The sequence below is a fragment of the Sphingobacterium sp. GW821-FHT03E03 genome (genome assembly GCF_059420745.1).
Map to the genome: position 1 here is coordinate 1 of NZ_JBWKUH010000011.1, position 57,671 is coordinate 57,671.

47 protein-coding genes (1 of these 47 running past the window's edge) are annotated in these 57,671 nt (G+C 38.9%); 20 read left to right on the plus strand and 27 right to left on the minus strand.

The genetic code is table 11. The features are described 5' to 3' along the window. Positions 1-488: 488 nt before the first annotated feature. Genes AC07UV_RS13645 through spt form a run of 5 tightly spaced genes read right to left on the minus strand, consistent with a single transcriptional unit; the run spans position 489 to position 4,910 of the window. Positions 489-884, minus strand: coding sequence for a GtrA family protein (locus AC07UV_RS13645; protein WP_335994187.1), 396 nt, complete (start codon positions 882-884; stop codon positions 489-491). 2 nt (positions 885-886) lie between these two features. After that, positions 887-1,579 carry a CDP-alcohol phosphatidyltransferase family protein gene (locus tag AC07UV_RS13650; protein ID WP_282252327.1) on the minus strand — a complete coding sequence of 231 codons (693 nt, stop codon included), beginning with the start codon at positions 1,577-1,579 and terminating at the stop codon, positions 887-889. A gap of 9 nt (positions 1,580-1,588) precedes the next feature. Next, positions 1,589-2,581: an NAD-dependent epimerase/dehydratase family protein gene (locus AC07UV_RS13655; RefSeq protein ID WP_495184158.1), complete on the minus strand. Its 993-nt coding sequence runs from the start codon at positions 2,579-2,581 to the stop codon at positions 1,589-1,591. Then, on the minus strand, positions 2,578-3,699 hold the full coding sequence (locus AC07UV_RS13660) for a GNAT family N-acetyltransferase (RefSeq protein ID WP_282252324.1): 1,122 nt from the start codon (positions 3,697-3,699) through the stop codon (positions 2,578-2,580). The genes AC07UV_RS13655 and AC07UV_RS13660 overlap by 4 nt, the downstream gene beginning before the upstream one ends. Before the next feature lie 11 nt (positions 3,700-3,710). Further along, a complete protein-coding gene (gene spt / locus AC07UV_RS13665; protein ID WP_108635089.1) occupies positions 3,711-4,910 on the minus strand; it encodes a serine palmitoyltransferase in 1,200 nt (399 codons plus the stop codon). Between the two features lie 409 nt (positions 4,911-5,319). On the opposite strand from spt, the gene smpB reads away from it, so the two are divergent. Further along, positions 5,320-5,775 (plus strand): SsrA-binding protein SmpB, encoded by a 456-nt coding sequence (gene smpB, locus AC07UV_RS13670; protein ID WP_223582125.1) that lies wholly within the window; start codon positions 5,320-5,322, stop codon positions 5,773-5,775. 5 nt (positions 5,776-5,780) lie between these two features. Here smpB and AC07UV_RS13675 read toward each other — a convergent pair whose 3' ends face one another. Beyond that, on the minus strand, positions 5,781-6,683 hold the full coding sequence (locus AC07UV_RS13675) for an AraC family transcriptional regulator (protein WP_495184159.1): 903 nt from the start codon (positions 6,681-6,683) through the stop codon (positions 5,781-5,783). Positions 6,684-6,882: 199 nt separating this feature from the next. Here AC07UV_RS13675 and AC07UV_RS13680 point away from each other — a divergent pair, with 199 nt between their 5' ends. Continuing rightward, the gene (locus tag AC07UV_RS13680) at positions 6,883-8,385 is read left to right on the plus strand and encodes an aldehyde dehydrogenase family protein (protein WP_495184160.1); all 1,503 of its coding nucleotides are present in this window, start codon (positions 6,883-6,885) and stop codon (positions 8,383-8,385) included. Between the two features lie 63 nt (positions 8,386-8,448). Further along, positions 8,449-8,823 (plus strand): DUF779 domain-containing protein, encoded by a 375-nt coding sequence (locus AC07UV_RS13685; protein ID WP_495184161.1) that lies wholly within the window; start codon positions 8,449-8,451, stop codon positions 8,821-8,823. A gap of 73 nt (positions 8,824-8,896) precedes the next feature. Here AC07UV_RS13685 and AC07UV_RS13690 read toward each other — a convergent pair whose 3' ends face one another. The 5 genes from AC07UV_RS13690 to AC07UV_RS13710 all read right to left on the minus strand — a co-directional run bounded on the left by AC07UV_RS13690 (position 8,897) and on the right by AC07UV_RS13710 (position 15,289). Beyond that, the gene (locus AC07UV_RS13690) at positions 8,897-9,298 is read right to left on the minus strand and encodes an acyl-CoA thioesterase (protein WP_104383990.1); all 402 of its coding nucleotides are present in this window, start codon (positions 9,296-9,298) and stop codon (positions 8,897-8,899) included. Positions 9,299-9,366: 68 nt separating this feature from the next. Next, complete coding sequence (locus AC07UV_RS13695) at positions 9,367-11,190, minus strand: MutS-related protein (RefSeq protein ID WP_495184162.1); 1,824 nt, start codon at positions 11,188-11,190, stop codon at positions 9,367-9,369. A gap of 193 nt (positions 11,191-11,383) precedes the next feature. Then, positions 11,384-12,040 carry a protein-L-isoaspartate(D-aspartate) O-methyltransferase gene (locus tag AC07UV_RS13700; protein ID WP_120260051.1) on the minus strand — a complete coding sequence of 219 codons (657 nt, stop codon included), beginning with the start codon at positions 12,038-12,040 and terminating at the stop codon, positions 11,384-11,386. A gap of 224 nt (positions 12,041-12,264) precedes the next feature. Continuing rightward, a complete protein-coding gene (gene priA, locus AC07UV_RS13705; protein WP_495184163.1) occupies positions 12,265-14,748 on the minus strand; it encodes a replication restart helicase PriA in 2,484 nt (827 codons plus the stop codon). 151 nt (positions 14,749-14,899) lie between these two features. Then, complete coding sequence (locus AC07UV_RS13710; protein ID WP_120260053.1) at positions 14,900-15,289, minus strand: DUF423 domain-containing protein; 390 nt, start codon at positions 15,287-15,289, stop codon at positions 14,900-14,902. A 269-nt stretch (positions 15,290-15,558) separates the two neighbouring features. On the opposite strand from AC07UV_RS13710, the gene AC07UV_RS13715 reads away from it, so the two are divergent. The 3 genes from AC07UV_RS13715 to AC07UV_RS13725 all read left to right on the plus strand — a co-directional run bounded on the left by AC07UV_RS13715 (position 15,559) and on the right by AC07UV_RS13725 (position 20,360). Continuing rightward, positions 15,559-18,198 carry a hypothetical protein gene (locus AC07UV_RS13715; protein WP_495184164.1) on the plus strand — a complete coding sequence of 880 codons (2,640 nt, stop codon included), beginning with the start codon at positions 15,559-15,561 and terminating at the stop codon, positions 18,196-18,198. A 117-nt stretch (positions 18,199-18,315) separates the two neighbouring features. Continuing rightward, positions 18,316-19,326, plus strand: coding sequence for a DHH family phosphoesterase (locus tag AC07UV_RS13720; protein ID WP_282256160.1), 1,011 nt, complete (start codon positions 18,316-18,318; stop codon positions 19,324-19,326). Between the two features lie 119 nt (positions 19,327-19,445). Then, complete coding sequence (locus AC07UV_RS13725; RefSeq protein WP_335994188.1) at positions 19,446-20,360, plus strand: FKBP-type peptidyl-prolyl cis-trans isomerase; 915 nt, start codon at positions 19,446-19,448, stop codon at positions 20,358-20,360. Positions 20,361-20,438: 78 nt separating this feature from the next. Here the strand turns inward: AC07UV_RS13725 and AC07UV_RS13730 are convergent, their stop codons facing one another. From AC07UV_RS13730 to AC07UV_RS13740, 3 genes are read right to left on the minus strand one after another with little or no spacing between them, the layout of a single operon-like run. Next, a complete protein-coding gene (locus tag AC07UV_RS13730; protein WP_282252308.1) occupies positions 20,439-21,617 on the minus strand; it encodes an ABC transporter permease in 1,179 nt (392 codons plus the stop codon). A gap of 11 nt (positions 21,618-21,628) precedes the next feature. Continuing rightward, positions 21,629-22,585 carry an HlyD family secretion protein gene (locus tag AC07UV_RS13735; protein ID WP_495184165.1) on the minus strand — a complete coding sequence of 319 codons (957 nt, stop codon included), beginning with the start codon at positions 22,583-22,585 and terminating at the stop codon, positions 21,629-21,631. A 1-nt stretch (position 22,586) separates the two neighbouring features. Beyond that, positions 22,587-23,981 carry a TolC family protein gene (locus AC07UV_RS13740; RefSeq protein ID WP_495184166.1) on the minus strand — a complete coding sequence of 465 codons (1,395 nt, stop codon included), beginning with the start codon at positions 23,979-23,981 and terminating at the stop codon, positions 22,587-22,589. Between the two features lie 321 nt (positions 23,982-24,302). On the opposite strand from AC07UV_RS13740, the gene AC07UV_RS13745 reads away from it, so the two are divergent. Together AC07UV_RS13745 and AC07UV_RS13750 are read left to right on the plus strand one after the other, a co-directional pair. Continuing rightward, positions 24,303-25,070 carry a TatD family hydrolase gene (locus AC07UV_RS13745; RefSeq protein ID WP_495184167.1) on the plus strand — a complete coding sequence of 256 codons (768 nt, stop codon included), beginning with the start codon at positions 24,303-24,305 and terminating at the stop codon, positions 25,068-25,070. A gap of 13 nt (positions 25,071-25,083) precedes the next feature. After that, the gene (locus AC07UV_RS13750; protein WP_495184168.1) at positions 25,084-26,103 is read left to right on the plus strand and encodes an asparaginase; all 1,020 of its coding nucleotides are present in this window, start codon (positions 25,084-25,086) and stop codon (positions 26,101-26,103) included. Between the two features lie 246 nt (positions 26,104-26,349). Here the strand turns inward: AC07UV_RS13750 and AC07UV_RS13755 are convergent, their stop codons facing one another. The 11 genes from AC07UV_RS13755 to AC07UV_RS13805 form a co-directional block, all read right to left on the minus strand. Further along, a complete protein-coding gene (locus AC07UV_RS13755; protein WP_495184169.1) occupies positions 26,350-27,657 on the minus strand; it encodes a bifunctional folylpolyglutamate synthase/dihydrofolate synthase in 1,308 nt (435 codons plus the stop codon). Between the two features lie 11 nt (positions 27,658-27,668). Continuing rightward, complete coding sequence (locus tag AC07UV_RS13760; protein WP_120260060.1) at positions 27,669-28,496, minus strand: energy transducer TonB; 828 nt, start codon at positions 28,494-28,496, stop codon at positions 27,669-27,671. A 58-nt stretch (positions 28,497-28,554) separates the two neighbouring features. Further along, positions 28,555-28,965, minus strand: coding sequence for an ExbD/TolR family protein (locus AC07UV_RS13765; RefSeq protein WP_282252298.1), 411 nt, complete (start codon positions 28,963-28,965; stop codon positions 28,555-28,557). Continuing rightward, positions 28,965-29,672 carry a MotA/TolQ/ExbB proton channel family protein gene (locus tag AC07UV_RS13770; RefSeq protein ID WP_120260062.1) on the minus strand — a complete coding sequence of 236 codons (708 nt, stop codon included), beginning with the start codon at positions 29,670-29,672 and terminating at the stop codon, positions 28,965-28,967. The genes AC07UV_RS13765 and AC07UV_RS13770 overlap by 1 nt, the downstream gene beginning before the upstream one ends. A 25-nt stretch (positions 29,673-29,697) precedes the next feature. Then, positions 29,698-31,116 carry an HU domain-containing protein gene (locus AC07UV_RS13775; protein WP_495184170.1) on the minus strand — a complete coding sequence of 473 codons (1,419 nt, stop codon included), beginning with the start codon at positions 31,114-31,116 and terminating at the stop codon, positions 29,698-29,700. Between the two features lie 40 nt (positions 31,117-31,156). Next, a complete protein-coding gene (locus tag AC07UV_RS13780; protein ID WP_495184171.1) occupies positions 31,157-32,923 on the minus strand; it encodes a hypothetical protein in 1,767 nt (588 codons plus the stop codon). 6 nt (positions 32,924-32,929) lie between these two features. Further along, positions 32,930-35,968: a tetratricopeptide repeat protein gene (locus AC07UV_RS13785; RefSeq protein ID WP_495184172.1), complete on the minus strand. Its 3,039-nt coding sequence runs from the start codon at positions 35,966-35,968 to the stop codon at positions 32,930-32,932. 392 nt (positions 35,969-36,360) lie between these two features. Next, positions 36,361-37,299: an aspartate carbamoyltransferase catalytic subunit gene (locus tag AC07UV_RS13790; protein ID WP_120260066.1), complete on the minus strand. Its 939-nt coding sequence runs from the start codon at positions 37,297-37,299 to the stop codon at positions 36,361-36,363. 98 nt (positions 37,300-37,397) lie between these two features. Continuing rightward, the gene (pyrR, locus tag AC07UV_RS13795) at positions 37,398-37,961 is read right to left on the minus strand and encodes a bifunctional pyr operon transcriptional regulator/uracil phosphoribosyltransferase PyrR (protein ID WP_120260067.1); all 564 of its coding nucleotides are present in this window, start codon (positions 37,959-37,961) and stop codon (positions 37,398-37,400) included. Positions 37,962-38,172: 211 nt separating this feature from the next. Next, positions 38,173-39,564, minus strand: a complete 1,392-nt coding sequence (locus tag AC07UV_RS13800) for an APC family permease (RefSeq protein ID WP_495184173.1) — start codon at positions 39,562-39,564, stop codon at positions 38,173-38,175. A 139-nt stretch (positions 39,565-39,703) separates the two neighbouring features. After that, a complete protein-coding gene (locus AC07UV_RS13805) occupies positions 39,704-42,718 on the minus strand; it encodes a glycosyltransferase family 117 protein (RefSeq protein WP_495184174.1) in 3,015 nt (1,004 codons plus the stop codon). An 800-nt stretch (positions 42,719-43,518) separates the two neighbouring features. Here AC07UV_RS13805 and AC07UV_RS13810 point away from each other — a divergent pair. The 3 genes from AC07UV_RS13810 (at position 43,519) to pth (ending at position 46,047) form a co-directional block, all read left to right on the plus strand. Continuing rightward, entirely contained in the window at positions 43,519-44,475 is a 957-nt protein-coding gene (locus AC07UV_RS13810; RefSeq protein ID WP_104383969.1) for a ribose-phosphate pyrophosphokinase, read from the plus strand. Between the two features lie 333 nt (positions 44,476-44,808). Then, positions 44,809-45,405 carry a 50S ribosomal protein L25 gene (locus AC07UV_RS13815; protein ID WP_223582092.1) on the plus strand — a complete coding sequence of 199 codons (597 nt, stop codon included), beginning with the start codon at positions 44,809-44,811 and terminating at the stop codon, positions 45,403-45,405. Between the two features lie 78 nt (positions 45,406-45,483). Continuing rightward, entirely contained in the window at positions 45,484-46,047 is a 564-nt protein-coding gene (pth, locus tag AC07UV_RS13820) for an aminoacyl-tRNA hydrolase (protein ID WP_104383967.1), read from the plus strand. A gap of 51 nt (positions 46,048-46,098) precedes the next feature. Here the strand turns inward: pth and AC07UV_RS13825 are convergent, their stop codons facing one another. Both AC07UV_RS13825 and AC07UV_RS13830 read right to left on the minus strand, forming a co-directional pair. After that, positions 46,099-48,348, minus strand: a complete 2,250-nt coding sequence (locus AC07UV_RS13825; RefSeq protein ID WP_495184175.1) for a M56 family metallopeptidase — start codon at positions 48,346-48,348, stop codon at positions 46,099-46,101. 4 nt (positions 48,349-48,352) lie between these two features. Next, positions 48,353-48,715, minus strand: a complete 363-nt coding sequence (locus AC07UV_RS13830; protein ID WP_495184176.1) for a BlaI/MecI/CopY family transcriptional regulator — start codon at positions 48,713-48,715, stop codon at positions 48,353-48,355. A gap of 317 nt (positions 48,716-49,032) precedes the next feature. Here AC07UV_RS13830 and AC07UV_RS13835 point away from each other — a divergent pair, with 317 nt between their 5' ends. The 9 genes from AC07UV_RS13835 to AC07UV_RS13875 form a co-directional block, all read left to right on the plus strand. Next, positions 49,033-50,403, plus strand: a complete 1,371-nt coding sequence (locus AC07UV_RS13835; protein WP_495184177.1) for a transposase family protein — start codon at positions 49,033-49,035, stop codon at positions 50,401-50,403. 5 nt (positions 50,404-50,408) lie between these two features. Then, complete coding sequence (locus tag AC07UV_RS13840) at positions 50,409-51,416, plus strand: SPFH domain-containing protein (protein WP_282252275.1); 1,008 nt, start codon at positions 50,409-50,411, stop codon at positions 51,414-51,416. Between the two features lie 6 nt (positions 51,417-51,422). Then, the gene (locus tag AC07UV_RS13845) at positions 51,423-51,668 is read left to right on the plus strand and encodes a hypothetical protein (protein ID WP_104383962.1); all 246 of its coding nucleotides are present in this window, start codon (positions 51,423-51,425) and stop codon (positions 51,666-51,668) included. 191 nt (positions 51,669-51,859) lie between these two features. Then, complete coding sequence (locus AC07UV_RS13850; RefSeq protein WP_282252274.1) at positions 51,860-53,146, plus strand: citrate synthase; 1,287 nt, start codon at positions 51,860-51,862, stop codon at positions 53,144-53,146. A gap of 315 nt (positions 53,147-53,461) precedes the next feature. After that, the gene (nuoH, locus tag AC07UV_RS13855) at positions 53,462-54,535 is read left to right on the plus strand and encodes an NADH-quinone oxidoreductase subunit NuoH (protein WP_495184178.1); all 1,074 of its coding nucleotides are present in this window, start codon (positions 53,462-53,464) and stop codon (positions 54,533-54,535) included. Between the two features lie 3 nt (positions 54,536-54,538). Continuing rightward, positions 54,539-55,102, plus strand: a complete 564-nt coding sequence (locus AC07UV_RS13860) for a NuoI/complex I 23 kDa subunit family protein (RefSeq protein WP_120260076.1) — start codon at positions 54,539-54,541, stop codon at positions 55,100-55,102. A gap of 4 nt (positions 55,103-55,106) precedes the next feature. Further along, positions 55,107-55,649, plus strand: a complete 543-nt coding sequence (locus AC07UV_RS13865; protein ID WP_495184179.1) for an NADH-quinone oxidoreductase subunit J family protein — start codon at positions 55,107-55,109, stop codon at positions 55,647-55,649. Next, positions 55,646-55,954: an NADH-quinone oxidoreductase subunit NuoK gene (gene nuoK / locus AC07UV_RS13870; protein WP_282252268.1), complete on the plus strand. Its 309-nt coding sequence runs from the start codon at positions 55,646-55,648 to the stop codon at positions 55,952-55,954. The genes AC07UV_RS13865 and nuoK overlap by 4 nt, the downstream gene beginning before the upstream one ends. 3 nt (positions 55,955-55,957) lie before the next feature. After that, positions 55,958-57,671: the 5' portion of an NADH-quinone oxidoreductase subunit 5 family protein gene (locus AC07UV_RS13875; RefSeq protein ID WP_495184180.1), read on the plus strand. 341 nt of this gene lie beyond the right edge of the window; 1,714 of the gene's 2,055 nt are visible here — the first part of the coding sequence; it begins with the start codon at positions 55,958-55,960; the stop codon falls past the right edge of the window.

The following is a 57,671-nucleotide window of genomic DNA, read 5'->3' on the forward strand; positions in this document are numbered from 1 at the left end:
GCAGGCATAAAAACCGTAACCGGAAACAAACCGCGGAGACTGCAGAAAGATAATGCAAAAGCGAAGCCATCAAGGTCAGCAGAAATTCATCGTTTAGTTAGGGTTTGTTTAGGTTTAGTTTAGGTATTAGTTAGGTATAGTTTAGGTAAAAGCTAAACTATACCTAATGGATTGCTAACTTAAATCTAGATTATTCCTAAACTAAAATATAATCAATAAAGAACAATTAGTATTATAACCAAATAGCCTTAGCTTTAATTAAAAGAATATAACTGTTAACGCTATGGTTATCGATGATAATCTAAAAGGCAAACGCCGGCAACCAAAATTAAAATAGCACTGAAACGATCTGCAAATAACCTGGAGTTATCAATACAGATTGCAATTTCACCAATTTAAAATTTAAAAAATGGATTAGGAGCAGTTGTACAGAAAAAACAGCATTAAGCTGAACGGCATCGTTCAATCGACAAGAAAAGAGAAACAAATTACTTCCCTTCGTCTTTAAAGACCCAGAAACGCTGAAGCGTATAATTAAAGCCTAAAGAAACAAGCAACTCAACAAGTAGCTTTGAAAACAAAAAGTTAAAATGGTATACGTCCACCAGAAAGTGTATACCCGTAGATTTAAGTAAAATACTTCCACAAACCACAATCACAAACTTCCATAATTGACTACCGACAGAATTTTGCGTGCTACCAAAAGACCAATACCGATTGATCAAGAAATTTACGACAGCACCTAGACTGCCACTGATTGCATTAGAAAAAGGAGCGCTAATATGTAGCAATTTATAACAGGCAGAATATACCCCAAAATCAAACAATCCGCCTAAAAAGGCGGAAAGTTGTGCTTTTAAAAAAGTAATCACCTTTGAAGACATATTTATCCCACCTCCTCTTGCTGTTTTTTTAATTTGTCTTCCTTATCCTTTGCATCGCCTAGTTTCAACAAAAGACGTGTATCATTTGCATTAATAATAAAAAGTAAGATGCAAATGACGAATACACACCAATTAATAGAACCAGGCATCAAAACCTCTAATAACATCACTAAAGCGATAATGACACGTATTTCTGTTGGGCCAAGTATCCCCGCATCTATCGTATATTTATCCGTAATTCTATACCTAAGTTGTGATATAATCATTGCCCATCCATATAACGACACTAAAGTAAAGCCCAGATACTTATAGTCACCAGTCGTATAAAGCACATACCCTAATCCAATAAAGACTGTACTAATCCAATCCATTACGATATCCAACGCAAATCCATACCAACGGCGAGATTTATTCCGATAAAAAGCTATACGCCCATCTAATGAATCACCAAACCATTGAACAAAAAAACCGGGTATACCCAAAAGTAAATATCGGATATCCACATATTCCGCAAGTATAAAGCTCCCTAAAACCATTAACGAGCCAAAAAAACCGATCGCTGTAAGGCCATCCGAAGTAATCCAATTAGGAACCCTAGGCACAAGGTAGGTAATCAACTTTTGTTCGGGTTCACTCAGGATATTTGTTCTTTTTCGATCTTGAAAAAGCTTTTTATTTATTTTAAACTCACTCATTATCTGTGATTATAACCATTTATTTTCTTTATACCAAGCCAGTGCCTCCATTAAGCCCGCTTTCAAATTGTATTTAGGTTGGTATTGTATTTGGCTTTGAGCCAATGAAATATCACAGCCCCAATTTTCTGCTGTAAGTTCATTCAATCGCTCTGGATATAGTACAGGTATTGTTTTTGAATTTTTATATACACGTTCAAAGATTACCGCTACAGCTTTTACGACCCCCAATGGAATATGCATTCGGATCATTTTCTTTTGTGTGAACTCTTTGAAAAATTTTGCCATTTCATATCTGTCATAGACCTGACCATCACTCAGATTGTATACTCTTTTCCCTCCTTGATCGAAACGGCAAGCGTTTAAAATCGCTTGAACTAGATCCGTCACATAAATAAAGCTTAGCTTTTGAGGAGATCTTCCGACATAGGCATCCATCCCACCGTTCATTGTCTTGAAAAGAATAAAAATATCTTTCTCTCTGGGCCCATATACTGCTGTAGGCCGTAAAATTGTCACTGGTTGACCCTCAAACTCACTCAATACGAGTTCAGCCTTCCTTTTGCTTCGACCATAAGCTGTCACTGGGCAGTAGGGATTGTGTTCATCAATTAAATTGGATGCATAAGGGACAGGTCCTATTGCTGCAAGACTACTTACAAATACAAATCTGCGGATTGGGTTTTCCAATGAAAAACAAGCCGACGCCAAGTTTTTGGTATAACCAACATTGACCTTTTCCAAATCTTCTTCGCGTTTGGCACGCGTCATTGCCGCCGCATGTACGACATAGGTATAGTTTTCCGATTCTAATAAAGCTTTGATGGAAGCTTCATCAGTGAAATCAGGATAAACAAATTTATCCACAACAGAACGAATTTCTGAAACATCACTCGACTTTCTAACGGCAGCATGAACTTCCATTCCTGCTTCCTTCGCCGCCCTTGTCAAATGATAACCCACAAAACCACTCGCTCCAGTGATTAATATTTTTTCTATCATAATGATTTTTGATACAAACGATAACGTTTGTACAATTCTCCATTCATTTGTTCAATGGCATGGTTCATCATATAATTATGCTCCAACATCCATGAACATTCGGCCCCTTTTATATTAGAATCTTTTGATTCTCTAATAATTCGGCCATACAAACAGGCTTCAATACCAAGCTTGCGATAATCTTCTAATACGCCCAACATCAACACCCGAAGCAAATTGATCTTTTTCTTCCCAAACAACAGTTTGAAAATACCTGTAGGAAGCAAACGACCTTTCTTCATCTTAATGAGGATTTGGTTAATATCCGGAATACCAAGACCAAAACCAACGAGCTCACCATCTTTTTCAGCTACAATAGCAAAACGTGGATCAAGGATCATTTTCAGATCTTTAGCTGTATAGTTAAATTCATCTTCCGTCATCGGAACGAATCCTGAATTCTTATCCCAAGCTCTATTATAGATATCACGAACCTTCGCAGCTTCGTTTTTAAAATCTTTTACATTAAATTGGCGGAGCGTAATCCCCGACCTTTTTAAGCGTTCTTCCAACTTTTCCAAAAGTTTAACAGAACGCTTGTCTGCAGTCTTTTCCATGACCAAATAAGCTCTAAGGTCTACTTTATGACTGTATCCACCATTGGTAATCAAATCGATGTAATAGGGTGAATTATAAGGCATCATGGCAACAGGAGGCTTATCAAAACCTTCAACCAATAAACCAACAGTATCATTGGTTGATAAATTGATAGGCCCTACAATAGTATCCCCCCCTTTTGCTTTCACCCATTTCTCAGCAGTTTCAAACAAAGCATTGGCCACCTCCTGATCATCGATGCAATCAAAAAATCCCCATTGCCCTTCATTGACATGATTAAAGGCATTGTGGTTGTTGTTCCAAATCGCACAGATTCGACCAACGATCTTATCATCACGATAAGCTAAAAAAGGTTGTGCTTGGGAATGTTTATAGAAAGGATGCTTATCAGGAGAAAGCAGGTCTTCTTGTTCGAGAAATAAGGCAGGTACATAATTAGGATTTCCCTCATAGAGGCTATGAGGGAAATCTATAAACAGCCGTCTTTGTTTCTTTGTTTCAACGGGTACAATCTGAATCATACGATTAGATTTTATATTAATGTTTCAACTTCAGCTTGTTTGAATACTTTAACCATCTTCTCAATTGCTTCATCGATTTGGTCATAAGTATGTGTCGCCATCAATGAAAAACGAATCAAAGACTCCTCCGCAGGAACTGCTGGAGAAACAACTGGATTAACAAATACACCATCATCTTGGAGCATTTTAGTCACCCAGAAAGTTTTTTCATTGCTACGAATAAATATTGGCAAAATTGGGCTTTCCGTAGCACCTAGATCAAAGCCATGATCTAATAATTGTGCTTTGGCATAATCCGTATTTTTCCACAATTTTTCGATATGTTCAGGTTCATTTTGAATGATCTCTAACGCCTTCAGTGTAGAAGCAACAGATGCTGGCGTCATTGACGCACTAAACATTACCGAACGTGCATTGTGTTTTAAGAAATCAATCACATCAGCATCACCCGCAACGAATCCACCTAAAGAAGCTAATGATTTACTAAACGTACCCATGATCAGATCTACATCGTCATTAAGCCCAAAATGTGAGGCTGTACCAGCCCCTTTGTGCCCAATAACACCTAAGCTATGCGCATCGTCAACCATAACAGCAGCATCAAACTCATTAGCTATCGTAGTAAGTTCCGGTAAGTTAACAATATCACCTTCCATACTAAAAATACCGTCCGTACAAATTAATTTTGCACTTTCCTCAGGTAATCTAGATAATTTAGCACGCAAATCATCCATATTATTGTGACCGTATTTGATCACTTTTGCAAATGACAAACGGCTACCATCAATAATTGATGCATGATCACGCTCATCCAGCAAAATATAATCATTACGTCCCATCAGACAAGACAATGGTCCAAGATTTGACTGGAAACCTGTACTAAACAGAATCGCGGCCTCTTTACCCACATAAGCAGATAGTTTTTCTTCCAGTTCTACGTGAATATCCAACGTACCGTTTAAGAAACGCGATCCAGCACATCCAGTACCATACTTTTCCAAAGCATCTTGCGCTGCTTTTATAATACGTATATCAGTCGTTAACCCTAAATAAGAGTTAGAACCGAACATCAATACACGTCTACCATCGATTTTTACCTCGGTATCTTGCTTTGATTGAATAGGTCTAAAATAGGCATATAAGCCTTTAGCTTTTAACTCCTCTACAATCTTAAATTGCGATATTTTTTCGCCTAACTTTCCTTTACTCATGCGATAAAAAGGTATTTCTAAAACTATTTCTAACTTTTAGATGTTATTGTAACAAACAAAATTCTCGAATTGGACTTTTATATAAAAAACTCTGTCTTCGAATAAAATCTGCTCTACTCACAATGTAAGTTAAAATTCTACGTTGTATATATTCACAATAATTCCAAAAAACGTTGCAAACATACGAAAACATAATCTGACTTTCACTTAAATTTAGTCATATTTTTAACACATCGCCCAAAACAGTTAATTTTATTTTAATACTCCGCTAACATCTCCCCACACAATTCTACTATAAAATAAGACAATTTTAATAATTATATTTGCGAACTATAAATTATCCTATAATTAGTTACATTTAGGTTCATTGCACTAGCAATGGTATAGACTTACTAATATACAACAATATATGGCTTTATCTTCAGATATCAATATAAAAAATAAAAAAGCTTCTTTTGAGTATCATCTGCTGGACAAATACGTCGCTGGAATTCGACTACTAGGCACAGAAATAAAATCAATACGTGAGGGAAAAGCAAATATCAACGATAGTTTCTGCAGTTTCTTTAATGACGGTCTTTACATTCGTAACATGCATATTGCCGAATATTCCATGGGCTCATTTTATAACCATGAAGCAAAACGCGACCGTCAGCTTTTGCTGACAAAAAGAGAATTGAAAAAATTAAAAGAAAAAGGCGAGGAACGTGGTTTTACAATTGTTCCTTTGCGCATATTTATCAGCTCACGCGGCTTTGCAAAAGTTGAAATTGCTTTAGCACAAGGTAAAAAAGATTTTGATAAACGGGAAAATATAAAGGAAAGAGATGTCAAACGTGAACTCGATCGCGTCATGAAATTCTAACTCTATCATTGCGCCAAGACAAATGCTCCTGGCGTAATGCCTACCCTATTTTTAAACAGGCGAACGAAATAGTTGACATCGTTGAAGCCTGCCCCAAAACAGGATTCCTTTACATTTCGGGTCAAGAGCAAAAGCTGCTTTGCTTTACCAATACGTTGCTGAATCACATATTCCATTGGGCTCAACCCTAGCTCCCGTTTGAACATCCGGGTCAAACTCGCCTTGCTCATGTGAGCAGCTTTCTCCAGCAAATCTATGGATATCTTCTCAGTAATATTCCTACGGATAAACTCCTGTAAATGAACAAGTACTTTGTTGGGCGATTTCCCCACCTTCAATGCCATAAGAGACTGCGACTGCAGCAATCGAATCGTGAGCTCCTTAAATGTCAGATCTGCCAAAACATCCTTAAGCGGATTATCGCTTATTATAATCTGAAATAATTTATTAACCAGTTCGGCCAGCTCGTTGGAATTGTAAAGATGAAAAAGCTCAGGATCAATATGCCAGCGGTCCAACTGTTCCTTTGGATAAAATTCATTTAAATAATCCAATACAGCTTCTATTTTTTCCTTCCGGATGGTGAGGGCCGAACATTGCGTAGGTCGCTCCAGTGTAGCTTCCGGAAAGTCAATATGCATATCAACCATCGCTGGCAATACGATCATCTGCCCGGGTAGATAATCAAAAGCTTTCATATGTTCAAGGTGCATAATTTTCTTCCCCTGAATCATATTGATCATCACCAGGTCATCAAACCGCAGGGGTACATATTCCGACACACGGTATGTCTCATATATATTCAGTTCTAGGCTATCCAATGTAAACGCGCGTCGGTTTTCCACCAGCGTACTGAGTTCCCTTCCCTGAGAAAATGGTAATGTATGAATCAGTGTCCTATCACTCATATCGCATCAACTAAATATAATTGGAAATCAATCAAATATAACAAAAAAATCCAAGCATTTGTTTTGGGCTATCCCAGAATAATATCCTAAACTATACTGCAACAATGATGCTACCCTTTGCCTCAATAATGCTACGGTATTGCATAATTGCTGGCTAACTTTGATAAGAAGGGATTAAAAATAAGTAATAATAAATCATATGAGCGCAATTAAAAGACCATCGTTCAAAGAACGATACGACAATTACATCGGCGGCAAATTTGTAGCCCCAATCCAAGGAAAATATTTTGACAATATCTCGCCCGTAGATGGTAAAGTATATACCCAGGTAGCACATTCAACGAAAGAAGATCTCGATCTTGCGGTAGATACCGCGTCCAAAGCCTTTGAGACCTGGGGGAAAACATCAGCAACCGAACGCAGCATTATTCTCAATAAAATTGCAGACCGCATCGAGGCTAATCTGGAATATATTGCCGCAGTAGAAACCATAGATAACGGAAAAGCAGTACGTGAAACGCTAAATGCAGATATCCCGCTTGCTATTGATCATTTTAGATACTTTGCCGGAGTAATCCGCGCCGAAGAAGGATCGATAACTGAATTAGACAACAATACCGTTTCCTTAATTGTACACGAACCAATCGGCGTTATTGCACAGATCATTCCGTGGAATTTCCCAATTTTAATGGCGGTCTGGAAACTTGCTCCAGCACTTGCTGCCGGAAATACCGTTGTTTTAAAACCAGCAGAAAGCACACCGGCATCAATCCTTGTCTTGATGGAAATTATTGGCGATCTGATACCGGCGGGTGTGATAAATATTGTGAATGGGTTTGGCTCAGAACTAGGCCGGGCCTTGGTAACGAATCCTAAAGTAGCGAAGGCAGCCTTTACAGGATCAACCGCAACAGGGCGATTAGTCATGCAATATGCTACAGAAAATATTATACCGGTAACACTGGAATTGGGTGGAAAATCCCCCAACATATTCTTCAGTTCTGTCATGGATGCTGACGATGCATTCTTGGACAAAGCAATCGAAGGTGCCGTTTTATTTGCCCTCAATCAAGGCGAAATATGCACTTGTCCTTCACGGTTATTAGTGCAGGAGGATATCTATGATAAGTTTATTACCAGAGTCATCGATCGGGTCAATCAGATCAAAGTTGGTGACCCGTTGGATCCGACAACAATGATGGGGGCCCAAGCTTCCAAAATTCAAAAAGACAAAATTATGTCTTATATCACACTAGGCAAACAAGAAGGAGCCGAAGTGCTGACTGGGGGAGACGAAAATAATGTCGGCGCAGGTTTTGAAGAAGGTTACTACATCAAACCAACGCTATTCAAAGGAAATAATAAGATGCGGATCTTTCAAGAAGAGATTTTCGGCCCAGTCTTGGCTGTAACAACTTTCAAAGATGAACAAGAAGCTATTACTATTGCCAATGACACTATGTATGGTCTCGGCGCCGGTGTATGGACCAGAGATGCACATCAACTTTATCAAGTTCCACGCGCCATCCAGGCAGGCCGTGTTTGGGTTAATCAATATCACTCTTATCCAGCTGGCGCTCCATTCGGAGGATATAAACAATCCGGAATTGGTAGAGAAAATCACAAGATGATGCTTGCCCATTATCGTCAGGCAAAAAATATGTTAATTTCATACAGCAAGGAAAAGCTAGGGTTCTTTTAATACGCTGTAAATTAAAAACACAATGAAGAATGCTTTATTCTTCATTTATCAATCCTTTCAGCAATGGTCAACAGAATAGATAGTACAGACAAAGCCAAGGAGCTCATTCATACCCTTGAAGCAAAACACGGTGCATTGATGTTTTACCAGGCAGGAGGCTGCTGTGAAGGGACTCAGCCCCAATGTTTTGAAAAAGGGGGTTATTTTCCCCGCATGAATGACGCCATGATCGGATTGGTTGAAGGATACGAGTTTTGGGTAGACCGGGATCTGTTTGAGTATTGGAAACATGCCCATTTCACACTTGATGTACTGGAGGGCTTTGGTCCCGGTGGCTTTTCGTTGGAAACACCACTTGGAAAAACCTTTAAGGTACATTACCGGCTCTTTACAGACGAAGAATTGAAAGAACTTAGCCTAATCAAACGTAGTGAATAAACACAAAAACGGGTGGAATAATCCACCCGTTTTTCTAAATTTTTGTCATCTCTCCCCAGTCAAATTAGGTTGATTATTCAATATCCAAACCTTCTAAAACAGGAATTGGCTGTTTGTTTTCGTCCAAAGCAACAAAAGTAAACACCCCTTCGATCGCAAGTTCCCGTCCCTCTTTATACATATGCTCCAGGAATATTTCTACTTTCACCTTTAAGCTCGTACGCCCGACATTTTGGACACGCGCAATTGCCTCTATAATACTCCCGGAAGGAATTGCTTTATTAAAATCAATACGATCTGTCGATACTGTCACTAAAGTTTTGCGGCAGAATCTCGTTGCGGCCATAAAAGACACCTCGTCCATGATAGACATCGCCTTACCGCCGAATAAGGTATCGTGATGATTTGTCAAAAACGGGAATACTGTTGTACATACATGCGTTTCTGATAAATCAATACGTTCTTGTAAAGTCATTTATTGTTATTTTTAATGGATTCAAGAGAGCACAAATGTAAGGCTATCCAAAAACAGTTGAGTCATTTTTATCCAATATTTTCCTCGATATCAACCCCTATCCCCTTTAATAACAAAGAAGCGTTGAAGATCTTACACTCCCCTGTCTTCAGTTTATAGTCAAACAGCATCTGCCCTTCATCAACCTGGATATCGAAGTGATAATTTTTGATATCTTTTGGAAATTCCTGTTCCAAACTAGACAGTTGCAGATCGTGCGTTGCCACCATACCTTTACCATCCAAGCGAACCAACTGCTTAATAATCGCACGTGAGCCCAAATATTTGTCAACCGAGTTTGTTCCACGTAACATTTCATCAATCAGAAAAAAACTATCCGTATGTGAAGCTACAGTATCCAGTATAAATTTCATCCGATTGAGTTCGGCCTTGAAAGTGGAAGTACTTTCGTTCAGATTGTCTCTAATACGCATATAGGATATAAGTTTATAGATCGGTAGTTGAAATGATGAGGCGGCAACACTCGCTCCAGCATAAGCTAAAATTGCATTGACACCAATGGTACGTAAGAATGTGCTTTTGCCAGCCATATTGGATCCTGTTACCAATGCAACCCGATGATCGTTGCTGGTATAATCGTTGGCAACCACTAACTCATTCGGAATAAGCGGATGATAAATACCTTGTGCCTCAATTTTATCCTCCTCTGGATTGACCAAGATGACCGGATAGACATAAGTCGGATGATTTCTTTTCCAAATTGCGAGACTATTCACAGCTTCAACTTTTGCCAACGTATCAAATGAATTCAGGATTTCTTGTTCATACTTATTTTTCCAATCGATAATCGCCAATACCTGTCTAAAATCCCATAACAAAAAGAGATTCAGAAATAACCCAACAAACACATTATTTCGTGCATCCAGATTATTGATAAGAACTGCTAGTTTTTTAAATGCTTTTGAAATAGGTTCAGCATGCCCTCCCTGCTTTAATTCATTAGCCATTTCTTGTAAGGAAACGGATTTCCATACATGGTTTTCTATCGCTTGTATCGCATCGGCATAAGAACCCAGTATTCCACCAATTTTGTCTATCCTTGATGAAAATAAACCAACACTACCCGCTTTGGCGAAAGCCCAGAGAATATGAAACAAACCTAATAACGTTGCGACTGCCGCAAATTTGGAAATAAAAAAGCTTCCAACAAGCGCTAGCACAAATAAAATTGGACCAACTTTGACATACATACGCATGAAAGTATTTCCAAAACTAAAATTTCGGTCTTGAAAATAATTGGACAAAAAAGTCTTAATATCGAGTTTATGATTCAGATTTGCCAGCAGTTTCGCCTGAAAATCCCATATCCATTCCGATTCACTCTCCAATTCCTTTGACGCTTCCTGATTCCGTTGGATTTGCTCTTTATCCAGAGGTGCATTTAGCCAAGATGCCAGCAAATCAATCCCCTGTTTTGTTGTTGACCGATTCAATTGGGCAAATAAAGAATATGCGCCGAACACGTCCATATCTGAGCTATAAGGATGATTACCATCCTCAAAGTTCTCTCCATGGGCATACATATTTGCTTTTCCATCAATGATGTTTTGCTCATTGGACAAAACCGTCAGATAGGCTTCAAAATAGTTTTTCTGAAGTTCCAACTGACTTTGTCTGCGTACCAAATACGCAAATAGAAACAATAAGGCAAAGAAACAAAAGAAAACCAATGGAAGACTTTCCAACTGAAAAGTATAAAATAGCAAGGCTCCCCCACCAAGAATTACAAAGAGCCGGGTTAAACTCAGGGTATTCACCTGCTTATTTAATTTTAAGACCGTGGAGGCAATTTCTTGATGCTTTTGGTCGTATAATGTCGTTATTGGATTCATTCTTAAATAATTTTTTATTCCATCAGTTGGACGAAATGCATCCTATCCAAAATCATATCTGTAACAAACTACAACTTTTAAACTGAGAGCATTCACAGGAGTAAATAGAAAACAATATATTTTCATTTACTTTTTTTGTCAAAAAAGCGAATAATGGCTCGAAGCATCCTTAATTTTTTCGAGACAATGTAAATTACCAGGCCTGGTCACCCACCAAGGGTACAAAACGAAAAGTGTCTAATTCAATGCGGTCAAAATCATTTTCGCCTACACGAATTATTGTCATCATTTTCTGAGACTTCTCATCCCCCACAGGAATCACAAAAATCCCACCTATTTTTAACTGCTTCAACATGATTTCAGGCACGAATGGCGCCCCAGCAGTTACAATAATCTTATCGTAAGGGGCGTGTTTTTCAATACCTTTGGAGCCATCTCCCAAAAAGAAATTAGCCTTATATCCCATATAGGGTAATACCTGAATTGTTCGTTGATAAAGGTTCTCTTGGCGTTCTATCGTATATACATCGGCCCCAAGTTCGAGCAAAATACAAGTTTGATACCCTGATCCTGTTCCAATTTCCAGTACTTTATCTCCTTTTTTCACGTGGAGCAATTCGGATTGATAAGCGACAGTGTATGGTTGGGAGATCGTTTGTCCGTCACCGATTGGAAAAGCAATGTCTCGATAAGCCTGATTCCAAAAGGTTTCATCAAAAAAGAAATGACGTGGTACCTTCCCAATGGCTTCCAATACTTTTTGGTCTTCAATACCTCTTCCTTTTAGATGCTCAACCAATTTCTTGCGTGCACCTCTCTCCCGATAATTATCAATAAACTTATACGCCATGATGTTTCAAATTTACCTTTAAAAAGGGATATTTAGCCGAACTATTCACAAATCACTTAATATCAAAGCAATATACAATACTAAACGTAGACCACACAACAAATCACAATCAAATAAAAAAATCATATCTGTAACATTATCAAAAAGTTACAGAAATTTCATTACAAAAAGTTCAGATCAGTTAGCACATGATCCGACGCTACGAGAACATAAAAAACATGTCGTTAATAAGGGTCAACATCGACCTGAACACGAACGCCGCTATTGGTCTTATCAATCTCAAAATCCAATAAAACCGAACGAATCAACTCCTTTACCCTAGCGATACTAATATTTGTGCGTTCAATCTTCAACGTAATCGTCTGAATAAAATTATTTCGGACACGGGAGACCAGCGGTGGTTCGGGTCCCAATACCCTAGCTCCGAGCTGTGGTCGTAAAGCAGCTGCAAAACGATTCGCGGCATCATAGCATTTTTGAAAATCCGTATGCTTAATATCAATGCGAATAAGTCGGTAAAAAGGTGGGTAAAGGTAATTCTTACGCTCAGTAATTTCCGTCATAAACATCCCTTCATAATCATTGTTAACGACTTGCTCTAAGACTCTATGATTTGTCGTATAACTTTGAATAATCACTCGTCCACCTGCTTCCCGACGACCGGCTCGGCCTGCAACTTGGGAAAAGAGCGAGAAGGAACGCTCATAGGCACGAAAATCAGGAAAATTAATAATGGTATCCGCATTCACAACACCGATTAAACTAACACGTCCAAAATCCAGTCCTTTGGCCACCATTTGTGTCCCAATCAGCACATCAAACTCATGCTCATCGAAAGCCGTAATAATCTTATCAAAGCCATATTTTCCTTTTGTCGAATCCAGATCCAATCGGCCTATCCGGATCTCGGGCATCAGCAATTCAAGTTCTTCTTCCACCCGCTCTGTTCCAAAGCCCTTACTTTCAATATGTGGCATTCCACAAGCTGGACAGACCCGAAGCGGTGGCTCAACATGCCCACAGTAATGACAATGCATCATATTGGAACTTTTATGATAGGTCAAACTGACATCGCAATTCACGCATTTGGCAACAAAACCACAGGTATTACACTGGATCATGGTGGTGTGTCCGCGTCTATTCTGAAACAGAATAACCTGTTCCTTATTCTTAACAGCTTCTTCAATAGCTTTTAACAGTGTTCCGGAGAAATAGGAGAACATATTTTCCTTTCGTCCTTCTTCAGGAATATTGACTAGCTCAATACTCGGCAACTGCGCATTGCCATAACGCTCCAATAACTGCACAAAGCCATACTTCTTTGCTTTAGCATTATAATAACTTTCCAACGATGGTGTTGCGGATCCCAAAAGCACCTTAGTCTGATGTAAAAAGCCGAGATAAATGGCTGTATCCCGCGCATGGTAGCGCGGTGCAGGATCAAATTGTTTGTATGAGCTTTCATGTTCCTCATCGACAATAATAATTCCCAAATCCTGAAACGGAAGAAATACAGAAGAACGGGCACCAATAACAACTTGAAACTCATTTTTCATCACCTTATGCCATACCTCTGCACGTTCATTATCATTGAATTTCGAATGATAAACACCAAGCTTATCACCAAAGTGCAATTTTAATCGCGCAGTAATCTGTGCTGTCAATGCGATCTCAGGCAGAAGATACAAAGCTGATTTTCCTTCAGCTATTGCCTGTTCGATAAGTCGTATATAGAGCTGAGTTTTCCCTGAAGCAGTTACCCCATGCAAAAGTGTTACCTCTTTTTCCTCAAAAGACTGTTGGATCTCATTATAGGCACGCTGTTGATTTTCATTGAATTGAAAATTAGCATCTAGTTCTATATCCTCTCCCTGAAATCTCGATACGACCTTCTCCTTCACTTCAAATACACCTTTGTCGATCAATGCCGTGATAGCACCATTACCGCAACCTGAAGCTTCTGCCAACATCGGACGTGTAATCTCTTCAGTCTTTTTAACAAGTTGCATAAATGCCAAAACTGCATCTTGCTGTTTGGGAGCACGATTGAGACTATCCAATAATTCTCGTTTGGCATCCTCATTTCTAAAGTCAGGGGCAAAACGTAAGAATACTTTTGTTTTGGGTTTATATCTTTCTGTTATTTCCTCGGAGATAAGTACGACCCCTTTGTCAAACAATTGCTTCAATATCGGAAATACGGTTTTCTGGCCCAATAACTTCACGATATCATTGACTTTAAGTTCTCCCGCCACCTCCAGGGCCTCAATAATCAGGTATTCTTTATCCGAGAGTGTCGAACGATCAAATTCTTCTGTTATAGAAGAGATCACTTTGGTTTCACTTGCCAGTTTTAAAGCTGCTGGAAGTGCGGCCTGCATGACTTCACCCAAACTGCACATATAGTAATCTGCCAACCAATCCCACAACTTAAACTGGGCAAGGTTGACGATAGGTTTATCATCAATGATATCTAAAATATACTTTGCTTCGTATTTCAGTGGAGCTTCTTTGCTGATCGATTTCACGACCGCCGAATAAATCTTGTTTCGTCCAAATTGCACAATGACCCGAACCCCAATCTGTACCCGATCATTCCAGTCAGCCGGAATACGATAAGTATATGTTCGTGCTAGAGCTAACGGTAGAACCACATCAATAAACAAGGTATCTCTTTCACTAAAAATCGAAGACTGCGGATTGGACATAATTTCTTATTATGGGATAAAAATACAAAAAAAAGCGACAGAAAGAATACGTGAGTGACCTCTCTCAAAATAAAAGCCCTCCTAGATTTTTAATCGTTGGAAGGCTCTTTATCTAAAAAGCTAGCAAGCTTTATTCTATTAAACAGTAGGATTACGATTTATTTTTTAGTGCCGCTACAAATAAGGCTATCCAACCGATAATCAATGACAAGCCACCTAAAGGTGTTATGGGACCTAAGATAGCCGGATTTCCGAAACCAGTTATTTCCCTGATGCTAAGGATATATAAGGATCCTGAAAAAAACAAAATACCAACAATAAAAGCAATAAAGGACACCTTGATTGAGTAGGTTTTCGCACGCGAAAAAGTCGATAAAAATAACAATGCAAAGGTATGATAGAAATGATACTGATTTGCAGTTTTCCAAGTTTCGATATGATATGCACTTACCTTTCCTTCTAGACCGTGAGCGCCAAATGCACCTAATATTACAGCTAATGCTCCCAATAGCGAAGCGGCTAAAATGATTCTCTTATTCATTATTATAAAGTGAATGCTGAAAACGTGTTTCTCCGATAAATGTATTAAAAACCGAACAAAATAAGGAATATTTTGTTAAATTTATATTACAAAGCCCCATTATTGAGATGATTTTCTAGCGCTTCCCGCATATTTTTGTTAGGTTTGTTTTACTGATGAAACCATCATAAGTTTATTCAGGTTGATAGCTTCATTACTATAAAAAACAAATTGACTGAAACGTGTTCATCTATACCATTGAAGATGAGCACTCATAAATATATATTCTGATGAAAAAAACAATAATCATCACTATTCTATTGTTCATCGCTGTCATTGCGGCAACGATTTATCTTTTCGGAGATTTCAACAAAAATAATAAACAGGATTCCAAGGCCTTACAATACCTCCCTGAAAATACGCTGGCCATAACATCCTTTGCCAATAACGAGACCGTAGACACGATATTTAAGGATTACGAATTATTTAAAGCCATTATAGGACAGGGAAATTTTAGTAATCTCGAGCGATTAAAAACAGAGTTATTGCAAAGTGAACAATTGACACCTTTCGTCTCTGGGCAACAGATATTACTGTCTTTTCATCAAGAAAAAGATCAGATAACACCTCTTTATAGTGTACAAGTTGGGCAGAGCCTTGACAATAACGCGCTGGCAACCCTTATCGGGCAGATCGGAGACAATTATAAAGTTCAACCCTTTGATACACTGGGCCAACGATTCTTTGGACTCAATAAAGGAATAAAAGACAGTACGCTCTATTGCGCTTATTCCCATGAAATTATTTTTGCCAGCTATTCAAAACAGGTACTTGCGAAAATTTTCGATAAGAATGTAAAAAAAATAAACACAAAGCAAATTGAATTCTTCGTCAATCACAACAATAAGAATACACCGCTCAGTTTATATTTTTTCAATGAACAGTTAGCGCAGGTTGCCCGAATATTGATGAAATCCAAATTTGGCAATTACCTTAATTTAATTGATTCTCTCAAGGGACAAACTTCCTGGAATATGAATTTCAAACAGGATGCGCTTATCTTCAAGGGCGTAACTGATCTAACAGGAAGTAAAAACAGCTATTTACAATTGTTTGCCAATCAAACCGCTCAAGTGCAGGCATTAGGAAACTACTTACCAAAAAATGCAGCATCATATATTGATTTCAGTATTTCCGATCCACATAGCTTCCGTTCGGGGCTCAAAGAACTATTGATTCAGCAAAAAGAGTACGATCGCGTAAGCAAAAGCATTAAAAATCTTGAGGACGATACAAAGGTATCATTCGATAGTGTCATCGCCCCTCTTTTTAATGATGAATTTGCGTTGGCTGAATTAGACAATCAAGATGTACTTGGCCTGATCAGCATATCCGATTCGAGCTTATTTGCAAATAACTTCAAAAAATTCAGTTCATCTGTCGGTGACTCGATCTATCAATTTAAATATTCCCAGCTATTATATGCCTCCTTCGGAGAGCCGTTCAAAAGCTTTACAAGGCCATACTTTACCATCGTTGATGGTATAATGGTTGTCGCAAATCGAACAGGCATCCTGAGAGATTATCGTGAATCTTTCCGTGAAAAGCAATTTCTATCGGGAACAGCAATTTTCAAAAATCACGCCACTTTACAAAATAGCCGTAGCAATGTAACCTTCTATTTAGAACCCAAAGCTGGCAAAAGCAATATCTTAGATAATTTAAAATCTGATTATGCCAAGAATTTCAAAGATGAAGAGCAGTTTGGTTTTCAAAATTTCTACTCATGGTCCTATCAATTAAGTGGTAATCAAGGGACATTCTCGTCCAACTTATACGCTCTTTACAAAAGTGATACACGACTTGGAGGAAAACCTGAATGGACTGTTCAGCTCGAAAGCCGCATCATCAACAAACCATGGGTTTTGGATCAGGATGGCAAAAACAAATTTATAATGATCCAGGAGCAGGATCATACTGTCCATGCATTTTCACCAGACGGAAAAGAACTTTGGCAAAATTTGTTTCAAGGCGAGATTTTGGGTGAACCAATTCAATTGCAAGATCTCAGCATCATTATTGTCACCAAAAGCAGACTATATCGGATCAGGCCTGACGGAAAGAATATGAATGGTTTTTCTGTCGAATTACCTTATACGGCTAGCTATGGGGCCACAGTATCTAACTTCAATAAAGAACAACGTATCTATATTCCTGCAACAGATCGGATCTTAGCCTATGCGTTAGATGGCAAAAGAGTAGAGGGATTTGAAAATAATACGGTAGACAGCCGTATACTTTTTGATCTAAAAATAACCACACTGGGGCAAACCAATTACATTATAGCGGGTACAAGCACAGCTTCTGTTTATTTTTTCAATGAAAATGGTAAGATCATTCGCAAACAAAGCTTAGATACAGACGGCGAAAGCGTTCGGAATCCGATTGGTTTAGTAGCAGCCTCAGATGAAAAAAATTCGTTTGTCTATGTTGCCGATAATAAAGGCAGTATTTTCAAAGTTCCTTTTGAAGGTGAAGCAAAAAAAATTAAATTAGGCAGCTGGGGCAAAGATGCGTTCTTTAATTTTGAAGATATCAGTGGCGGTGCAGACAGAGACTTTATCATTTTGGCCAACAATAAATTGAATGCTTATAGCAGCAGAGACTCATCATCCTATTTCGAATATAAATTTATCGAAGATGCAAGCAACAGACCTTTATTCTTTAAGCGGATTGGAAAATCCGACGTCTTGGGAGTCGGTACAGACAATCGGATGATTTATCTTTTCGGCTCAGATGGTTTAGTACAGGATGGATTCCCTATCGAAGGATTTTCAAAATTCTATTATGGACCAATTAACTATGGCGACAATGCTAATTATTTGATTTGTATGAAAAAGGATTTTAAGGTTTACACCTACAAATTCTAAATAACTGAAAATCATTTTTTTAACTCCAAAACAAAACACAATAAGACGCGAAAGATGTTTATAAAAAATTTGTCTAATCTAAATTTTTTATAGTAGGTTTGCAGACTTAATATGACTATGCTAAAATCGGAAGAATTAAAAGAATTATTGGCTGAACCAAAGCACATTGTAATCACCACGCATTACAAACCTGACGGCGATGCATTGGGTTCATCGTTGGGATTGTATTTTTGGTTAACCGCAAAAGGACACCATGTCAATCTAATCGTACCATCAGATTTTCCTGCTTTTTTGGACTGGTTACCCGGTTTAGAAAATATACAGATTTATACGCAAAATATCAACCTACATAATCAACAGATTGAAGCTGCAGATTTATTATTCTGTTTGGACTTCAATGGGCTGGCTCGCATTCATGAGATGGGTGATCCTATTCGCCAAGCAAAAGGGATCAAATGCATGATCGATCATCATTTGGATCCAGAAGGGTTTGAAGATTATGCATTTTGGGATCCATCTGCTGCTGCGACTGCACAATTGATCTACCGCTTTTTGGTGAATGAGATGCAAGATGCGGACAACATTAGCGCTGATATGGCTACTTGTTTATATACTGGGATTATGACTGATACAGGATCTTTTCGTTTTCGTTCTACCACTTCAGAAATTCACCGTATCATCGCAACTCTCATTGATTGTGGCGCACAAAATTGGGCGATCCACGAAGAAATATACAATAGCTCTTCGGAAACTCGTCTCAAGTTCCTTGGGTTTTGCCTTCTCAACCGTCTTGAAGTTATTCATGAGTATAATACGGCAGTCATTCATGTCACCAAAGAAGACCTCAATCAATTTCAGGTCATCACTGGAGATACAGAAGGTTTGGTCAATTACGCACTTTCCATTAAAGGAATTAGATTAGCTGCGTTAATTATTGACAGAAATGAACAAATTAAACTATCTTTGCGATCGATTGGAGAAGTTCCTTGTAATGAAATCTGTAAATTGTATTTCAACGGGGGAGGTCATCTTAATGCATCAGGCGGAAATTCGAAAGATAGCCTAGCTGTTGTGATCGCCAAATTCAAATCGATTTTACCAAATTATAAAGAAATATTAACAAAATAAGATATCGTAACATACATTAGAAAATGAAGAAAGCAATTCTATTTTTCGCGGCTGCCGGTCTTTTGATGACGTCATGCCAAAAATTCAAAAAGGCTGAAGGTGGTCTTGAGTATAAAATCGTGGATGATAATGCAAAAGAGAAAGCAGTATCAGGCGATTTATTAGCAATTGACATTGTACAATCGACAGATAGAGACTCTGTAATGAGCAGCACTTACGAAATGGGTATTCCTCAGATCGTTCAATTATATCCAGATAGTGTTATTGCAAAAAATCCTGGAGACCCTACAGGTCTATTCAAATATGTTGGTGAAGGTGATAGCTTGGTATTCAAAATTAATTTGGATTCTATGGCTGCAAAAACACATCAACCTAAACCAGAATTTGCTGACAAGTTTTTAGTTTTCTCAATTAAAGTCAAAAAACACTTCAAAAAAGGAAAATTAACAGATCAACAATTAGGTGAACAAGTTCAAAAATACTTTGAAGAAGAATTGAACAAACACAAAGCTGCTGAGCCTGCAAAATTGGATAAATATATCAAAGATAAAAGCTTAAAAACAACAAAAACAGCTTCAGGACTTCAATACGTAATCACTAAACCTGGAACAGGAGCAAATGCTAAAGTAGGTGATTCTCTCCATGTTAATTATGTAGGTTCATTGACTACTGGAAAAGTATTTGATACGAACCTTCCGGATATCGCAAAGAAAGAAGGAATTTTCATGCCACAACGTCCTTACGAAGCATTGAAATTCCAATTAGGTGTTGATGGTGTTATCCCAGGATGGACTGAAGCATTCCAATTGTTTAACAAAGGCACTAAAGCAACTTTAGTAATCCCTTCTTCATTGGCTTATGGCGATCGTCCTCAAGGTAAAATTCCTCCATATGCACCATTGGTATTTGAAGTTGAGGTATTGGATATCAAACCAGGAAAAGTTCCAGCTCCAACACCAGCGGCAACAATGCCAGGTGTAGTTGCTCCAACTGCTACTGCCCCTACGGCAAAAGCTCCAGCAGCAAAAAAATAATTTGCCAGATAAATTCGGCTAAAAAACAAAAGAGCCGTTCCATGTTTTGGAACGGCTCTTTTGTTTAAACATTGTTTTTTAAACCTTCACCTGTTGCTTTTTATCAGCCTGCTTTAATTTTCTTATCTTCCACCAAAGTACAGCAACTGCCAGCACAAAACTGATAATCATAATAATAGTCAATGCAATTAACGGTTTGTTGGTATGATAGTTTTCAGCATGCTGGATAAATAGCAATCTAAAAATCCGAAGATAATGTGTAGAAGGGATAACGTTAGCAATAGCCTGTACCCAGCCCGGCATTAGGCTCGAAGGCCAAGTAAAACCACTCAAGATAAAAGCTGGTGTCGCGACTACCATTAACACTTCTGTTGATTTCAGTTGGGACGGCAAAACCATACTCACAAGCACACCTATAAAACATACAGCCAACAGAAAGACCAAGGTACAAAGCACAAAACGGCCAAAGTCCGCTTGGAGTGGCATTCGATAGTACTTACCAAAAGCCCAATATAATACCAATATCCCGATAGACATCAAAACATAAGGTAATATCTTGACGAGAATAAGTCCAATCGGATTGGAAACTTTCTTGACAAGATCAGCGAACGTATTTCCCTCAAATTCTGAGGAAAAAGATAGGGCCAAGCCCAATAACAATACCTGCTGCAATACGGTAATGAGTACCCCCGGCAGCATAAAATAGAGATAATTTCCGCTTCGAATATTTTGTTTGACTATTGTTGTCTTAAAAGGTTCATACTGTTGGGCCGCCACCTTTGCCGGTACTCCACGCTTCATTTGCGATTGAATCTGTATACCAGCCTTGAGCGTCATCGCACAGACATTGACAGCCATTAAAGCTGTATTTGAGGTTAATGTATTCGCCCCATCAACAAACACGGTCACCTCCGGCAAACGGCTCTGTTGTACACCAGAAGCAAATCCCCTTGGGATATGAACAATTGTCGTTGCATCATATTGAATAGCAACATCCTTAGAATCAAACAAGGATGGCAATACCTTCGCAACCTGAATGCTCTCATTGTCCGAAAGCATATCTATAAATGAACTGCTTAAAGGGCTGTTATCTTCATCCACTACGATAACAGGCATTTCGGTAACCTTGCCCTGTTGATAAACATGCCCAACCAAAATACCATATAGTACAGGTGCTCCTAAAAAGAGCATCAGCAGTACCTTATTATTAAAAAAGAGCTTAAACTCCCGTTGGATTAATTCTAGAAATCTTTTCACATCCATTCACTTTAATTCGCATGGAGAACCACGAGCGTTTTTGTTAACAAATCTTTTGTTCCAGCGATATCCTCAGGTACGATCTTTAATTCAAATACAGCCTGCTGCGGATCAAAATCTGGGTAAGCCGATGCAATATTGGCATAGGAATTCAATGCTTTAACACTAACGATCTTAGCCGGCACCTTTTTATGGTTCAAATAAGGTATTTCAACCGTTACGGTAACACCTTTTTGTAATTTTCCGATCTGATTTTCAGGCAGTGTAAATCTAAAATAAGTAGAACGATCAAGGTATCCGTTAACAATTGGATAGCCAGCCATCGCCAGTTCACCAACTTTTAGATTGATTGTCTCCACGCTCATATCCTGTGGTGCAATCACGTATTTTTCCTGTGCAGCAACATTAACCTCAGACACAGCTCCAAGTGCTCTTTCTTTTTGCCCCAATGCCATCACTTGTTGTTCTTGTCGGGCACCAGCCCTAGCTTCGGCCATTTCTGCCTGTGCAGCAAGATATTGGTTTTTAGCACCTTGATACTTTGCATAAGTCTCATCATACTTTTGCTGAGGAATCAGACTATCCTGCAATAGCGCCTCAAGTCTACCAATTGATTTCTTTGCGAACTCATATTGCTCCTTCAGACCATCTACCTTTGCCTGCAGTTGAACCAGTTGCCCTTTGGTCGCGCCTTTGACAGCCATATTATATTGTGCATCAGCAGACTGTAGTGCCCCTTTCGCCTGTTCTTCCTTTGCGTCCACTTCAGGAATGCTCAAAATAGCCAAAGTATCACCAGCATGTACAAAATCCCCCTCTGCAACAAAGATCTTAGCAATTTTACCGGGCACTTTCGTAACCACAGTCACCTGTTCGCGCTCCGCTTTTCCCTCAATAGGCTTTTCTTTCACTTGATTTGTACAGGAAACAAAAATAGACAAGGCTAATATCCCATATAAATTTTTCATGTTACTCATGTATAGTTTGTAATAATTTTCCAGATGTGTGTAATAATTCAACTGCAGCATTTCGTTGTTGCAAAACGTTATTAAAATAGCCCAAATTGACCTTATACCAGTCGTTTTCGGCAGCCAACAATTCTGTCACATCAATCAATCCCGCCTGATATTGCTTTACGGCCATAGATAAGTTGTTTTCAGCAACCTTCAGTTGTTGTTCGCCTACTTTCAGCTTTTGATTTCCCGTACTATAGCTAACGCTATTTTTACGCAATAACAGATTTAGTTTTTCCTCCGTATCTTCCTTCTTTGTAGCATTAATGGTTTGATCAAGTTTGACCTGTTTAATCTTGTTATGATGCTCCCCTCCAGTATAAAGATCCCATTTTACTCCGAGTCCAACCAAGAGATTTGGACTTCCCTTGATTGAATTTAATGGAAGGTTCACCGTTCCCAATAACGGTTGGTCTTTGACACTCAATTTTGAATTGAATACATTTAAGTAGTTTGCCGATCCAAAGGCAAAAACCGCTGGAAGAGCGCCCCCTTTTTCCTTTTTGTAGAGGTATTCATAGGCTTTTGATGAAGCCTCCAATGCCTTAAGTTCTGATCGTTGCTCAACATCGTTGGGGATCTCCGACAAAAATATCGGTTTCAGTCCATAGTGAATCCCATTGACTTCCTGAAAAGGAACACCGGCTTCCTGTTGAATTTTTTGACAGAGGAGATCCCGATTTCCAGCTACCTCAACTTTTTTTTCTTCCAGTTCCAGCAGAGCCAATTTGAGTTTATCACGGTCATAAGGAATAGCCAAGCCATGTTGAATTGCTTTATTGACCTTTTCTTGTTCTTTTTTTAATCTTTTCTCCGAATCTACAATAAGCTTATCGACCTCTTCCAGGAGCATGAGCTGATCAAAGGAAGCAATAATATCTTTTGACAGCGTCTCACGGCTCGCAGATTCCAGATATTGCTGTGCAACGGCCTTCTCTTTTAAGGCCTTTATTCCATTAGGTATTTGTAATCCTGAAAAGATAATTTGTTTCACCGAAACACCCGCATATGCCGCCTGTCCATGCATGCTAAATCCAGTAGCCCCCTCAAAAAGCCCCAAATTCAAGAGTGGAACATTCACGGTAGGAATATCTACGCTACCGTTGCTATGCACATATCCGTATAATCCCAAGGCCGATACATGTGGTAGCCTGTTCGCTTTTACACCCTCTGCCTCCAATCGCGCTTTGTCAACTTCATATGCCTTTAGTTTTAATTCCTTATTTGTTTGAAAGGCTTTTTGAATAATATCTTTTACCGATGGGTCGACCAGCGACTGCGCATGCAGCTTATTTAAACACACAACTGACACAAAGGCAAACAACCCTATGCATAGTTTCTTATTCATCATATGATTCATTTATTCTTTAAAAAATAGGGCAACAACCGTTCTTCTGTTTAACAGCAAATAATAAAGTATGTTTTACCACATGCTATTTTTTCCAAGATAAGAAAAAAAGTATAGCCCATATATGACTCAAATTCTCCTTTTCGATTTTTCTAGCTCAATTATCAAGCAGTAAGAGAATCCGTTATTAATTTTCATTTTGTTAATTAATAAGTTATCTTTGGAGAACGAATTGAAATTTTGGTAATGAAGCCTACCTCTTTATTCGATTATAATAAAAAGAAGTTTTTACCCTAATCCGCTTTTGCCTCCACGCAGAAAACTATGTTGCTTACTGATACACATACACACATTTACTACCACGCCGGTACCAATAAACTGCAAGAACACCTACAACGTTGTTTAGACAACCATATAGAAAGACTCTTTTTACCAAACGTAAATAGTGCTTCTATCAAACCTGTATTCGATACGGTTGCAGCTTACCCGGAACACTGTTTTCCTATGCTAGGACTACACCCTTGCGATGTTAAGGAAAACTATGTAGACGAATTAAACAATATCCAAAAGAGCTTGGAGAACAACAAAGTCCATGCCATAGGTGAAATTGGTTTGGATCTTTATTGGGATAAAAGCACATTGGAAATTCAAAAAGATGCTTTTCGAACACAAGTGCAATGGGCTAAAGACCTTAATTTACCCATCGACATTCATTGCCGTGAAGCCTTCACTGAATTATTCGAGTTACTGGAAGAACTTCATGACGAAAAGTTGTTTGGCATACTTCATTGCTTCACCGGGACATTGGAGCAAGCCCACCATGCCATTGACTTAGGTTTTGCGCTTGGTATAGGTGGTGTTGTCACCTTTAAAAAGGCAGGATTGGACAACGTCGTCAAAGAGATCGATTTAAAACATATCGTATTGGAAACAGACGCTCCTTACCTTGCTCCTGTCCCCTACCGTGGCAAAGAAAACGAAAGCAGCTATCTAGTCTATATTGCACAAAAAGTAGCCGATCTACATGCGGTATCCATTGAACAGGTGGCAGAAATTACAACAGCAAATTCAAAACGTATTTTTGGTATATAATCTATAGAATCCCATGCACAATATCTTTATTATCTACACTGGCGGAACCATTGGAATGGTCAAAGACGAAACAGGCACTTTTGTACCCTTCGATTTTGAACTGATCAAGCGTAATCTTCCTGATTTAAGCCGTCTGGATTATAAATTGACCGTACACTCTTTCGAACCGATCATCGATTCTTCCAACATGAAGCCAGAGATCTGGATAGAAATGGCCCAGATCATAAAGGATAATTATGCCAACTACGATGGCTTTGTTATTTTACATGGTTCGGATACAATGGCATTCACAGCTTCTGTATTGAGTTTTATGTTAGAGGGACTTCAAAAACCAGTAATCCTTTCTGGTTCACAATTGCCTATTGGAGAAATCCGTACCGATGCGCGCGAGAATATGATGACGGCACTTGAAATTGCTTCCGCAAAACAAGATGGTGTTTCCATTATCCAGGAAGTATGTATCCTTTTTGATAACAAGTTATTCCGTGGAAATCGCTCTTTCAAATATAACTCAGCTAAATTTGAAGCATTTAGATCGCCAAATTACCCCGTACTCGTGGAGGCTGGCATCCACCTTAAATACAATACAGATGCTTTATTGAATAACATTGATAAAGAATTTATCCTACATACCAAGTTAGACAACCGAGTTGCTGTATTGAAACTTTTTCCTGGAATATCTGCACAGACAATCAAATCGGTTCTTGATTCGGATGTAAGATCTATTGTGATGGAAACTTTTGGATCGGGCAATACCACGACAGACAGCTGGTTTCTGGATTTATTAAAAGAAGCTATAGAACAGGGAAAGAATATCCTTAATATTTCGCAATGTAAGGTTGGCTCGGTTGAATTGGGGAGATATGAAACCTCACAAGGTCTGAAAGCCATTGGTGTACTCAATGGATATGACCTTACATTTGAAGCTGCTGTCACCAAGTTGATGTATCTTCAGGGCGAACTCGAAGATCAAAAAGAAGTTGCCTACTGGGCCGAAAAAGATATTCGCGGAGAATTGACTGTTAATGATTAGAAAAAAGGAATAAAAATCTTCATACTTTCACAAGCACCAACTGCTATGAAAATCAATTGAAGGTTCTTTCTGGCCAATAAGCCGAACGTAGCGGATTCATTGATACCTTAAAGAAAAAAATACGAATCAATAAAAACAGATAATTCAGGAATAAAATGCTGCGTAAAAATCAAGGAAAAAGGATCATAGACTGTGTAGATTAGCTTAGGCTGACAAACCCAGTATCTCTGATCCTTATCCTTTACACTATAATCCCTTATCTATTGCGACCAAGACTTCAGCCACCACAAAATTACTACCACCCACAAAAATTAAGTCGCCATCTTCATAGGCAGCTTTAGCAGCCACAAAAGCTTCCTGTACAGAGGAGTAGTCTCCCCCATACAAATCAAATACCACAGCCTCTTCACGGAGCAAATCCGAGGGCATTGCTCTTGGCATATCCGGCGCTGAGAAATAATAAACGGCATCTTTGGGTAGATAGGGTAACATGTGCGATAGATCTTTATCCCGCATAGCACCAATGACAAAGTGTAATTTGTTATAGCTGGTGCTGTTCAGATTTTTTATAACCTCATGAATTCCATCTTCATTGTGTCCCGTATCACAGATTATAAAAGGATCTTTGGATAACTGTTGCCAACGCCCCTGAATACCTGTAGTAAATTGCACCTTTTTCAAGGCTTCATGCACATGAAGGCGACTGATTTGAAATCCTTGTTTACGTAATTCGTCGACCGCCAAAAGAACACCAGCAAGGTTCTTCACCTGATATGACCCTTTAAGGTCTAGTTGATAAAGTTCTTCAGCACCATTTTCATCAATAGCTTCAATATGCAGGTAATCCTGGTCTACACTTAGCATCCTTGTTTGATATACCTGGGAAGCAAATCGGATAGGTGCCTGTTCTACATGTGCTTTATCCAAGAAAACAGATGCTGTTTCAGAAGCATATTCAGAAATCACCACTGGTGTATTTCTTTTAATAATACCTGCTTTCTCACCAGCAATCTCAGCTAATGTATTTCCAAGCATATTCATGTGGTCAAAACCGATGTTGGTGATTACAGACAGTAATGGCTGGATAATATTCGTACTGTCCAATCGTCCGCCGAGTCCTACTTCAATAACAGCTATATCGACTTTACTCTTCTCAAAATAATCAAAAGCCATCGCTACTGTAATTTCAAAAAAAGAAGGATTTACCTCTTCTATCAAAGCCTTGTGTGTTTGAACAAAATCCGTAACAAATTCCTGTTCACACATCATACCATCGACACGGATACGTTCTCTGAAATCCAGTAAATGTGGTGAAGTATAGAGCCCGGTCTTATAGCCTGCTTCGCTCAATATAGCCGCAAGCATATGGGAAGTAGATCCCTTTCCATTGGTACCAGCGATGTGTAAGGTGTTGAATTTTTGCTGCGGGTTGTCTAGCGCGTTGCAAAGTTTGATGGTATTGTCAAGGTCTTTTTTGAAGGCCGAGGCGCCATCCCTTGTAAACATAGGTAATCGAGTATATAGATACTCGATTACCTCCTTATAAGCATTCATCTGAATGATTTTTATCTTAATCTAAAATTGAATACAATCCGCCCTGTTTGGGTATCAGGGGCATTAGGCAATTGATTTAGTCGCGCCCCTCTAACGGCACGTTCACATTTCTCCAATAAAGAAGGATCTGTGATCGTCGTACCTTTTACACCAGCACGGGCATAGGTAATAACGCCCTGCTTATTCACTCTGAATTCCACAGCAACCTTTCCAGCTTGTTGGCCATTATCATCAATGCTTGGTCGTTGTGTAAAACTACGGTTTTCAATGGACAACATCATGTTGCCATTGCCTGATCCTCCTTCACCATAATTGCTGGCCAAAGGATCCCCTAATTTAGAACCTTGATTTCCGGGTGTTGTACCTGTACCATCACCAGCGCCCTTACCATTATTTTTATTTCCTTTGAAAAGCGCTTTTGCATTTGCCTGTGGCGCCACTGCTTTTGTTTCTTTGGTCGTTTCAGGCGCCTTTGACACCACTTTCTTTTCTGTTTTTGTCACAGCAGGTGCCTCTTCCAGATCCTGCGTGACAACTGCCTTTTCAGCAACTTGTTGTGTAGGCGTTGGCGTAGGTGTCTCCACAGGGTCTATACGATCTGGACGCTCATTATTTGCGTTGGGATCCACAGAAGGTTCCTCCACACTCATGTAATCATCCCCCATCCCTTCAGGAGAGGTACCATAGTTGACGATCATACCGCCCATACCATACTCATCCGGTGCTTGTGCTTTAAAAACCACAAAGAAACCAATCAACAGCAACGATGCCATGACCAATGTAGATATCCCCAAAGCTTTGGGGAAATTATTTTCTTCATGTTGAAGATGATATCTCATTGTATAAATCTCCTATATTAACATATGAGCAATAAACTTCGAAAAAGTTTAATTGTTCCTACTTATCTTTTTTTGGTTCCGTTGCCAAGACTACCTTCACTTTCAGACGATTGGCTACATCCATAACCGAAATGACATTTTGGATAGGAACAGTATTATCGACGTAAAGCATAATCGTCAATTCTTCTCCACTAGCCATTTGCGACTGGATAGCCGCCTCCAACCCCTCTACAGGGACCGGATTTTTATCAATGAAATAGCCCAATTCCTTTGTGATGGATATTGTAAGCGTCTTTTTCGCAACAGATTGCTCACCTGCACTCGACTTTGGCAACAATAGCTTGACCACTTGCGGATTCGAAACCGCCGATGCCAACAGGAAAAACAACATCAGGAAAAACATGATGTCGTTTAACGCTGAAGTATGGACTTCGGCAGATGGTTTATTTTTTCTACTTCGTAAGTTCATTATCTTCCTGGTTCATCCAATAAATCAATAAATTCTACTGCATCGGTTTCCATACGTAAAATCAATCGTTCAACCATCATATTTAAAATATGATAGCCTAAATAAGCCAAGATACCGACAGCAAGACCCGAAGCTGAAGACACCATTTTCACATATAGACCACCGGAAACGGATGCGATGTCAATACCACCCGCCAATTCTACCTCATGGAAAATCCGGATTACTCCAAAGATAGTACCAACGAAACCAAGCATTGGTGCTATACCCGCGATAATACCAAGGATATTGATGTTTTTCTCCAATTTGGCAACTTCCAATTTACCCACGTTTTCAATCGCACCTTCAATATCTTTGATTGGTCTGCCGACTCGTAATAGTCCCTTCTGCAACATACGTCCTAAGGCCGAGTTACTGGAACGACATACAGCCAACGCTGAGTCTAAATTTCCCGACAATACATTTGCTTTCACTTGAGACATCAAACTATTATCGTATTTGGCTGCTCTGCGAATAGTCAGATAGCGTTCAAAAAAGATAACCAATCCAATAAAGAACAGTAATAGGATTGGAACCATTATCCATCCCCCTTTGATCATCATATCGATCAAACTCATGTTTTCTGTACTAGCAGCAGCAGGTAACGGTTGTTGCGCAGCTTGATTAAACGTATCTACAGCAGCCCTTGCTGTATCTTGCACTAATGACATAATTATTAATAGTTTTATATAGTTTCTATAATGTTTCTACCCAAGCACCTTCAATTTTTTTCTCTACAGATTTTTGAGCGAGGTCGGCCTCCGCTTTTGTCATGTAGGTATTCAAGATGACTTTCTTTCTATTCTTTTTAAACTTCCCTTCCACAGCACGCGCGGTCTTATAACCTAGCGCCCGAAGACGTTTTGCCTCCTCCTCCGCCTGTGCCATTGTACGTGCAGAACCAATAACGAGCTGATACTTTGGTTGTGCAACAGGAATAGATTCCTTGATAACTGGATCTGCCTGCAAAACCGGAGCTTGTGCAGGTGTCTTCTTTCCGCCAGTCACGGCTGTACCTTTTAATGAATCAGGAGCTATTTTCGCTAGAGAATCCGCCTTCTTTAAACTGTCCGCCACTAATGTGTTGGATATTGTATCATTGATCGGTAAATTATTTTTCTGAACAATTGTATCACCAGCAGGTTTTAGGGCCGGTTGTGTCCCACCAAACAGCGAATTTTTCAGCCCCGGATTTGTATATAAAACACCCACTGCAATCATGACCAATACAATGGCCGCTGTTATCCAATACCAGATTGCATTTGAATTGCGCGGTTCCTCCTCATAGATATTGGGCGCATAAGCAGAATTTGCAGCAGCAATAGCACCAACTTCTTTTTCCGCGATTTTCTCATCTTCAGCAACTGCCTGATTATCGTTCTCATCTATCAGTGTTGAAACAGCTGCAGTATCTAAAAGTTCAGCTTCAACCTTGGCATCATCCTCCACAGTATTTTCCGCTATGCTATCCTCCTCCACGATCGGAGCGATAGGTTCGACCAATTCGGTTACGGATTCAATCGGTGTAAAATTGTCATCATTTTCTAAATCTAGCGGCTCTCGCTGTTCGTTTACAGTTTTCTCTTCGGCTTCAACATTGTTGTCAACAACAGCATTCGGCTCATTAACCAATTCTTCATTAGGTTCTGACACTAGGGCTTCCTCCGATTCAGCAAGTCCATGTTCATCCTCCCGTACCGGAATAACGGTTTCAATTTCAGGACCAACGAGATTGACAACAGGTTGAAAATTAAAGCCAGATAAATCTAAAGGCTTAAATACCAAACTTGAACCGTAGCTAATCAATAGACCGAGATCATCCAGCTTTACCTGACCAAATTGCCCTAAGTCATTTCTTAACGTGCCCACAGTATCATCCAGAATTTGCTGCGCCTGCCCCAAACTTAAGTTTTCCTGTTGTTGAATATAATGCACGATATTGAATCCATGTTGTGCAGAATAGTCCAGTTCGACATAGGATATAGGTGGCAAAAACACATTATTCTGTTTATCAAATTGAGCCGGAGAATGAATTCTTTTGAACACACCTATTCCGGGCACGTATACTTCCGCATAGCGTCTTAATAAACTATTGATGTTTTTGCCTAGATTCATTGTTCTATGATTTAAAATGCAAATTTATAATCTTAATTCGTTAAAACGAATAATTAAGACCACCAATTACATTGAATCCCAATCTTGGATAATACATGTAACGCTGATATTCCTTTCCAAAGATATTATTTGCTTTCACGAAAACACCAAATTGTTTTTTAATTCGGTATTCAGCACCAGCATTTAAATCCGCAAAGGAAGCAATCGTGACTTTTCTTCCAACAGGAGTTCCACTATTATCCGTAACACGGCTACCATCGGTGTTATAATCGTAAACATACGCATAGGTATTACCTTGGCTAGAAAGCTCTGCATCCACAAAGAATTTATCCGAGATATTGAAACGTGCATTGGCTTGCAACCTAAATTTAGGTAAGCCCCATGCCTCTTCTTCATCGCTCAGATTATAGTCATCAATAAATACTTTACCGCCTAGGTTAACCAATTGTGATAAGCGTACATTAATCTCCCCTTCCAATCCCATATGCTTAGCTTTATTGATCTGACCATCATAGACCACATCAAAAGCCCAAGGAATATAACCATCCTGGCCATTGCCAAATGCACTATTCTTAAACAAAGGTAGTCCTTCGATCTGCTTGTAAAATACCTTTACTTTATAGCCAAATGTCGCACCAGCATTCCCTTTTAAACCACCATATACATTCAATTTTTCAATGGAATTGGCGATTCTAACATTTGGCGCCAAATAAGGATTTTCCTTCGCAAAGTTGCGGAATGAACCCTGTCTCACATTTCCGTTAACACCGGCAAATAAAGAGATATATTCTGGAGCCAAAGAAAAATCGGCTTCCACCGATGGGAAAACATTGAAACGGGATTCGTCACCAAATTCCGAAGTCAGGTTGGCACCCAAAGTTACATTATAGTTATCTCCTTTAAATCGAATGTATGGATTGATCAAAAACAAATTATTTTTCACATTTGCAGTGTCATTTTCGTTTTTGACATCGTTCATGGTCACGCTCACATTGGCTCCAACATTGAAAGCACTCATGCGTTTATTCAAATATCCCGATAGGGCAAAGGAATTTTCCTTGGCTTTATAAGCATCCTTGAATAGGTAACCATCTACTTTAGCGGAGTAGCTCATTGACTGCTCATTCTTCGGATCAACATTACTCGCTAGCTCACCGTTTAAATAAATATCAGTAAATGTTTGTTTGTCTGGTGATGTATTCAATAATGTTGTCCCTGGTTGGTCAAATGTTTGACCGTAGAAATTCGTACCATATCTATTGTAACCGATTGTTCCTTTTACAGTCACGGCATCCAATACACGACGTCCAAAAATACCAACATCCTGTGTACTGAATTTCTGACCATCAATATTACCTTTTTGGCTTAAATGTTTCGCAAATAACCCAAAACGTGTATTTTCAAACTGCTCGGAAGCTAAATACGCCTCGCCTAAAATGGTATTATAATTACCTACACCAAATTTGACATAGTTACTGCTGTGTTCAAAAGGCTGTGCAAATGGTATCTCTTGCACATTCAGTTGTTTCAGACCTGTATTGATATCCAATTTTTTATCAATAATATTACCATAGTTTAATTTTGGCTGATATTCCCGTTTGTTGGTCATATCAGGACTACGACGGATTTTTACAGCATCTGCAAGAATCGGTTTGTAATCACGAACAACATCAAAAGAATCAATAGTGACCGGTTTTTCAGGATCGTTCTTCTTGCCTGTTTCTTGTGCAAAAGAATTCAATCCCACGCCCATCAAAAGCGCTGCTAAGGTATATTTCTTCACATTTCTATTTTGCAACTTCTTCATTGTATCCTATTTCTTTTTGTTGTTCAATTTATTTAGACGCTCTTTTGCTGCAGGCAAAATATCATCTTTCGCATCGTAATTATCCACAATTGATTCAAGTGTTGCTTTCGCCTGGAATGCATCGCCTTTACCAGCATAAGCATCTGCCATTGTGATAAAGCTTTTTGCCACCCAATATTCATAAGAAGAGAAATTGTCAGACAAGTCCATTGCTGTTTTTATACAAGCATCGTATTGTTTGTTTTCTAATTGAATGACAGCAACATTGTATTTCGCTTCAGCACCAAATACGGTACGGCTCTTCAAAGCCGCTAAGCTAAACTCTTTCATAGCTTCCGCTTTTTTGTTCTGCTTGACATAACATTTACCAGCATATAAAAACGCATTTGCAATCTCCTCTTCGGAAGATTTCTCGTAGTTTTTCACTGCGTTGGTATAGTTTAATGCTTCTTTATAATCACCGATTTCATAATAAGAAACCATCAGGTTATTGATCGCAAAACCATAATTAGACTTATATTCAGAAGTCAGCTCAAGTTTTTTCAACAACTGCGTAGCTTCATTATATTTCTTTTGTTTCAAGTAAAGGTTAGAGACCGAAATCAATGTACGCTCCGTATATGGTGAGGTCCAGTCGTTCAAGATAATGTTGTAATCATGCAACGCGTCTTCTGTATGACCTAATGCGGCATTACTTTCTGCACGTACGAAACGTGCATATTTCTCTTGATTTGGTTTAGGGAATTTATCGAAATACGCATTTACAGCTTCTACAGCGCCTTGGTAATTTCCACGAGAGAATAAGGTTGTTGCTGTTGAGAATGTGCGTGAATCTTGTTCCGATTTAGAAAGATCGCCCAAGTTGGTTCCGGTTGCATATTTGATATATCCCGTCGCATCCCCTTTATCCAGATAGATATTCTCGATCGAACGCATGGCCTGTCTCGCTTCGTCTGTAGATGCATATTGGTCAACAACACGTTGGAATGTTGCTAGAGCAGCATCATTATTATCCTGGTTATATTGAACCAAACCAATCGTTACCAAAGCACGTGGCACATAACTGCTTCGTGGATATTTTTCCACCATCGATTGAAGTCCAGAAATTGCTTGGTCACTTTCACCCATCAAGAAACGAGTATAAGGAATTTCAAAAGCAATATCATCCGCATAATTCGAATTCGGAAATTGTGCTATGACAGCATTCAACGTTGAAATTTTACCATTATTATCACCTTGCAATCCTTGGATAACACCACGTTGGAACAAGGCATAATCTTGGCTTGGTGCTTTTGAAGAAATTAGCTTATTATATTCCGTCAAAGCTCTACCATAGTTTTTTGAAGAGAAATAAGAGTCACCCAAACGCGCGATAGCATCATTACGGGTATTGATCTCTAAACCTTTTGAACCACCTGAGGCCAAGAAACGTTCAAAATAATTCGCTGCTGTATTGTAGTTTCCATTACGGAAAGCTGCGTAGGCTAAAGCATAATTTGCGTAACCGTATACATCTGTTTTATTCGCACCTGGCAAACGTAAGAACTTATTGAAGTTTGTTACTGCTTCACCATATTTACGCACCTCATACATCGCTTCAGCTTTCCAATAGGTAGCCAAGGCGTAAATTTCTTCATCATAACGTTGCTCTTCAGAACGTATAAACAAAGAAATTGCATTTTCAAAAGCACGCTCGTTATAAAACTCCAAACCTCTGTAATATGTTACTTTTTGGTAAGCAGCATTTGCTTCTTTACCGCGTTTGGGAATAGACTCCAAGATATCGACCGCCTCACGGTAATTTTTCGTACTTAACAAGACTTCCGCTAATAGGGTTTTTGCTTCCTCTTGACGTTTCGATTTTGGATAAGTTTTTAGATATTCCTGTGTAGAAGCCAGAGCAACTTGGTGGAACTCCAATTCATAAGAAAGCTTTGCGTAGTTGAATAAACCTTCTTCTTTCATGGCTGGATCAAAGTCCAGTTTTGATGCTCTGAAGAAGGCATTACGTGCAGACTGTTTGTTCCCTTTTTTCAAGAAGCTATCCCCCAAGGTAATCATAGCCGATTGGTAATAAGCATCAGGCTCGGTCATTTTCTCCAGCTCCGTAATCGCCTTATCGTAATCCTTTAATTTATAAGCGATATAACCGATCTGATAACTATCTTGGTTATTCTGAGTCTTGCCTTGATCTTGCGCCTGGAATTTATCGTAATAATCTTTTGATGTTTTTAGATCCCCTTTAATAAAGTAGGTTGCGGCGATAATACGAAACATCTCAGTCTCATTTTCCTGCTTGGTGCGCGATAAGATTGGCAACGCATAGTCCAATACATCATCGTAGCGTTTATCTAGGAAATACAGAGCCGTAATGTAGTAAGGATAACTGTTTTCAAATTGTTTGGAACCGTTCAAACGCTCAAATTCATTTAAAGCAGTTTTGTACTCTGCATCTAAATAACATAAATACGCATAGTAGTAGATTGATGCCTCCTGAAATTCAGTTTTCTGATCTTTCAATCCCTCAAATAATGGTTTTGCTGTCTTATAATCTTTTGTCATAAAAGAAGCATAACCTAGTTTAAAGCGATACTCTACATTCTCTTTACCAGCAAGGTTTTTACTATCGATCTTTGTAAACCATTCAATCGCTTTAACATAATCTTTTTTGGCATAATATGATTTACCGATCTGAAAATAAGCGGCTTTAGAATTGGCGCTAACAGGAAAATCTTGAATATATTTTAGGAAACGATTTTCAGCATTTGACTCCCCCAATTCCAAGGCGCAAACAGCTTGATAATACCGTACATTTTCCTTTAATAAAGATAGCTCCTCCGTCTCATCCAATTGTAGATTGGATTTCGTCCGTAAGGCTTCAACACGATCAAATTGCGCTGACGCTGAACCAAATTTCCCGCGTTCATACAATTCCATTCCAGTTTTGTAAGCCTTGTTGATTTGTTGCCATTCTGTCTGTTGCGCTAATGCTGGCGTCGCCATAACGGTTAGTGCAACTCCCACCTGGTAAATCTTCTTATACATAATATGTGAAACCTTAATATGTTATTTATCTGCAAATGTAAATGAATCTCCTTTCAAACTCAGATAAATTTGCCCTGAAATACAAATTTATCGCCTCTTCCGCGGCCATTTAAGGCTTTAAGATCAGTCAAAATTTATTGAAAATCAGTTCAAATCTCCGCAATCTTGGGAGATAGTTTTATTCATTTTACTAAATTATACTTTAATTGAGCTATTTTACACAAAAGTTATTAACATCTGTGAATAATCCAGTATTATAACGGAAATTTTGCACAAAAAATATGCCCGACCAAAAATAAAGTCAGGCATAATATTGTTGATTGAAGAATCATTCGATTTAGTTATTCTGTATCTATGACTCTACCTTATCTGCTCCGCTATTGAAATACCAATTAACCGCGTTGTCCAGCCAATAGGTACAATACTGCCATGCGGACAGCAACTCCATTTTCCACCTGATCTAAGATAATGGAATGCTCACTATCCGCTACATCCGAAGTAATTTCAACTCCGCGGTTGATTGGTCCAGGGTGCATAATTGTAATAGGTTTTTCCAAGGAATCCAAAATTTCCTTGTTTAACCCATATAGCATGGAGTATTCTCTTAGTGAGGGAAAATAGGCAATATCTTGTCGTTCCAATTGGATACGTAGCATATTTGCAACGTCGCACCAATTCAATGCTTTTCTCAAATCGTGCTCAACCTTTACACCTAAAGAAGTGATATGCTTTGGAATAAGGGTCGTCGGTCCACAGACCATGACTTCTGCACCCTGCTTTTGAAGACATAGAATATTAGATAGCGCAACCCTTGAATGCGTAATATCACCGATAATAGCAACTTTACGTCCAGCAACATCACCAAAGCGCTCGCGGATGGAAAAAGAGTCCAACAGCGCTTGCGTAGGATGCTCATGTGCTCCGTCGCCAGCATTCACAATTTGAGCATCTACATGTTTACTTAAAAACACCCCCGCCCCAGCGTAAGGATGACGCATCACGATCATATCAACCTTCATGGCGAGGATATTATTGACCGTATCGATCAATGTCTCGCCTTTACTCACAGATGAAGATGAAGCTGCGAAATTAACGATATCTGCAGATAGTCTTTTTTCAGCAAGTTCGAAAGAAAGCCGCGTACGCGTTGAATTTTCAAAAAACACATTGGCAATGGTGATATCGCGTAAAGAAGGTACCTTTTTGATTGGTCTATTTAATACTTCTTTGAAATTACTCGCGGTATCCAGAATCAATTGGATATCTTTCTCATTTAGATCTTTGATTCCCAATAAATGGCGAGTACTTAATTGTTCTACTGCAGATGACATTTTATAGTATATTCAAGTATTTACTAATCATTTTTTAATTGAACGGTTCATTTCCAAAGGCCAATTAGAACCTTCAGCTGTTTTTACGGAACTGGCTCCTAATCATTACCCGAAGTTTTTTTCTCTGTGACCAGGATAATGCTATCCTGATCGTCAGATTCTTTCCAGTTCACAATGACTTTCTGTGAATCTATAGAATCAACTTGTATTCCAATATAATCGGGTTGAATCGGAATCTGTCTAGAGAATCGACGATCCACCAAAACAAGCAGTTCAATTCTTCTTGCCCTTCCAAATGCCTGTACAGCATCCATCGCCGCCCGAATGGTACGTCCTGTCCACAAGACATCATCAATAAAAATGACATCTTTACCTTCTACAATAAAATTGATATTTGTGCTATTTGCTAACAACGGACCAGCATTACCTTTTGTACGGAAATCATCGCGGTAAAATGTAATATCCAGATCACCGACCAAGATCGGTTTTTCGATCATGCGTTCAAGTTCTTTGACAATACGTTTAGCTAAGAATGTTCCTCTTGGTTGAATACCTATGACGACAGCATTTGAAAAATCACCGTGATTCTCAATCAATTGACGACATAGTCTTTGAATGGTGATTTGAAATTTTGGTCCGTCTAATAAAATCGACTGTTTCATTATGGGAATGTTTGAGCAAAGCTACACTTTTTTTGACAAAAAACACGGCTTATACGCCAATTAATTTCAATTCTCTACAGCCCACTTCCACAACAGTGCTACCTCTTTCCACTCTTGACTTATTTGTTCGTTTTCTTTAACTACCCTATGGAGAAAAAGAACGTCCTCTCAGTCGTCATTAGCATATAGGCCCTATTGATAACACCCTCTTTTAATCGTTCTTTTTATTGCCTCGTGCAAAATAATACACAGGCAATCCAATCAATACCAATATAAAACCCGGCCAGGTATACTGTGGTTTATAGATAATGAGTAGTACACAAAATACTGTGCCAATCAGGAGATAGATAATCGGTGTAAAGGGGAATAAAAAGGTCTTATACGAACGTTCGATTTCAGGTTTTCGGACACGTTGAATAATAACTCCTAATACCGTAATCATATAGAATATCACAATAACGAAAGAGATCATATCCAACAGATTACCATATTGACCACTTAAACAAAGCAAAGAAGCCCATATACCCTGCAACCAAAGCGATCGAGCCGGCACATCAAATTTGTTGTTAGGAATAGCCTGTTTTAGGAATAGGCCATCTTTGGCCATCGTCTGAAAAACCCGCGCTCCTGACAGCGCAAGACCATTGACACAGCCAAAGGTTGATATCATCACTAAGATGGCCATCGCAATTGTACCGGTATGCCCCAGCATCTTTTCAGCTGCTGCAATAGCCACGCGATCATTTGTCGCAAAAGCGATCTCTTCGCGACTCAATGCAGAAAGATAAATGTAATTACAACAGATATACAAGATCATAACAAGACTGGTTCCGATGACAAGCGCACGAACCACATTACGCTGCGGGTTCACAATCTCGCCGGATACAAAAGTCACGTTTTCCCAGGCAACACTACTAAATACAGAGCCGACCATTGCTGCAGCCAATGCCCCCATTAAAGCACCACCCGAAATCCCCATCCAGCCCTCACCTTTCAAATTCTGAAAAGCGTCCCAGCTATAAGCCATATTTTCCGAAAAATGATTTTCCTTGATTAGAAACAAGCCTCCTATGACCAATAAAACCAATACAATAATCTTTGCAGAGGTAAAGAAAGACTGTACTGACTTACCACTTTTTATTCCACGGGTATTGATATACGTCAACAAGAGAATTACGCCCATAGCCAGCACCTGTATCCAGGTAATCTTAAACTCTCCACGTTGAAATATTGGCGCAGCATCATTCAATTGGGGAATTAAGTAAGCCGTAAACTTCCCGAAGGCAACGGCAACTGCTGCGATCGTGCCAGTCTGTATTACCGTAAATAAACTCCAACCATATAAAAAACCTATCGGTTTCCCGAAAACTTCCGTGAGATATGTATACTGCCCACCTGCTTTGGGATACATCGAAGAGAGCTCACCATAGCAAATCGCGGCCGCCACTGTAGCAACCGCCGTCAACAACCATACTATTGCCAACCAGTATCCTGAGCCCAATTGCCGCATCATATCACTCGACACAATAAAGATTCCACTTCCGATCATCGAGCCCATGACCAGCATAATCGCATCCCACAATTTCAGTTGACGTTTCATCATAATATCAGGTTGGTTTTATGCCGTTAAGCTAAGAAAAAATAATCAAAAAAAGAGCTGTCCTTTTTATATGCTTTTCAAAATTAAATTTTGAGCAACATACAAAAAGGACAGCTCCTTATATAAAATAGGGTTTGAACGATTATTCTACACCATATTGTTGTTTATACGATTTCTCCAGCTCCGTCACTTGTTGTAGCAACTGCTTTTCAGAAGTCGATGCCAAAATGCTCTTATAGGCACCCAAAGCACGTAGTGCTGTTCCAATATTGGAATATTCCAGTTCCGCTTTCGTTTGTGCAATATCCTGATACCAACGCATATTTTGTGTCATAAATTTCAGATTGCGATTGACAATCTCATTTGCACGTTTATTTTCACCGGTTTCATACAATACGTTAATGATTGGAATATAGCCCAAAATATCACGCATCAAGTACACACGTTTTGGCATTTTCTCATACGTCTCAACAGCTATTTTACGTGCTTCATCTTTACGACCTTCCATCATTAACTGCGTTGCCGTTCCCCCCATCACTGTATTGGTGATCATGGTGATCATGCGATAGGATTCAGGGTCTAAATAAGAAGCATTCGCCATGTTTCCCCATTGATATTTCGTGGTAATATCTTTGAATGCAGATTGTGTATCCACCAAGGTTCCCTCTGCTCCTGCAGGAGTCGCAATCGGCATCAAACGCAAGGCAAAACCTTCTTGTACCAGGTATTTATCCAATCCAAGGTAGTTGTCATTTGGAACCGTAGCGGCAAAATAAATCGGACGTCTCCAGTTATTATTGAGCAGCACATTCAGCATAGACAACTCCGCTCTAGTAATGTAATTTTTATTATACGTCCAACTCATCGTGTCCACAATAGATTCCTGCCATGCTTTTGGAACAACACTATTTTTTAACACCGCTTCTCTATCCACTTGAAGGCTAAAATTTTTAGTCGGCAAGAAGTTCTCAAATTTACCACCACGCAATTCCAATTTATTCTTTTGATCATCAGACAATAAGATCTGCATTACCAAATCAAGATCCACATGACCCGGCACTTTCATATCTTGATAATAGAGTATCTCACGAACACCTTTTTTGAACTTTTCGTTATCAATATTGATCGGTAAGCCATCTGCCTGATTTACCTTTTGTTTCATCTGACGCATATACCAATCAGAACTCAAAAGGCTTAGGTTCACTACCCGTACATCTGGGCGATAATTTTCAACTTCTTGTACATACCACAACGGATAGGTATCGTTATCACCGTAAGTAAACAAGATCGCATTGGGCGCACAGGAAGCTAGGTAGTTTTTCGCCAAATCACGTGCGGTTGTTTTCTCTGAACGATCATGATCATCCCAGTTTTGGAAGGCCAATAATAGAGGAGCACCCAACAAACAAGCAGCTGTCGCTATCCCTGCAGCCACCTTCCCATCGACCTTTTTGCCTAGGTAATCCGCAATGGCAAATACCCCCAGACCAATCCATATCGCAAAGGCATAGAATGAACCTGCATACGCATAATCACGTTCACGTGGCTGAAGCGGGCTTTGATTCAAGTACAATACAATCGCTAGACCAGTGAAGAAGAATAATAAGCCCACAATACCAGCATCTCGTTGTCTTTTACCAAAATGCCAGAATGCACCGATCAAACCAATAATCAAAGGCAAAAAATAATATTTATTGTTTGAAGGATCTGTTTTCAACGAATCCGGAATTGCATTTTGCCCACCATTATGCATTTGGTCAATAGGCTTAACCCCTGCTTGCCAATTACCTTCTGTAAATGTCCCTTGTCCTTGTTGATCATTCTGACGACCAGCGAAATTCCAAAGGAAATAACGGCCATACATGTGTCCGATCTGATAGCTAAAAAAGAATTTCAGATTATCCCCAAATGTTGGCGATTGTCCTTCAGGAATCTTTAGGTAATCGCGGTAATAATCTATATGATTTTGGTCTCTTGAGCTATAAACACGAGGAAATAACATCGTCTTATCGTATTTATAATTCATACCATTCTCTACTTTCGTGTATTTATCACTGTCTTTTCGATAAGTATAAGTTGCCTCAGCATCCACCACTTGAGCATCAAAGGTTGGCCCACTTAATAGTGGTTCACTAGTATATTGCTCCCGCCCCAAATAACTGACAAATGAAAACGCGTTATCTGGATCACTATTATTTAATGTTGGGTTTGCTTTGGCCCGCACCATGATCATCGCAAAGGAACTATAACCGAAGATAATAAATGCTGTACTGATCAAGATCAGGTTCAACATCGGTTTTACTTTTTTGATCGAGTACCAGACACCATAAACAAAAAGAGCAATAACCAATATAAAAAACAGATTAAATCCGGTACCGAAACCCATGCCTAGACTATTCACAAAGAATAAGTCAAGATATGCGGCAGCTTTGACTGTATATTGGATGATACCCCATAAAATCAGGGCCAGCACAACCACACCGATCAAGAATGCTTTGGTTGCTCCCGAAGAAGTTACTGTTTTCGAGCGTTTAAAATAAATTACCAAGGCTATAGCAGGGATCACAAGTAAGTTCAATAAGTGAACCCCAATTGATAGTCCCATCACATAGGCTATAAAGATCAACCAACGGTCAGAACCAACCTCGTCTGCATGGTTTTCCCATTTTAATATCCCCCAAAAGACAACAGCTGTACAAAGCGAAGACATCGCATACACCTCAGATTCAACTGCGGAAAACCAAAATGTATCCGTGAATGCATAAGCCAAAGCGCCGACAGCACCTGAACCAAATATTTTGATCAAGTCAGCTGAAGTATAGGACTCGCCGACTCCTTTTGCAACGACCTTCTTTGCTAGTGCTGTGATCGTCCAGAACAAAAATAAGATTGTCAGACCACTACATACAGCAGATCCCACATTCATCCAAAAAGCGATCCGTGTCACATCACCTCCAGCAAGATTCGAGAAGATGTTTTGAATCATTAAGAATAAAGGTGCCCCTGGCTGGTGCACAATTTGAAGTTTAAAGGCTGAGGCGATAAACTCACCGCAGTCCCACCAACTCGTCGATCGTTCGGCAGTCATGACATATGCTACCGTTGCAATGAGCGCACATATCCATCCTAAAAGATTGTTGATTTTAGTATAGTTCATAAAATGATAACTGTAAAAAGTATTATAATACGGCTCGAAAATAAGGATAAGTTAATAAGAAATGAACTTTATTCTGATTTTTTAACACATATGGATTGAAAAAATTTCATTATGCAATGCAATATTGGCTGGAAGGAAAGCGTGGCAATAGGTATCGATGAGCTTGATCAGACCAATACCTGTACAAAAAAGCAACAAGCATAAAGTAAATTTTAGGGCAAAACAAAAATTATTTATTTGAAAATCAAGCCCAATGCACTTTACAGTACATTTTTATTTGCAGAAATAAGAATAGTCCGTATATTTGCATCATCAAATGTGAACGACATCATCACGATAACGAACACTTTGAATTGTTTGTCCGATAGTATAAGGGTAGTACAACAGTTTTTGGTTCTGTTTGTCTTGGTTCGAATCCAGGTCGGACAACAAACAATAGAAAAGGCTTGCAATCGCAAGCCTTTTCTGCGTTATATGCAAGGCTTATTTTTTATAAAAGGTTTAGATTTTTTTTAATTTGAATTTTGATTTTTAAAACAAATCTCTATCTTTGCGTCGTCAAAAAGAAAAAGACTGAAACGTTTATTTCTGAAAGACATTGTCCGATAGTATAAGGGTAGTACAACAGTTTTTGGTTCTGTTTGTCTTGGTTCGAATCCAGGTCGGACAACTTTTAAAGTTAAGAGTATATGGATTGTGCAAACAATCCATTTTTTTTAATGTTTAACTTTAAAAAATATTAGGGAATAAAAATATTGAATAGACGACAATACAATAACCCAACATAAATATACAAAACCATGCCTTTGCAATTCAACACGGTTAAATTATTTGCAGGTTCTGGCACTACAGAACTAGCCGAAAAAATCGCACAATCTTACGGGAAACCTCTAGGAGACAAAACATTATCGCGTTTTAGCGACGGTGAGATTCAACCATTCTACAATGAATCTGTTCGTGGAGCCGATGTATTTATCATCCAATCTACCAACCAACCTACCGACAATCTTTTTGAATTATTGTTGATGACTGATGCTGCAAAGAGAGCCTCAGCGCACTACATCACTGCAGTTGTCCCTTATTTCGGTTTCGCAAGACAAGATCGAAAAGACAAACCAAGAGTTGCTATTGGCGCGAAAATGATTGCCAATCTTTTGACCGCGGCCGGAATTCACCGTATCATGACGATGGATTTACATGCTGCACAGATCCAAGGATTTTTCGATATTCCTGTTGATCACTTAGATGGCTCCATTATTTTTGTTCCTTACATCAAATCCTTAAAACTTCCAAACTTGACCATTGCTTCACCTGACATGGGTGGATCGTACAGAGCGCGTACTTTTGCTAAATTCTTCAATGCAGAAGTTATCATCTGTGACAAACGTCGTAAACGTGCAAATGAAATCGAGTCGATGTCTATCATAGGGGATGTAACGGGTCAAGATGTTGTATTGATCGACGATATCTGCGATACTGCAGGTACACTTTCGAAAGCTGCTGCTTTGATCATGGAGAATGGTGCAAGATCTGTAAGAGCGGTTTGTACACATGCGGTGTTATCAGGCAAAGCCTACGAAACGATTGAAAATTCGGTATTGTCAGAAATGATCGTGACAGACACCATTCAATTGGATCCGGAAAAAGCAAAACAATCAACAAAAATCAAAGTGTTGTCTACAGCTGATTTGTTCGCAAAAGCAATCACTAGCGTCAACCAACATACATCTATCTCAGATTTATTTGACGTTGAATAGTCTTTTTTAGTATAGCGTATTGAGATATTAGTATTTAGACTCTGGTATGGTAAGCCTTCGGCTGAAATACTGGAGTCTTTTTTAATATTGAGACGCTAGTATGGTAAGTCTACGGCTAGACAGTTTGTTTTTTATTCTTGTCCCGCACAAGAGTTATCCCTCCTCAAAATAAATATAAGAACCGTTTACCGCCTTATCCCCCAGATTTCTTTCAAGTCAGTAACTTACAAAATAGCATTAGGGATCTTAGTCCCTCAATATCAGTAGCTATTTTTTTGATAATACCAAAAATTAAACTATCTTTGCACCTCAAAATTTATAAAAAATTAAAAGATGAAATCAATTGCTATTAGCGGTTCTGTAAGACAGAACGTAGGGAAAAGAGATGCTAAAGAGTTACGTTACCAAGGTTTAGTACCAGCAGTACTTTACGGAGGTAAAGAACAAACTGCTCTTGCTGTATCCGCAGCTGATTTGAAACCAGTTCTTTACACTGCTGACGTTGTAATCGTAGAATTAAACGTTGACGGTCAAACAAAAAGAGCTATCGTTCAAGACGCACAATTCCACCCATTAACTGATGTAGTTACTCACGTTGACTTTTTAGAATTATTTGATGATAAAGAAGTATCATTAAATATTCCTATCAAATTAACAGGAACATCTCCAGGTGTTAAAATGGGGGGTAAATTAGTTCAAAAATTACGTAATTTACGCGTAAAAGCAGTACCTGCTAACTTACCACAAGAAATTGAAGTACCAATGGAATCTTTAGAAGTTGGTAAATCATACCGTGTGGCTCAAGTTCAATTGGAAAATGCAAAAGTATTGAACAACTCTGACGATACAATCGTTTCAGTTATCATGTCTCGTGCATTGCGTCAAGCTGAACAAGAAGCAGCGAAAGCAGCTAAAGGTGGTAAAAAATAATCTGAACAAGATTTTCCATACTACAGAAAGCACCGAAATTCGGTGCTTTTTTGTTTATTAAATTTTTATTTTTGCAACATGAATTATCTTATCGTTGGATTGGGCAATATCGGCAGTGAATACGCCGACACACGACATAACATTGGCTTTATGGTTGCAGACGAATTGGTCAAACAGGCTGGCGCAAGCTTTTCTTTATTGAAATTAGCATACTACAGTGAATTTAAACAGCGAGGTCACAATGTAACCGTCATCAAACCGACGACCTATATGAACCTCAGTGGCAAAGCGGTCAATTATTATATGCAACAATGTAAAGTGCCTATTCAAAACGTATTGGTGATCGTAGATGACCTTGCGATCCCATTTGGTTCTCTACGCATGAAGCCTAAAGGCAGCAGCGCTGGCCACAATGGGCTTAAATCCATCGAACAGCTTTGTGGTGGACAGGTATACCCGCGTCTACGCTTTGGCATCGGAGATAATTACCCCAAAGGTAGACAGGTTGACTATGTCCTAGGCCCTTTTGACAAAGATGAACAAGCAGAACTTCCGGCTTTAATCGATCATTCTGTCAAAATGATCCAAAGTTTTGTCAATATCGGCATCGAGCTGACGATGACAAATCTGAATACAAAATAAAAGGGACCGCAGTCCCTTTTATTTTGTATTCCCTACAGTGAACGATGCTTACTACCCGTTGTTACGAGCAGCTTCAGCACGTTTTCTTTCGGCATCAAGCTCAGTCTTGATTGTGTTCTTAATTTTATCGTTCAATGGATCAGTTTTTTTCTCGCCATCATTTGACTCAACTGCTTTCTTCTTTGTGGTAACAATAATTACACCATCCCCGCCCGCTGCTCCATATAAAGCTGTTGCACTTTTATCTTTAAGAATCGAAATCGACTCAATATCCGAGGTTTTCAAATCATTGATGCCCAATGACTGCACCTTACCGTCTACAATAAATAATGGCTTTTCCTTTCCTGATAAACCACGCAGTCGAACAGCATTTTTACCCACTATAAGTTCGGAAGTTACTGAATGCGCCACTCCTCTCCCAGTAAATGTAGCTGATTTGCCTTGGCTCCCATCTGTTTTGGATTTCCCTTCGAATGTTATCGTCTTAGCATCCTGCTTGTCTTCATCCTTTTTATAATAAAGAGCAGGAAGAGTCTCTCCTACTTTATTTTCAGATTTGATTTCCTTAGCAGCTTTACTGACCTTATCCGGATTTTCCCTTGCCCATTTTTTTGTGGTCACTTCAATAACACCATTTTTTCCTTCCTCGCCGTATTTTACATTTGCGGACACATCTTTAAGAACATGAATACTTTCGAAATTATTGGGATCCACCCCCTTCATATCCTCGGAACTTACCTTTACCCCATCAATTACATACAAAACATCGCTTGGCTTATTACCTCCAACTGTAATCCCAATCGTATTCCCTCTCAGTTCAGTCACTTTTTTACCAACATTAGCCCCTTCTTTTAATTTCAGCTCAATCACACCGTTTTTCCCAACATCCCCATATTTATTCACAGCAGCTGATCCTTCTAACACCGTCATTGACGCAATTGAGTTTGGATCAAAATCATTTACATTAAAGCCTGGATTTTGAAGAACACCGTCGACAAAATACCGCATTTTTGTGTGCGCGATATCTTGTTTTTGTTGCATCTCAACTGAACTGGCTAAAATTGCGCCTCCAGAGATATCTATCGCTAGTTTGGTTTTATATTTAATTAGGTTATTATCATTAGAAAACCAATATTTTGCTAGCTTTCTCTCAGGGTAAGCCAAAAATTCTGCTTTAGAAATGAGCTTATTGTCAATAAAGTACTTCAGATCTTTAGAAAAATCGATATCCGATCTGCTGATTTTTTTAAAATCGCTGGCTTGGTTAGCTTTTACCCTAGGAAGGGTATCAATCTTAATCTCATTCGATCCAAAAGCTTCTTTCAATAACTTTCCTGCTTCGCCAACCATCTTCACTGACAACGTGGAATCACGCTGTTGATCCTCCAATTTAAGAAGCGTAGTTTCATTGGCCTTTTCAACAACTCCCTCTATACTTCCCTCCGCTCTGCTCACTGTGAATGCAGCACCCGTCAGTAAGAATATAGGTAAAAGGAAGGCGTATTTACTCAGTTCTATCTTGGATGACCTTTTCTTATTCATCATCATAATGCGACGTTTTAATAGTTTAAAATTAAATTGATTGCTCAACCCGATTGAAGTGCCCTTTTTGGACACATTCAACAGGCTATATTGGTACGTCTGTTTGTCAATTCCTTTATTGAGCACCTGTTGATCAGTCAGAAACTCCAAATTTTGGCGAATGGCCCTGCGCATGAACCAGACGAAAGGATTGTACCAACAACACACCAATATCATTTCAAACAATAAAATATCCAAACTGTGAAGGCCTTTCACATGAATATCCTCATGCTTAAAAATATCTTTCAGTTCAGCATCCACATGCTGCCCTTTATTGACATAAATTTTATTTAAAAACGAAAAAGGAACAATAGGAATAAATACATTGCGAAAAAAATATGTTTTCCATTGATCCGCAGTGGAATGAAAATGAATCCTCAATAAGCTCAATAACTGAAATAGAAACTTCAACAATAACAACACTGCTCCTAAAATAAAAACCATCTCCACCAATCCTGCCAATGTAAGCTTTTCCTGCACCTCCTGATCCTCAATATAAAATGAAATCTGCTCACCCACCAGCCCCATGTCCAATCCGCGTCGAACAAACAGTGATTTTAAATCCAAAAACGGATATATAAAAGCAAATAATCCACCTATTAAAAAGTAAGCTCTATTCAATGAGTAGAAGGTTAAGCCTTTCAATAGCCCAACATAACCCAAATAGATTATACTCAACAGCAGATTGACTTGAATGATATAGGTCAGCAGATTTTCCATCGTATTAAGATTTGTTATTTTTAATCATATCCATGATCTCCTTTAACTCATCAGCAGTCAGTTTTTCTTCTTTCACAAAAAATGAGACCATCTCTTTATATGAATTCTTGAAATAATCATCCACAAAAGAATTCATAAACTTGGCTTTATAATCCTGCTCACTGACCATAGGCTCATAACGTTTTGCATTAGCATAACGCACAGCTTTCACAAAGTCCTTACGCTCCAAATTCTTTACCGTCGAGGCCAATGTCGTGTAAGGCATTTTCTCCCCCTTGACATTATCCAAAATCTCTTTAATAAAACCTCCATTTAGGCTCCAGATAGATTGCATCGCTTGCTCTTCTTGTGCTGTTAACTTTTCCATGTCTTAATCTTTCTTTACTATTCTTTCACTAATCTACGAATAATTCGTAAACATCAAAAATATATTTTTATTTATCATGTAACCTATCTAAGCGGGTCATAGGCCAAATATTCTTTGTAACATTACAATCGGTATCATTTCTCGACGTATTTAAAATCAGTCCCATCGAATATAAGTTGACTGGCCGAAAATTTGCTATTCCTTATTTTTTATTTATAACTTTCATCTGTAGATCATATTCTTCCAGTACACAAATTCCATCTTGGTAGAAATGAAATCTTAAACAGCGGTAATTCAAAACAAATACAATAAGATAAATGGCCAAAAGCATCAAAGCGATCAAATGTCCCCATTGTGGCAGCATAAAAGTCAGCACAATACGCCCCGACTATTACAAATGTGACAGTTGTGGAACGGAGTTTTTCTTAGATAGCGACGATATCAATATCAATCACAATTACAACTATCCACGCAACAACCCGGATCAGTATAAACCAATACGTATCGTATTATTTGCTGTTGTAGGCTTTATTGCGCTCATGTTTTTAATCGGAGCCTTAAGTGCCATTTTTTCCAAAAAACCTGAACCGAATTATTCGACCTATAGTTCGTCCAACACTGCTGACAAAAAAGAAGAAGCCATTACGTTAGAATGGAATTATGCCTCAAACGAATTATTTTTGGATAAAAACAATATCCCCCACATTGTCGTGGTGGGCAATGTCCGGAATTCAAAAGCAAGATTTGACGAAGGCAAAGACAATAAAGTCTATATCGGGTTATTTGATCCCAAAACGGGCAAAAAGGAATGGATAAAACAATTGATGGATACTCCCGTCGAATTATCGAGTAGCGACGTTAAATTACAGGTATTTGAAGACCAAAACCTGTACATCATCGTCAAATCCAAGTATATCTATCAATTGGACAGAAATAGCCTAACCTACAAAAGTGTCCTTGAAAATTATGTCAAAGATGCACCGTCACTCAGCACTGGCATTGCCAAAGTTGAATTTAAATACGAAGATTATGGATCTGCCTATCAAATTATAAATAATGAAGGGCAAAATCTTGCCTATTACCCTCTAATCAATAAATCTATACCCGATAAGCAACTTTACGATGAAAGAAGGAAAAAACTTCCCAATCCGACAACAAAAACGGAGTTCACTTTTTCAAGTAAATCCAGCTATTACCCCGAGGAAAAAATTCAGTTAATCCAATACAGTTACCAATACCAATATGGATTTCCTAAAGATAGTCCACGCTTTTCCTGGGATAAAGATTATGGCGGATCAGGCATTTTTACCGACCGCGATCCCTACAAAAAGGTACTGATCAATCCATGGCAATTTAAAGGTGCACGTCTGATTAGTTTTAAAGATTTCACACCGGGAAGACTCTATTTTGAACCTGTCGTGGTTGCTCAGAATGACAAAACGCTTTTAATTGCATACAAACCAACACCAGCGGAAGACGATCCTCTGCAAATCCAACTATTGGATATTGCGACTGGTGCTATACAGAAAACAGTCAGCACAGAACTTAAATCTATTTATGGAAATGGCTCCCTGCTCAAAGATGGTTTTATTGTCAAAGGTTCAAGCGACTATTATTATTTTGATAATAGCGGAAAACAAATCAATAAATTCGAAGGGTATAATCCCAAATTCGACTCATTAAATTAAATATTATGGGACTATTCAATCTTTTTAACAACCAACTATCAGAGGTCATTGAGTGGAAAAATCAAGACCCCCGTGTATTATGGTATAAATTTCCTTCTGAAAGAAATGAAATTAAAAATTCCAGTAAACTTATTCTTGCTCCAGGGCAGGGCTGTATCCTTGTCTATGAGGGGAAAGGTGAAAGCCTACTCACAGAAGCAGGTACCTATAATTTAAAAACGGATAATCACCCTTTCTTTACAACCCTGGCAAGGTTGAGACAAAATTTTGAGTCTGAACACAAGCTGTATATTTACTTCTTTCGTACTGCAGCTATTGTCAATCAATCTTGGGGAACAGGAAATCCAATAAAATACATTGACCCACAATATAATCTTCCGGTGGAAATAGGCTTGAATGGTACTTTTTCTTACATCATTAAAGAACCAGTACATTTCTATAAAAACATCGTTGCCAATCAAAACACAGTCAGCACAGCGGCGATTCAGGATGTTATCAACAATCGGATTCCGCAACAGATTGTCGCGCAGATTGCCCAGAAGAAATTGGGTTATAATGAAATCGATAGCCAACTCCCTGTTTTGTCTATTGACATAAAAGCGGCTGTCGAACAGGATTTTAAAGATCTCGGATTAGAAATTACAGATTTTAAAATATTAGGAACCCAGTTTGATGCGAACACACAACGTAGAATTGGTGAAATTGCAGATTTGACAACGCAAAATCAGGCCGCACAACAAGCGGGGTTGAGCTATGTAGAATTGGAAAAATTGCGTGCGCTTCGGGATGCAGCTAAAAATGAAGGTGGACTGGCCGGCATTGGTGCACAACTTGGTGTCGGCATGGAGCTGGGTAAGCAATTTGATCTTCAAAAAGAAGAGATCAGAGACAATATACAAGAAGAAGGTGATTTTGTAGAAAAACTGCAAAAACTGCAATTACTGCTACGTGAAAATATCATCACACAGGACGAATTCGACACACTCAAAAAACAGATTCTCAACAAAATATAACCCATTATGAAATACATCTTTGGTATATTATTCACCTTGGTTATCCTATTTGTGGCCACCTATTTTCTCTTGGGGCTCTGGGGTATCCATTTCCTGGATGCTGAAAATTTCAGCAAGATCCTATGGACAACAGGTATTCTTACCCTTACATCTATTATTTTGGTATGCTTCGTTATCCTACCTTTTTTTGGTTCGGGCAAAAACGGGAAATATGAGGATAAAGGCAAAGTCGCCCAGCGAAAAATAGATTAACGTTTTAGGTATAATAAGATAGTGTTAAATTTGAATAAACTATTTGCTTATTTGAGTAAATAGTTATTCAATATTATCCAAAATGACGCAATGATGTCATTTAAATTCCAAAAGAACTTTCAGTTTTAAATATCAAATAGTTAAATTTGTGAGATTAGCATACAAAATCAGATATAAGATAACATATAAACATGTCAGATAAAGCATCTATAAATTTAGACGGTACTTCTTATGACCTTCCGGTTATTGTCGGTACTGAAAATGAAAAAGCAGTTGATATTTCAAAATTAAGAGATCTAAGCGGATTTATTACGTTAGACCCAGGATACAAAAATACGGGTGCAACAAAAAGTGCGATTACTTTCCTTGACGGTGAAACAGGTATATTGAGATATAGAGGATATCCAATTGAGCAATTGGCTGAGAAATCTACGTTCTTAGAAGTTGCTTATTTGTTGATCTACGGAGAGCTTCCGAAAAAAGAGGTATTGGAAAAATTCAGAGCTGACATTAAAAAGCAAATGATGATCCACGAAGATATGAAGAATTTCTTCGCTGGATTCCCATCCAAATCTCACCCAATGGGCCAACTTTCTTGTTTAGTGGGCGCATTATCTGCATTTTACCCTGAATCTTTAAATCCAAACTTAACTGAAGAAGAAGAAGATCAAACGATCATCAATCTTTTGGCTAAAATGCCTACTATCGTTTCGTGGATTCAAAAGAAATCTTTAGGTCATCCAGTCGTTTACCCTAAAAACAACTTGGGTTACATTGACAACTTCTTGAATATGCTATTCGGCGAAGTTAATGACGAAAAAACATTCGATCCTGTTGTCATCGATGCTATGCACAAATTGCTTATTTTACATGCTGACCACGAACAAAACTGTTCGACATCAACAGTTCGTATCGTAGGCTCATCCAATGCTAACCTTTATGCTTCTGTTGCCTCAGGTATCAATGCACTATGGGGTCCTTTACATGGTGGTGCCAATCAAGCAGTAATCGAAATGTTGGAAGCTATCAAAAATGATGGTGGAGATGCAGAAAAATACCTTGCAAAAGCAAAAGATAAAAATGATCCATTCCGTTTAATGGGATTCGGTCACCGTGTATACAAAAACTTCGATCCACGTGCTAAAATCATCAAAAAAGCATGTGACGATATTTTAGAAAAATTGGGTGTTCAAGACCCAGTATTGGATATTGCTAAGAAACTAGAAGCAGCAGCATTGAATGATCAATACTTTATCGACAGAAAACTTTATCCAAACGTCGATTTCTATTCAGGTATCATTTATCGTGCTTTAGGATTTAAAGCGGATATGTTTACTGTATTATTTGCTTTGGGCCGTCTTCCAGGATGGATCGCACAATGGAAAGAAATGCGTGAAAACAAAGAGCCTATCGGCCGTCCAAGACAAGTATATGTTGGACATACAGAACGTAATTACGTTGAGTTCTCAAATCGTTAATTCGATTTATCTCCATAAAAAAAGCATCCCCAGGGATGCTTTTTTTGTGGAGATAAGGTTATATTACCTTATCAAAAAAGCACTATTTTACAGCACGTTATATAATAACAAAGTGTATTATATTTATGAAAACATCATCAGTCAGACACTTACACACTCAAAATCTTAATACTCAAATCTGAATACTAATATCCCCAATATGTCACGATAATCTACTTGTTAAGTATATTTTAATTTTTCCCTATCGAAATTCCCTGTTTTTCGTTAAGTTTGCGTATTCATTGGACGCTTATTAAAAATCATTATAAATAAGACTTGTTAGATACAATACTACATATCTTGGTTCCCATTGCTATTTTTACCTTTATAGCAGCATTTACCTTATTTGCAGTATATGCCGAACGTAAGATTGCCGGGTTTGTCCAAGATCGTCTCGGACCAATGGAAACCGGAAAATATGGTAGTCTCCAGACCATAGCCGATATCCTTAAATTGCTTCAAAAGGAATTAATCACCCCTTCTTTAGCCGATAAAATTCTCTTTAGAATTGCCCCAGTTATTATTTTCGTAGCAGTCTTTACTGGGTTTGCAGTTATTCCTTGGGCCAAAGATTTTATCCCGGCCAATACACACACTGGATTATTCTTTATCATGGCTATTATCTCCATTGATGCATTGGGGATCCTGATGGCTGGTTGGGGATCGAACAACAAATATTCACTGCTTGGATCCATGCGTGCAATTGCCCAAATGGTATCTTATGAAATACCGGTCGGGCTCTCACTGATCACGGTAGTAATGTTAACACAGACCTTAAACGTCAATGAAATTGCTATTGGTCAAGGTATTCTGACTAACGGAAGTATCAAGTTTTTAGGTTTTTGGGAAGTCAATGAGATTGGTGGATTCTTCGCTTGGAATATTTTCCAAGCCCCACATTTAATTGTGACCTACATCATATTTTTTATCGCAACACTTGCCGAATGTAACCGAGCTCCCTTTGATATTCCAGAAGCGGAATCCGAATTGGTTGGTGGTTTTCATACGGAATATGGAGGGATACAATTTGCCTTTATTTTCCTTGCTGAGTATGCCATGATGTTTTTGGTCTCAATGTTGGGCGTAGTCCTGTTCCTGGGTGGCTGGAATACACCGCTTCCAAATATTGGCGCAATACGATTAGCAGATTGGACAACAGGCCTGGCCTGGGGAATCTTTTGGACCTTGGCCAAATCATTATTCATTGTGGGGATACAAATGTGGATTCGGTGGACTTTACCGCGGTTGCGTGCCGATCAATTGATGAGCTTATGTTGGAAGGTATTGACACCCTTAGCTTTTATTTGCATGGCTATTTCTGCCATTTGGAGAATTTTAATTATAGCATAAGATATGATATTTAAGACGGCTTCCCACGCATTTCGTACGGCAATCAAAGGACTATCTTTGACTGTCAAGCACTTGTTTGGCGCTCGACGTTCGCGTCAGGAATTAAATATCAAAAACGACAACTACTTCGACCGTCAGGAGGGTATTGTCACGGTACAATATCCTGCCGAAAAAATGCCAATCCCCGAAGTCGCTCGTTATCAATTGCAAGTGGATATTGATGATTGCATCGTTTGTGACCTTTGTGCCAAAGCATGTCCCGTAGATTGTATTGAAATTGAGGCGATCAAATCACCGGAAGCGATCGGAAAGACTTCAGACGGCAGCGTCAAACGCTTATATCCTGCCAAGTTCAATATTGATATGGCCAAATGTATGTATTGTGGCCTATGTACCGTTGTCTGCCCTACCGAATGCATTGTCATGACCAATGAATACGATCGTAGCTCGCAAAAATTAACTGATCTGATCTACGGATTTTCGGATATGACCGACGAACAAGTTGCGCAACGAAAAGCAGAATGGACACAATTTCAAGCTGAAAAGGAGGCAGCAAAGCAAAAATAAAAACATGGAAACTATTTTATTTTATGCATTTGCCACTTTGGCAATCGGATCTGCCCTTTTACTGGTAAATCTTAAAAATATAGCCCGCGCCCTATTTCTATTTTTCATTGTACTCTTTGCTATGGCTGGCCTATACCTATTTGCGTTGGCAGATTTTGTAGCCATTACACAAATCATGGTTTATGTAGGTGGTGTACTGATCCTCATGCTATTTGCCTTTATGCTTTCCAACAAAGAACTATTGAAAGATCTTCAAGACAGCAGTGGCTCATTTCTGAGCATGCCCAGGTGGCAAGCAGTGATATTGGCTGTAGGTTTTCTAGTACTCATGATCTTTGGTATTGCAGAATGGCATCAGTCCATTCCTACTTGGATCCAACAAGCCAAAGAAAATAATACTGAGATTATTCCAACAGATAATAATATCCAACAGATTGGATTACGGTTTATGACCTTTTATGTGTTACCATTTGAAGTCATATCAGTCTTTTTGATGATGGCGTTAATTGGAGCATCACATTTATCCAGAAAGGAGCACAACAGATGATTACATTAACGCATTTTTTGGTTGTCAGTGCTTGCATCTTCTGTATCGGACTTTATACCGTTCTTTCCAAGAGAAATGCCATTATGATTTTGGTAGGCATCGAATTGATGATTAATGCGGCTATTCTAAACTTTGTAGCGTTTGGTAAATACGATAAAGTCAGTTATGGCGGACAGATTTTCGCCCTATTTGCTATTGTTCTTGCTGCTGCTGCGGTTGCGGTTGGCTTAGCATTGGTTTTAAATGTCTATAGACACTATAAAACAATCAATCCGGATGAAATCAATGAATTAAAAGATAAGTAAAAATTGGATCAACTTGCCCACATACCACCCATATACACGGCACTGTTTACAGTCGTTGCGCCATTTATTGCATTTCTATATCAGGCAATAGCAGGCAAGCGCGATCAGTCAGGGATTATCTCCTTGACCGGCATTATCTTTAGTTTTATATTTGGTGGACTTACCTGGTTAGCAATCTGGAATAATCCTATCGTGTCTGCCCAAATAAACTGGTTTACCATCGGTGCATCTACTTTTAAAGTAGGCATTCTATTGAACAATCTGAACGTGCTCATGCTGTTTCTGGTTCCGACAGTTGCCCTTCCTGTGCATATCTATTCGAGAGCGTATATGAAAGGGGATTCGGGAATCCATCGCTATTGGATGTATCTTAGTCTCTTCTGTTTTGCTATGTTGGGGCTAGTCGTTATGGATAGCCTGTTGCTCATGTATATCTTTTGGGAATTGGTAGGATTTGCCTCTTATCTGCTTATTGGTTTCTGGTTCACCCGCGAAACGGCTGTACAGGCCAACAAGAAAGCATTTATAGAAAACCGCATCGGAGACCTCGGTTTTCTGATCGGACTAGCCATTATATTTACACAGTTCAAAACCCTCAATCTGGTCGATCTTTTTGGCGAAGGAGGACTCATCTATCAATCCACGATCGCAAGTGGACAATGGGTTTCTCCGGTCAACAGCATGGATCAAATTTGGTTAACGATAGCCGGGCTCGCATTTTTCCTTGCGGCAATGGCCAAATCAGCTCAATTTCCTTTACATGTATGGTTACCTGATGCGATGGAAGGACCAACATCAGTATCTTCACTCATCCATGCTGCCACTATGGTCGCGGCGGGTGTGTTTTTACTCGCTACAGTATTTCCGTTATTCAACGAAAATGCATTGTTGTTTATTGCTATCATAGGTACGATTACAGCGGCATCCGGTGCCTACTTTGCATTAGGTCAATACGATATTAAACGTATCCTAGCCTTTTCGACTATTTCACAATTGGGTTTTATGATGGTGGGAATTGGGATAGGAACATGGGATGCCGCACTATTCCATTTGGTCACACACGCCTTCTTTAAATGTCTCTTGTTCCTTTCCGCCGGAGCCATTATCCATGAGATGGCACACCTCAAAACACACAGCCATCTTGATTTCGACCCACAAGACCTAAGGAACATGGGGGGACTGAAAAAATATATGCCGAAAACTTTTATCCTGATGAGCGTAGCATCACTGGCACTAGCTGGATTTCCACTAACATCAGGTTATCTTTCCAAAGATAGTATTATCATATCTTCCTTTGAATGGGCTTTGTCAAAAGGCGACTTATACCTCATTATCCCAATAAGTCTTATTACAGTCAGTATTCTGACCGCGTTTTACATTGGTCGCTTAATCTTTAAAGCTTTTTTCGGTGATTTCCGAATGCTCGCACAAGTCAAGGACAAATTGCATGGAACAGCCCTGCATGAAGCACCAAACACCATGTTGATCCCTATGTTTATATTGGGTATCTGCTGTCTATTCCCGTTATTTTCTCTTAATCCAGTATCCTATCATGACTCCTGGTTGATGGATGGTCTATTATTGGATGAATATACGTTTGCTCCAAGCCATAGTGCCCACTTGATTATTCCATTAATCTTATTGATCGGTTCGGTCATCAGCTGGACAATCGGCTGGAAATGGTATGTACAAAACAAATATCCACTCAATGCATCTA

Excerpts from the sequence above, each read along its gene's own strand:
- AC07UV_RS13645 (WP_335994187.1), bottom strand. The coding sequence starts at position 884 with ATGTCTTCAAAGGTGATTACTTTTTTAAAAGCACAACTTTCCGCCTTT.
- AC07UV_RS13650 (WP_282252327.1), bottom strand. The coding sequence starts at position 1,579 with ATGAGTGAGTTTAAAATAAATAAAAAGCTTTTTCAAGATCGAAAAAGA.
- AC07UV_RS13655 (WP_495184158.1), bottom strand. The coding sequence starts at position 2,581 with ATGATAGAAAAAATATTAATCACTGGAGCGAGTGGTTTTGTGGGTTAT.
- AC07UV_RS13660 (WP_282252324.1), bottom strand. The coding sequence starts at position 3,699 with ATGATTCAGATTGTACCCGTTGAAACAAAGAAACAAAGACGGCTGTTT.
- spt (WP_108635089.1), bottom strand. The coding sequence starts at position 4,910 with ATGAGTAAAGGAAAGTTAGGCGAAAAAATATCGCAATTTAAGATTGTA.
- smpB (WP_223582125.1), top strand. The coding sequence starts at position 5,320 with ATGGCTTTATCTTCAGATATCAATATAAAAAATAAAAAAGCTTCTTTT.
- AC07UV_RS13675 (WP_495184159.1), bottom strand. The coding sequence starts at position 6,683 with ATGAGTGATAGGACACTGATTCATACATTACCATTTTCTCAGGGAAGG.
- AC07UV_RS13680 (WP_495184160.1), top strand. The coding sequence starts at position 6,883 with ATGAGCGCAATTAAAAGACCATCGTTCAAAGAACGATACGACAATTAC.
- AC07UV_RS13685 (WP_495184161.1), top strand. The coding sequence starts at position 8,449 with ATGGTCAACAGAATAGATAGTACAGACAAAGCCAAGGAGCTCATTCAT.
- AC07UV_RS13690 (WP_104383990.1), bottom strand. The coding sequence starts at position 9,298 with ATGACTTTACAAGAACGTATTGATTTATCAGAAACGCATGTATGTACA.
- AC07UV_RS13695 (WP_495184162.1), bottom strand. The coding sequence starts at position 11,190 with ATGAATCCAATAACGACATTATACGACCAAAAGCATCAAGAAATTGCC.
- AC07UV_RS13700 (WP_120260051.1), bottom strand. The coding sequence starts at position 12,040 with ATGGCGTATAAGTTTATTGATAATTATCGGGAGAGAGGTGCACGCAAG.
- priA (WP_495184163.1), bottom strand. The coding sequence starts at position 14,748 with ATGTCCAATCCGCAGTCTTCGATTTTTAGTGAAAGAGATACCTTGTTT.
- AC07UV_RS13710 (WP_120260053.1), bottom strand. The coding sequence starts at position 15,289 with ATGAATAAGAGAATCATTTTAGCCGCTTCGCTATTGGGAGCATTAGCT.
- AC07UV_RS13715 (WP_495184164.1), top strand. The coding sequence starts at position 15,559 with ATGAAAAAAACAATAATCATCACTATTCTATTGTTCATCGCTGTCATT.
- AC07UV_RS13720 (WP_282256160.1), top strand. The coding sequence starts at position 18,316 with ATGCTAAAATCGGAAGAATTAAAAGAATTATTGGCTGAACCAAAGCAC.
- AC07UV_RS13735 (WP_495184165.1), bottom strand. The coding sequence starts at position 22,585 with ATGAAAAATTTATATGGGATATTAGCCTTGTCTATTTTTGTTTCCTGT.
- AC07UV_RS13740 (WP_495184166.1), bottom strand. The coding sequence starts at position 23,981 with ATGATGAATAAGAAACTATGCATAGGGTTGTTTGCCTTTGTGTCAGTT.
- AC07UV_RS13745 (WP_495184167.1), top strand. The coding sequence starts at position 24,303 with ATGTTGCTTACTGATACACATACACACATTTACTACCACGCCGGTACC.
- AC07UV_RS13750 (WP_495184168.1), top strand. The coding sequence starts at position 25,084 with ATGCACAATATCTTTATTATCTACACTGGCGGAACCATTGGAATGGTC.
- AC07UV_RS13755 (WP_495184169.1), bottom strand. The coding sequence starts at position 27,657 with ATGAATGCTTATAAGGAGGTAATCGAGTATCTATATACTCGATTACCT.
- AC07UV_RS13760 (WP_120260060.1), bottom strand. The coding sequence starts at position 28,496 with ATGAGATATCATCTTCAACATGAAGAAAATAATTTCCCCAAAGCTTTG.
- AC07UV_RS13765 (WP_282252298.1), bottom strand. The coding sequence starts at position 28,965 with ATGAACTTACGAAGTAGAAAAAATAAACCATCTGCCGAAGTCCATACT.
- AC07UV_RS13770 (WP_120260062.1), bottom strand. The coding sequence starts at position 29,672 with ATGTCATTAGTGCAAGATACAGCAAGGGCTGCTGTAGATACGTTTAAT.
- AC07UV_RS13775 (WP_495184170.1), bottom strand. The coding sequence starts at position 31,116 with ATGAATCTAGGCAAAAACATCAATAGTTTATTAAGACGCTATGCGGAA.
- AC07UV_RS13780 (WP_495184171.1), bottom strand. The coding sequence starts at position 32,923 with ATGAAGAAGTTGCAAAATAGAAATGTGAAGAAATATACCTTAGCAGCG.
- AC07UV_RS13785 (WP_495184172.1), bottom strand. The coding sequence starts at position 35,968 with ATGTATAAGAAGATTTACCAGGTGGGAGTTGCACTAACCGTTATGGCG.
- AC07UV_RS13790 (WP_120260066.1), bottom strand. The coding sequence starts at position 37,299 with ATGTCATCTGCAGTAGAACAATTAAGTACTCGCCATTTATTGGGAATC.
- pyrR (WP_120260067.1), bottom strand. The coding sequence starts at position 37,961 with ATGAAACAGTCGATTTTATTAGACGGACCAAAATTTCAAATCACCATT.
- AC07UV_RS13800 (WP_495184173.1), bottom strand. The coding sequence starts at position 39,564 with ATGATGAAACGTCAACTGAAATTGTGGGATGCGATTATGCTGGTCATG.
- AC07UV_RS13805 (WP_495184174.1), bottom strand. The coding sequence starts at position 42,718 with ATGAACTATACTAAAATCAACAATCTTTTAGGATGGATATGTGCGCTC.
- AC07UV_RS13810 (WP_104383969.1), top strand. The coding sequence starts at position 43,519 with ATGCCTTTGCAATTCAACACGGTTAAATTATTTGCAGGTTCTGGCACT.
- AC07UV_RS13815 (WP_223582092.1), top strand. The coding sequence starts at position 44,809 with ATGAAATCAATTGCTATTAGCGGTTCTGTAAGACAGAACGTAGGGAAA.
- pth (WP_104383967.1), top strand. The coding sequence starts at position 45,484 with ATGAATTATCTTATCGTTGGATTGGGCAATATCGGCAGTGAATACGCC.
- AC07UV_RS13825 (WP_495184175.1), bottom strand. The coding sequence starts at position 48,348 with ATGGAAAATCTGCTGACCTATATCATTCAAGTCAATCTGCTGTTGAGT.
- AC07UV_RS13830 (WP_495184176.1), bottom strand. The coding sequence starts at position 48,715 with ATGGAAAAGTTAACAGCACAAGAAGAGCAAGCGATGCAATCTATCTGG.
- AC07UV_RS13835 (WP_495184177.1), top strand. The coding sequence starts at position 49,033 with ATGGCCAAAAGCATCAAAGCGATCAAATGTCCCCATTGTGGCAGCATA.
- AC07UV_RS13840 (WP_282252275.1), top strand. The coding sequence starts at position 50,409 with ATGGGACTATTCAATCTTTTTAACAACCAACTATCAGAGGTCATTGAG.
- AC07UV_RS13845 (WP_104383962.1), top strand. The coding sequence starts at position 51,423 with ATGAAATACATCTTTGGTATATTATTCACCTTGGTTATCCTATTTGTG.
- AC07UV_RS13850 (WP_282252274.1), top strand. The coding sequence starts at position 51,860 with ATGTCAGATAAAGCATCTATAAATTTAGACGGTACTTCTTATGACCTT.
- AC07UV_RS13860 (WP_120260076.1), top strand. The coding sequence starts at position 54,539 with ATGATATTTAAGACGGCTTCCCACGCATTTCGTACGGCAATCAAAGGA.
- AC07UV_RS13865 (WP_495184179.1), top strand. The coding sequence starts at position 55,107 with ATGGAAACTATTTTATTTTATGCATTTGCCACTTTGGCAATCGGATCT.
- nuoK (WP_282252268.1), top strand. The coding sequence starts at position 55,646 with ATGATTACATTAACGCATTTTTTGGTTGTCAGTGCTTGCATCTTCTGT.